Origin of the sequence: Pseudomonas sp. D8002, assembly GCF_013385695.1 — a bacterium.
Lineage (GTDB): Bacteria > Pseudomonadota > Gammaproteobacteria > Pseudomonadales > Pseudomonadaceae > Aquipseudomonas.
The window spans coordinates 1-54,752 of the sequence record NZ_JACAPM010000057.1; the positions used below are offsets into that span (position 1 = coordinate 1).

Genomic DNA, 54,752 nt, shown 5'->3' on the forward strand with positions numbered 1-54,752 from the left:
CTGTAAGAGCGGAACCAATAGTGGCCGTTACCTAAATAACGGATATGTACCCCGCCCCAAGCCCCCTCCACAATCAACAGCCTTTAAAAACCCCAGGCCGCTTCTCGATCATCGCCCGTACACCTTCCTTGGCATCCTCACTATTCAGCAGTTTCTCCACCAAAACGGGCAACCCGGCCGCCGCCGCGGTCTCCCCCTCGATCCGTGCCTGGCGCGCCGACATCAGCGTGGCCTGCACCCCCAGCGGCGCCTGCTGGGCAATGCGGTTTGCCAGCGCCACCGCCCGGGGCAACAAATCCTCGCTGGCCATCACCTCCTGCACCAACCCCAACCGCAGCGCTTCATGGGCATCAAACTCATCCCCCGTGAGCAACCAGCGCATGGCATTCCCCCACCCCGCGATCTGATGAAAGCGCAACGTCGCGCCCCCAAAAGGAAAAATCCCGCGCTGCACTTCCATCTGCGCAAACCGGGTATTGCTGGCACACAGATTGATATCCGCCGCCAACATCAACTCGATACCAATGGTCAGGCAGTACCCCTGAGCCGCAACAATCACCGGCTTACTGACCCGGGGCCCCGCGAAAACGCCCCACGGGTCACAACCACCCAACGGCGGTTGCCAGCCTTGTGCCATCGTGGGCCCCACATTGGCCAGGTCCAATCCGGCGGTAAAGTGATCGCCATGCCCGAAGACAATGGCCACCCGCGCTTGCTCATTGCGATCAAATTCGCCATACGCCAGGCTCAAATCATTGAGCAATTCCAGGTCGAACGCATTGCGCTTGGCCACGCGATCCAGGCCCAGCAACAGGATATGACCCTGCTGTTCACGGCTGACGCGGCTGCTGGTGGCTTGGTTCATGGGGTGTGCCCTCGGGCGCAAAGGGAGGTTTCGGACCGAAGGGCCCGCTGTTAAGGGTGAACCGTTTAAGCGTCATGACCAACAGGGCCGGGCCTTTGAAAAATAGACCCTGCTGCCTGGATGCGCAAAGCCTTTGATGCAGAGGCGTTTACCTGCGGTTTGCGATAAAAAAAGCTCCCTTTTTCAGCGATTTCCGGTATAGTGCGCGCCGGCCTTTAACCGGGCCGCGTTTAGGTAGCGCAATTCCCCGAAGTCAGCTTCGGCTGCACGTCCGCACAGCGGACTCTTCCTTGACGAATCTTTTTCATTCATTCGTTTTCGCAAATCCCCGCCGACAAAGCAGCCAGGGCGACTCTTGAGTCTCAACACGGCATGCGCAGCTTTGGAGCATGGGTCTTTGCGGATGCACTTAGAGGCAGACCCATGACCCAGGAAACCGGCGGCTTCGCCGCTTTTAATCTTAACCCGAACATTCTTGCTGCCGTCATCGCGACTGGCTACGAAGAACCTTCGGCTATTCAGCAGCAATCGATCCCGATCATCATGGCCGGCCAAGACATGATTGGCCAAGCGCAAACCGGTACCGGTAAAACCGCCGCGTTCGCCCTGCCAATCCTGCACTGCATCGATCCTGCCAAGCGCGAGCCGCAAGCCCTGATCCTGGCGCCAACCCGTGAGTTGGCGCTGCAAGTAGCAACCGCTTTCGAAACCTACGCCAAGCAAATGCCGGGCGTTACCGTTGTGGCCGTTTACGGCGGCGCGCCTATGGGCCCACAACTGAAAGCAATCCGTAACGGCGCACAGATCGTTGTCGCCACTCCGGGCCGTCTGTGCGACCACCTGCGTCGCGACGAAAAAGTGCTGTCGACCGTGAACCACCTGGTTCTGGACGAAGCTGACGAAATGCTCAAGCTGGGCTTCATGGACGACCTGGAAGTCATCTTCAAGGCACTGCCAGCAACCCGTCAGACCGTACTGTTCTCGGCTACCCTGCCACAGTCGATCCGTGCAATTGCCGAACGCCATCTGCGCGATCCGCAACACGTGAAGATCCAGACCAAGACTCAGACCGTTACCGCGATCGAACAGGCTCACCTGTTGGTTCACGCTGACCAGAAGACCTCGGCTGTATTGAGCCTGCTGGAAGTCGAAGACTTCGACGCCCTGATCATGTTCGTGCGCACCAAGCAAGCGACCCTGGACCTGGCCAGCGCCCTGGAAGCCAAAGGCTACAAAGCCGCTGCGCTGAACGGTGACATTGCCCAGAACCAGCGTGAGCGCGTGATCGACTCCCTCAAGGATGGCCGTCTGGACATCGTTGTGGCGACCGACGTTGCTGCCCGTGGCCTCGACGTTCCACGTATCACCCACGTGTTCAACGTTGACATGCCTTACGATCCAGAGTCCTACGTTCACCGTATCGGCCGTACCGGCCGTGCTGGTCGCGAAGGTCGTGCATTGTTGCTGGTGACTCCACGTGAGCGCCGCATGCTGCAAGTGATCGAGCGTGTAACCGGTCAGAAAGTTGCCGAAGTCCGCCTGCCGGATGCCCAGGCCGTTCTCGATGCGCGCATCAAGAAACTGACCAACAGCCTGTCGCCACTGGTGGCTGATGCTGAATCGACCCACGGCGACCTGCTGGACCGCCTGACTGCCGATATCGGTTGCACCCCGCGTGCCCTGGCTGCAGCCCTGCTGCGCAAGGCGACCAACGGTCAGGCCCTGACCCTGGCTGCCATCGAGAAAGAACGTCCACTGGTGCCGAACAACGCTCCGCGCGGTGATCGTCCAGAGCGTACTGGCGACCGTCCGGACCGTGGTGATCGTGAGCGTCGTGCTCCGGTTCCATTGGCTGAAGGCCGTGCTCGCTGCCGTACCGCGCTGGGCGCGCGTGATGGCATCGCTGCCAAGAACCTGCTGGGCGCTATCCTCAACGAGGGTGGCCTGGCACGTGAAGCAATCGGTCGCATCCAGGTGCGTGACAGCTTCTCCCTGGTGGAACTGCCGGAAGATGGCCTGGAGAAACTCCTGACCAAGCTGAAGGACACCCGCGTTGCCGGTAAGCAGTTGAAGCTGCGTCGCTACCGCGAAGATTGATCCGCCCTTGGGCTGATTGATCGAACATAAAAAATCCCCGACTGGTTCGGGGATTTTTTTTGCCTGCAATCAGGCGAAACGGTAGATGTCCATGCCCAGCGCACCCATGGTAAAGCCTTGGTGGGCTGCGCTGAATTCACCGCCGGCGCCCCGGGCGAAATACAGCGGCAGCAAATGCTCGTCGCTGGGGTGGCTGCGCACGGCATGAGGTGCCTGGCGACGATAGTCGTGCAGCGCGGCTTCATCGTTGGCTGCCAGTTTGCTGACCATCCAATCGCGAAAATCCCGCGCCCAGGGCTCGATGCTCTCCGGCCCGGCATGCCAGTCCAGTTCGCCGAGGTTGTGGGTAATGCTGCCGGAGCCGATCAGCAGCACGCCCTGTTCCCGCAGGCTCGCCAGTGCGTGGCCGACACGGGTTTGCAGGGCAGGGCCCATGCGGCTTGGCAGCGATACCTGCACCACCGGGATATCGGCCGCCGGGTACATCAGCGACAGGGGCACCCAGGTGCCGTGGTCGAAGGGGCGCTGATCATCAATGCGCGCTTCCAGGCCGTCAGCCCTGAGCAACTGCACGATTTGGGCGGCCAACTGCGGGTCACCGGGTGCCGGGTACTGCACCGCGAACAGTTCCCGTGGGAAGCCGCCAAAGTCGTGCCAGGTCTCTGGTGCGGCGCTGCCAGTCACGAGCAGCCCCTGGCTTTCCCAGTGCGCCGAGACCACCACAATGGCCTTGGGGCGTGGCAGCTCGGCTGCCAGGCGCTTGAGTGCCGGGCCACTGGCACCGGGTTGCAGGGCAAGCATGGGCGAACCGTGGGAGATAAACAGGCTGGGCAGCATGAGTAGGGTCCTGAGGGTTAAGATGGGACCATCTTCAATCAGATCATTGATCTAAATCTAATATAAGTTTTAGCGCTATTTGATCAAGTTTTAGGGTGAATCATGGAACCTGGATTTTGGCATGAGCGTTGGGCGCGCAATCAGACGGGTTTCCACTTGCCCGAAGTGAATCCTTACCTGCTGCGTCACTGGCCCGGCCTGGGCGTGGCGAACGGGGCGCAGGTGCTGGTGCCGTTGTGCGGCAAGAGCCTGGACCTGGTGTGGCTGGCGAGCATCGGGCATCGGGTGATCGGGGTCGAGTTGTCGGAAAAGGCCGTTGAAGAGTTTTTCAGCGAGCAGGAGCTGATGCCGCAGGTCAGCCAGCGCGGCGCTTTCAAAGTTTTCCAGGCGGGTTCCATCGAGCTGTGGTGCGGGGATTTCTTCGCCCTGGATGCCGGTGCCGTGGTTGGTTGCACAGCGCTTTACGACCGGGCGGCGCTGATTGCCCTGCCACCGTTGATGCGCGAGCAGTATGCGGCGCACTTGAATGGGATTCTGGCGGGGGGCAGTCGTGGCCTGTTGATCACCCTCGACTATGAACAATCACAAAAGGCCGGCCCGCCGTTCGCGGTGAGCGATGAGGAAGTGCAATTGCTCCTGGGCGGCCGGTGGAGCCTGGATGTGCTGCAGGAGCAGGACATCCTGGGGGACAGCTGGAAGTTTGTTAAGGATGGCGTCACGCGCCTGGACGAGCGGGTGTACCGGTTGGCCAGGCGCTGAAGAGCGCCCACAAAAAAGGGGCGATTGAATCGCCCCTTCTTCTTGTCGCTGTCAGCCGCGACGACGCAGTGCGTCAATTCGCTCTTCCAGTGGCGGGTGGCTCATGAACAGGCGAGCCATGCCCTGCTTGATGCCACCGTTGATGCCAAAGGCGGTCAGGGTGTTCGGCATGTGCACCGGCAAGCCCTGTTCGGAGCGCAGGTGCTGCAGGGCGCTGATCATCGCGCCGGTACCGGCCAGGCGTGCGCCGGCTTCGTCTGCGCGGAATTCCCGTTTGCGCGAGAACCACATCACGATCGAGCTGGCGAGGAAGCCCAGTACCAGTTCGGCGAAGATGGTCGCCACGTAGTAGGCCATGCCCTGGCCCTGTTCGTTCTTGAAGATCACCTTGTCGACGAAGTTGCCGATGATCCGCGCGAAGAACATCACGAAGGTGTTCACCACGCCCTGGACCAGCGCCAGGGTGACCATGTCACCGTTGGCCACGTGGCCGATCTCGTGGGCCAGCACCGCCTTGATTTCGTCGGGCGAGAACCGCTCCAGCAAGCCCTGGCTGACGGCCACAAGGGCGTCGTTCTTGTTCCAGCCGGTAGCAAAGGCGTTCGCTTCATAGGCCGGGAAGATCCCGACTTCAGGCATCTTGATCCCGGCTTCGCGGGACAGTTGCTCGACGGTCTGCAGCAGCCATTGCTCATGACGGGTGCGTGGCTGGGTAATGATCTGGGTGCTGGTGCTCATCTTCGCCATCCACTTGGAGATGAACAGCGAGAAAATCGACCCGGCAAAACCAAAGACCGCACAGAAGATCAGCAGCTGATTGAGGTTCAGATCAACCCCGTTGGCCGCCATGATCCCATTGAAGCCGAAAAGGCTCAGCGTGATGCTGGCAATCAGCACGACCGCCAGGTTAGTGGCCAAGAACAGCAGAATGCGCATCATGGTTGTAGAATTCTCCTCATGCTTAATATGTCGCGTACTGCGGGGTATATAAGGTGCGGCATGGGGCTATTCAACCGGGGGACTATTTCAAACTGTGTCCTACAGCCTGAATGTAGAGCCTTGAAGGGAATTTCCGAGGCCTGGTGTGGCTCGGCAGCCTCGCCCCATTACCTTGCAGCCCTGTAATTATAGGGTGATGCCCGAGCAAGGGTGGAGCCGGCAGGCGTAAAAGGCGATACCGCCCGCGCAGGGCAGAGAAGTGTTGCCAGATAATCGCTGTACGACCACGGGTGGGCCGTACAGCGCAATGCCCATTACTGGCGATAGGACTTCAGGAAGTTGCCGATGCGACCGATGGCCATCTCCAGGTCATCCACCCGCGGCAGGGTGACCACCCGGAAGTGATCCGGCCACGGCCAGTTGAACGCCGTACCCTGGACCACCAGCAGCTTTTCCGACAGCAGCAGGTCGAGCACGAACTTCTCGTCGTTGAGGATCGGGCACACTTTCGGGTCGATCCGCGGGAACGCATACAGCGCCCCCATCGGCTTGACGCAACTGACGCCGGGAATCGCGTTCAACAGTTCCCAGGTGCGGTTGCGCTGCTCCAGCAGGCGGCCTTGTGGCAGCACCAGGTCGTTGATGCTCTGGTAGCCGCCCAGTGCGGTCTGGATGGCGTGCTGGCTCGGCACGTTGGCACACAGGCGCATGTTGGCCAGCATGTCGATGCCCTCGATGTAGCTCTGGGCATTGTGCTTGGGGCCGGAAATGGCGATCCAGCCGGAACGGAAGCCCGCCACCCGGTAGGATTTAGACAGCCCGTTGAAGGTCAGGCACAACAGGTCCGGCGCCAGGGAGGCGGTGCAGATGTGCACGGCGTCGTCGTAGAGGATCTTGTCGTAGATCTCATCGGAAAACACCACCAGGTTGTGCTGGCGCGCGAGTTCGAGCATGCCCAGCAACACTTCCCTGGAGTAGACGGCGCCGGTGGGGTTGTTCGGGTTGATGATCACCAGGGCCTTGGTGTTCGGGGTGATCTTGGCCTTGATGTCGGCCAGGTCCGGGAACCAGTCGGCGCCTTCGTCACACAGGTAATGCACCGGATGGCCACCGGCCAGGGTTACGGCGGCGGTCCACAGCGGGTAGTCGGGAGCCGGAACCAGCACTTCGTCGCCGTTGTTGAGCAGGGCCTGCATGGACATGACGATCAGCTCGGACACGCCGTTGCCCAGGTAGATGTCTTCGATGCCGACACCTTCAACCTGCTTCTGCTGGTAGTACTGCATGACGGCCTTGCGCGCGCTGAACAGGCCTTTGGAGTCGCTGTAGCCTTGTGCGGTAGGCAGGTTGCGGATCACGTCCTGGAGGATTTCGTCCGGCGCTTCGAAACCAAAGGGTGCCGGGTTGCCAATGTTCAGCTTGAGGATGCGATGGCCTTCCTCTTCCAGGCGTTTGGCGTGCTTGAGCACCGGGCCGCGAATGTCGTAGCAGACGTTGGCGAGCTTGTTCGATTTGCTGACCTGCATGGCGATGTGATCCTGAAAATGAACGATCCAGACGGTGTGAAGACTACCGTGCTGAGAATCCTGCGTTGGCCTGACCCATAAATACGTTTGAATGCCGGTAACGCGGGTGCCAGACTGGCGCTTTGAAGAGGCGCAATCATACGTGCCGCCTGATCCATGGAAAAGACACAGATCAGGCTTTTTCAGTTGCCGAGGTGTACCGATGGAAAAGTTGCAGAAAACCGTTGAAGAATGGAAAGCCATGCTCGACCCGGAGCAGTACAACGTGTGCCGCCTCAAAGGCACCGAGCGACCGTTCAGCGGCAAGTACAACGGCACCAAGACCGACGGCGTCTACCACTGCATCTGCTGCAATGAGCCGCTGTTCGATTCCAGGGCCAAGTTTGACTCCGGCTGCGGCTGGCCCAGCTTCTACGAGCCGATCGCCGAGCAGGCCATGGTCGAGATCCGGGACGTCAGCCACGGCATGATCCGCACCGAAGTCACCTGCGCCAAGTGCGATGCGCACCTGGGCCACGTGTTCCCGGACGGACCGCCACCGACCGGTTTGCGTTACTGCATCAACTCGGTGTGCCTGGACCTGGTACCGCGCTGAGCCGTCAAGCTCCTGCGGGATTCGTGCCCGCAGGGGCCGTTATATCAAGGCATAAGTCCCGCCAATTAAATTGCACACAATTGAATTGCCTACTATCGTTCAGTCCTTCTTATCTCTGTAGAGGCACTGCCATGAGCGACAACCTGCTGAGCATCCCTTGCACCACCATCAAGGGTGAGCAAAAGACCTTGGCCGATTTCGCCGGAAAGGCGATTCTGGTGGTCAACACTGCCAGCAAGTGCGGCTTCACCCCGCAATACAAGGGGCTTGAGGAGCTCTGGCAGCATTACAAGGACCAGGGCCTGGTGGTATTGGGCTTTCCCTGCAACCAGTTCGGCAAGCAGGAGCCGGGCAACGAAGGCGCCATTTCGGAGTTTTGCGAGCTGAACTTTGGTGTCAGTTTCCCGCTGTTCAAGAAGATTGACGTCAACGGCAGCGATGCCCACCCATTGTTCGTACAGCTCAAAAAGCAGGCCCCGGGATTGCTGGGCTCCAAGGGCATCAAGTGGAACTTCACCAAGTTCCTGATCGGTCGCGACGGCCAGGTGGTCAAGCGCTTCGCCCCGACCACCAAGCCCCAGGACCTGACCCAAGAGATCGAAGCCCTGCTCAAATGACCGACCTGTCCCTGGCCCTCGACGACCAACTGTGCTTCAAGCTCTACGCCGCCTCCCGCGCAGTCACCCGGGCCTACAAGCCGATGCTCGATCAGTTGGGCCTGACCTATCCGCAATACCTGGTGATGCTGGTGCTGTGGGAATGGCAGGCTGCAGCGGTGTCGCAGCCTACGGTCAAGGCCCTGGGCGAGCGCCTGCTGCTGGATTCCGGCACGCTGACGCCACTGCTCAAGCGCCTGGAGCAGCTTGCCCTGGTGCGGCGTCAGCGCAGTGCGCTGGATGAGCGTGAAGTGCACCTGAGCCTGACCGATGAAGGCCGGCACCTGCGCGACCGGGTGCAGCCGCTGAAGGCCCGCCTGTTGTGTGACAGCGGCGTTGATCTGAACCAGGCCGATGCCTTGCGTGACGGTCTGGATCAGCTGTTGCGCCAGATCAAAGACTTGTCGTAGTCGGCACCCACAGATCGAGCAAGGCCTTGAGTTCTTCCCGGCGAAACGGCTTGGCCAGGTAATCGTTCATGCCCGCAGCCCGGCAGCGCTCGCGTTCCTCGGACATGGCGTTGGCCGTCAAGGCGACGATCGGCAAGTCCGGCCAGCGCCCGCTGCGGCGGATCTGCCGACTGGCCTCATAGCCATCCATCACCGGCATATTGCAGTCCATCAACACCATGTCGAAGCCTTGCTCTTCCAGCAGCTTGAGGGCTTCACCACCGTGGGCGGCGACGATTACCTCGCACCCGAGCTTGCCGAGCATGCCCTTGGCCACCAGTTGATTGACCGGGTTGTCCTCCACCAGCAGGATGCGCGCCCGGTGGGCGAGGGGGCCGGTTTCCAGCTGGATCAGGTCCAGGACCAGGTCCGGATCGGTGCGCAAGTTGCGTTGCAGGACCTGGTACAGCGCGGTGCGGCTCAGAGGGCGGGCCTGTTGCTGCAAGGGGGCCAGGGCCGCGACTTCTTCGCTGGGCATGAAGTTTCCGTAGGCGGTTACCACCAGGATCGGGGCGGTGATCATCGGGCGCAGGCGGAACAGGCATTCGGGGCAGTCGGTGATCAGCAGGTCGGGATTCTGCCCGCTCAAGTCATCGTCGATGGAATAACAGCGCGGAGCCAGGCCCCAACTCGGCAGCAGGCTGTTGAGGAGTTCTGCCAGCCCGCTGCTGGTGCTGGTGATGGCGATTACATCTCCAGCCAAAGGCGCCAGGCGCACCGCCGGCAAGTGGGTCGGCAAGGGCAGGTCGGCACAGAACTGGCTGCCAAAGCCAGCTTCCGAGCTGATGCTCAGGCGGCCCTTCATGGCTTCGCACAGGTTGTGGGTCAGCGCCAGGCCCAGGCCTGTCCCGCCGAACTGGCGGGTGATGCCCGCACCGGCTTGGGTGAACGGCTGGAAAATCTTGACCTGGGCATCCTGGGCGATCCCGATACCGGTGTCGCACACCTCGATCCTGACCCGGCCGGCCTGGGCACTGAGGCGTACATCCACCCGGCCGAAACGTGTGAACTTCAGGGCGTTGGACAGCAAATTGCTGACAATCTGCCGTACCCGCGTCGGGTCGCCCAGCACCTGGGCGGGAAACTGCGGGTCGATCAGGCACGTCAGCTCCACGCTGGGCGCGGCGTTTTGCGAGAGCAGGTTGGCGGTGTCTTCCACCAGTGAACCGAGGTCGAACGGGATGCTTTCCAGTTCCAGTTGGCCGGCGTCGAACTTCGACAGGTCGAGGATATCGTTGAGTAGCTCCACCAGTACTTTGCCGGAGTCATGGGCGATCGACAGTTGCTGGCGTTGCTCGGCGTTCAGCGGGCTGTCGAGGGAGAGGGCGATCATCCCCAGCAGGCCGTTCAGCGGTGTACGGATTTCATGGCTCATGTTGGCCAGGAACGCCGCCCGTGCCTGGGCCATGCCCAGGGCCGTCATCTTCGCCGCTTCCAGCTCGTCGTTCGACAGCGTCAGCCGATGATTGATCGCCTTGAGCTCGGTGGTGCGGGCGGAGACGATGTCTTCCAGTTGGCCGAGGTATTCGGTCAGGCGATTTTCAGCATGCAGGCGTTGCTGGATTTCAGTCTCCATGTTTTCAAACTGTTGGTTGGCGACGTTGACCAGTACGCCGATCTCGTCGTGCTCGTGCCCCGGCGGGCAGTCCAGGCGCTCGTGCTTGCGTGAGCTCAGCTCGCGGATAATGCGCACCAGCGGCTTGGTCAGCATCACGTAGAAAAGCGCCAACAGAATGCCGGTGAGGATCAGGCTGCGGGCGAAGCCGTTGAGCAGGGTGATCTCGGCGCGGTGCAGGAAGCGGCTGCCGAACGCGTAGGTGTCTACGTCAAGACGCAGTACACCGAGGGAATCGTTGGGCATGTGGGCGAGGTAGAGCCGATCTTCGAATTGGCGGTTGGCGCCAAACAGGAAGTCGCTGATGGGCCGGTAGGTGCTTTCCTTGCGCGGGCGATGGACATCGGCCAGCACCAAACCGTTGTTGTCGATCAGTTGTGCATGGGTGATGGCGGGGGAGTGCAGCAGGCCCAGCGTCAGTTCCTGGGCCAGCTCGGCGTCGATGTTGTAGGCGATGCGCGAAGCCGGGTTATGGCTGATTTCAATCAGCGCACGTATTTCCCGGTTGATGGAAGCGTCTTCGCTGGCATAATCAATCCCAATCTGTATCAGGCTGAGCAAGGTTCCCAAGACGAATCCGACCAGCACTGTCAGTCTGGCTTGTTTATAAGACAAGCGGTGGGCGAACTTGATATCCATCGGGTGCTGTACCACTTTACGTTTCCTTTCGCCCGGCAAGCATAGCTGAACATCCACAGGCTCAAACTTGCCCGGCATGAATCGATTTTATTCGGTGCAGCCCTGCACGGTCTGCCTCAGGGTTGCCAATACGCCATCTTTTACAAGAACTTGCCAGAGGAATAGTCGTGGATTCTCGATTGAATGCCTTTCTTGAGCGTGCCGACGCGGTACTGGCTCGCCTGGAGCCCTTGTTGCCTGCCCCGCGTGAAGCCGTTGACTGGAACCATTGCCTGGCTGCCCGTTGGCAGCGCGAAGGTCGCAGCGGCTTTTTATTGCCACTGGAAGTCAGCCTGGATATGCGCCTGTCCGACCTGATCGGCGTGGATAAACAGCGCGAACAATTGGCCCGTAACACCCAACAGTTTCTCGACGGCCTGCCGGCCAACCATGCGCTGCTCTGGGGCTCGCGCGGCACCGGTAAATCGTCCATGGTGCGCGCCTTGCTGGCGCAGCACGCCAAGGCCGGGCTGCGCCTGATCGAAATCGAGCGCGATCACCTGGCGGACTTGCCGCGGGTGGTCGAGCAACTGATCAAATTGCCACAACGCTTTGTGTTGTTCTGCGATGACCTGTCTTTCGAAGCCGGCGAGAGCGATTATCGTGTACTCAAGAGCGTACTCGACGGCTCCCTGGAGCAGGCGCCGGAAAACGTCCTGTTGTATGCCACCTCCAACCGTCGTCACCTGGTGCCCGAGAACCAGAGCGATAACGAGAACTGGAAGACCATAGACGGCGAGCTGCATCCCAACGAAGCGGTGGAGGACAAGATTGCCCTGTCTGACCGTTTCGGTTTGTGGCTGTCGTTTTACCCGTTCAATCAGGAGCACTTCCTGGATGTGGTCGAGCACTGGATCGGCGAGTTGGCGAGCAAGGCCGGTCTGCAGTGGCAACGCGATGAAGAGTTGGACATCCTCGCCGTGCGCTGGGCCACCGGGCGCGGTAATCGCAACGGCCGTTGTGCCTATCAGTTCGCCCGCTACTGGGTGGGCCTCAAGTTGTTGGAGCGTCAACCATGATTGATTTGCAACAGGCTGGAACCGGCCTCGATGGCTACGCCATGCTGCATGCGCAGCTGGAATCGCTGTTGGCGGATGAGCGGGATTTTATTGCCAATGCCGCGCAGTTTTCTGCGTTCCTGTTCAACCAGCTGGATGATTTGAACTGGGCAGGCTTCTACCTCAACCGCAATGAAGAGCTGGTGCTCGGGCCGTTCCAGGGGCAGATCGCCTGTGTGCGCATTCCGTTCGGTCGCGGTGTGTGCGGCGCGGCAGCGGCCTCGCGGCAAACCCAGCGGGTGGAAGACGTGCACGCGTTCCCGGGGCATATCGCCTGTGACAGTGCGTCCAACAGCGAGTTGGTCGTCCCGTTGGTCAAGGACGGGCGCTTGATTGGTGTGCTCGACCTGGACAGCCCATCGCTGTCGCGGTTTACCCCGCAGGATCAGGCCGGCATCGAGCAGTTGGCGGCGATTTTCCTGCGGTTGACCGATTGTTGATGGGGTGAGTCTCCTGCAGGAGCGAGCAAGCTCGCTCCTGCAGGCTATCGACAGTCCAGCACGTCCAGTTGCATCTGCAGCATCCTCTCCAGCTCAAGCATGGATTTCTCTATTGCCTTGATGCCCGCCTCGATAACGTGTGGTGTCTCGCGTTCGCCACACGCCTGCTCCAACGCTTCGCATTGTCCGGACAAGGTATCGGCCTGGATGATCCGGGCGGCGCCCTTGATCTTGTGGGCCTGGTCGATCAGGTCGCCGGGCGCGGCTTGCCGTGCCAGCATGGCCATCAGCTCGACCCGATCATTCCGGCTGCTGCTGAGCAACTCCTCGAGCAAACGCCGGCTCAACTGTGGGTCACCGCCCGTCATCGCGTCCAGGCTTTGCAGGGTAAACACGTTGTGGGTGGGCAGCGGATCGACCTGCGCCAGGTGCTGTTCCAGCGCAGTAAGACTGATGGGTTTGAACAGGCAGTCATTCATGCCGGCGTCAAAGCAGCGTTGTTTCTCCTCGGGCTGCGCGTTGGCGGTGAAGCCGAGTATCACGCACGGGGTTTTCTGCTCGCGCTCCTCATACTCGCGAATGGAGTGACTCAATTCGTAGCCGTTCATGATCGGCATATTGCAGTCGGCAATGACCAGGTCGAAGTGTTCCTGGCGCCAGGCCTGGAACCCCGCAGCACCATGATGGGCCGCGGTGAACTGATGCCCCAGGAACCCCAGTTGCTGGCACATCAGCAAGCGGTTGGCCGGATGGTCATCCACCACCAGCACGTTGAGTACTGGCGCCGGCGTGGCCGCGGCCGGTTCGAGCTTGTCTACGGCCTTGACCGGCGGCAGGCTGGTCATCTTCAGGCTGACGTGGACCTGGGTGCCTACCATGGGCACGCTGCTCAGGCTCAATTGCCCGCCCATCATGGCGCACAGGCTGCGACAGATCACCAGGCCAAGGCCGGCGCCGCTCCTGGCCAGGTGCCCGGAGTTGTCGGCCTGGGCGAACGGCTCGAACAGGCGTAGCTGGTCTTCGCGATTGATCCCGATGCCGGTGTCCTCCACTACCAGTTTCATCTCGATCTGTTGAGGTTGCCCGGTCGCCTTCAACTGCACCTTGATCTTCACCTGCCCGCGTTCAGTGAACTTGATCGCATTGCTCACCAGGTTCGAGAGCACCTGCTTGAACCGCAGAGGGTCGATCAGTACGTCGGTATCCTCGACATCGGGGGTGAACTCCAGCACCAGGCTCAGGGTTTTCTGGCGCGCCAGGCCATCGAACACGCGGACCACCGACTCGATGACTTCGCGCAGGTTGACCCGCTCCGGGGCCAGGCTCAACCGACCGGATTCGATACGTGCAATGTCCAGAATGTCGCCGATCAACTCCAGCAGGTCCTTGGCCGAGTTGTAGGCGACCTCGATCGCAGGGCGATCAAGATGACCCTGATCGGCGCGCTTGAGTGTCAATTCCAGCATGCCAATGACGGCGTTCATCGGCGTGCGGATTTCGTGGCTCATGGTGGCCAGGAACGTGCTTTTCGCGCGATTGGCCTCGTCGGCGCGTTCCTTGGCGGCGCGCAGTTCGTCGAACAACTGGCGCCGTTCGCTGATATCGATCCAGCCGCCAATGATGCCCTGGACCTCGCCCACGGAGTCGCGGTAGGGGAGGATCCAGTGGTAGATCGTGAGTTTTTTCCCGTGCACGTGCAGGGTGCGATCAAGGATCAACGGTTTACCCTCGGCCACTACCCGCTGGTAGTCGGCATGGTACTGCGCCGCCTCCGTCTCAAGGGCCATGCTCATCTGCGTGATGCTTTTGCCGATGACGTCTTCACGCTTGATGTCGAACGTCTGCAGGTAGCTGTCGTTGCAGGTCTGCAGATAGCCGTTGTGGTCGCGTACGTAGATCGGATGGGGCGTTTCATTGACCAGCGCCCGCATGAACTCGAACTGGTCGTTAAGGGCGCGCTCGGCCAGTTTTCGGTGCTTGATCTGGCGCTGCAGGTAGCCGTTCCAGGCCAGGGAAATCAACAGCAGCAGCCCGGTGCCGATGATGATCTGGGCAATCAGGCGATGGTAATTGCGCCAGTAGCCATCGGACGCTGCGTTGTAGCCGCGCCAGCGGCTGTTGATCGCGGCCATCTCATCCGGGGCGATACTCAGCAGTGCCTTGTCCAGGATCGAACTCAGCTCCGTGGCGTGTCGGGACGTCGCCAGGGCAAACGTCGCAGGCAACGTGCCGATGCTGGAACTGATCTGCAGTTTGTCCTGGAATGCCGGAGAAGAAAGCAGGTAGTTGGCGATCACCAAAGGGTTCACTGCGCCGTCGACTTGCCCCTGTGCCAGCAATTCCGATGCCTTGAAGGTATCCCCGGTTTCCACCAGGTTTATCTGGGCAAATGCCTGCTGCAGGAATTTTTCCAGCTGATTGCCCTGGGTAATCGCCAGGCGCTTGCCGGCCAGTTCTTGAAGGCTTGTGGGCGCGCCCGGCTCTTTACGGGTCAGTAATACGTAGGAGTTTTCCAGGTAGGGGCGGCTGAAGTTCAACTGGGACTCGCGCCCGGTACTGGGGGTAATTGCGCCGATGATGTCGGCTGCGCCGGTCTGCACCAGTTGCATCATGTTGGCGACGTCACGCACGTGTTGAATCTCGAAGCGCAGGCCGGTTCGCAGGCGGATCAGCTCCAGCACGTCGGCGGTGACGCCCCGGAACTTGCCGTCGGTATCGAAGAACGTCAGGGGGGCGAGGGTTTCATTGACCACCACCTTCACCACGGGGTTGTCCTTGAGCCAGCGCTCTTCGCGCAGGCTCAGTTGCAGCTTGCGGTCGGTCAGCAGAATGTCGCTGCCCGCACTCCAGCGCTTGGCGATGCTGTCACGTTCATAGGTTGATACGCCATCGAGCACTGAGTCGATGATACTCAGGAGAATGGGTTGATCCTTGCGCAAGGCGAAGCTGAACCCGTGGGCCTCGTGCTTGCCGAAGTTGGCCATGCGGATATTTTTCAGGTAGCCCTTGTTGATCATGTAGTGAGTGGAAATGGTGTCGCCCAGGAATACGTCAGCCTGGTCGAATGCCACGGCATTCAAGGCATTTTGATAGGACGGGTAGGCGTGGATGGTCGCCTTGGGGTACAGCGCCTGCACTTCGTCCATGGGCAGGTAATGGTAGACAAGACTCAGGCGCAGGCCGGCCAGGCCGTCGCCAAGGTCGCGGTTCTCACCTTCACGGGTCACCAGTACCGGCTGATCCACTGCGTAGGGTAGTGACAGGACGATGTCGGGATTCGCCGCTTCAAAACCGTTGGCAGACCCCAGAAAATCGATTTCGCCGTTTGCCAGCGCCTGGATCGCGGCTTCACGGGAGGAGTAGCGCAACACGGTGAGCGGTATCGCCAGTGTCCTGGCCAGCAGCCCGGCGTAATCGGCAGTCAGCCCTTCATAATCACGCCCGCTGGAGGTGATGTCGAAGGGCGGATAGTCGGGTGCAGAGGTGCCCAGTATCAGTTCCCGTTTGTTCTGCAGCCACTGGCGCTGTGTCTTGTTCAGGGGGGTGTCCAGTTGAACGGCACCGGCACGCCCCAGCAGGGCATATTGCTCGGGAACAGTTTGTTCGGCAGGCACGGAAGTGCTGAGGCACACCCCGATACTCAATATGATTAGATAGTCCTTTAATCGCCTGGGCATCCGATTTCTCACACTAGCGCGTTACGTTTTGCCATCTCGATAAGTTCTACCAAGGATTTGGCTTTCAGTTTTTGCATGAGCCTTTTTTTGTAAGTGCTGACGGTCTTGTTGCTGAGAAACATGCCCTTGGCGATTTCCTTGTTTGTCCGGCCTTGGGCAAAAAGTTGTAATACCATGAGTTCACGATCGTTGACGACTTTGAATAGTTCAAGCTCTTCATTGTTATCCGTTTCGTTAGTGCTCCCGTTAAGGGCCTGGCTCGGGAAGTAGTTGTAACCTGACAAGACCGCCCTGATGGCACTGAGCAGTTCGCTCAAGTCACCTTCCTTGCACACATAGCCATCCGCGCCGGAGCGCATGCACCGGGTAGCAAAGAGCTTGGGGGTCTGGGCGGTGAGTATCAACGTCTTGGTCGGCGTACTCATTGCGTTGAACCGGCACAGCACTTCCAGGCCATCGAGTTTCGGAATGCCGATATCAAGGATAATCAGGTCAGGCTGACACTCCTTGACCATTTGTATCGCATCACAACCGTTATCGGCTTCTCCCACTACTTTATAGCCTTCGTGTTCTAACAACATCCGAATGGCAAGTCGGATGACGGGGTGGTCGTCAATAATAAAAACTGAGTTCATGATCAAATTCCATACAGGCGCAAATAAAGTCGGCACATTAGCTCACATGGCAATGAAGGAGGATGAACTTGATGTGGAACAAACGTAAAACAAGAATAATCCTACATCAAAAAAAGCAAGGGATTACGCTCTGTGAGGTGTTTGTTGTTTGGGTGTAAGAGTTTTGCGTGGGTGGAATTTAAAAGTAACTGGTCGTGAGAGGGCAGCGTTATAAAGAGGCGTTTTCGGATTGCCCGGGTGTTTAACTTCCTACTTTTCTGTTGAGCGAGTAAGGCGTGATTGGCGTATGAGTTCATTCAGCTCAAGGTGGCTTAACGGCTTCGACAAATAGCCAAGTAATGGAAAGTTGCGTCGGGATGCCTGGGCCATCAGGTGTTCCAGTTCATTGACGGGCAGGCCGCTGAGCAATATCGCGGACCTTATAAAGCCTCTGCGGTTGGCAATTTCAATCAACTCCAGCCCGGGCAAGTCGGGCAAACATTGATCACAGAGCAGAATATCGAATGGCACGTCGGTTTGTGTCATCAGCCGCATTGCCTGTTCTGCATTCTCGGCCAGTGCCAGGTCGTGGTAGCCATAGTTTCGTAGCAGGCATTGGGTGGCCAGCAATTGAAAGGGGTGATCCTCCACCAACAGGATGCGAAGTTGTTCGAGCATGGTTTTTTCCATGGAATGGACAAGAGCCCTGAAGACGCTCCACCAGGGCGTGTAGTAAGAAGTTAATGGGCCCGCCAGCTATCGGGCGCAGGAGCAGGTCGAAAGACTGCGGTCAGGGCGCGCGATTATTCATCGCGGCGGGGAAGAACTTCGATCAGGCCGCTCTGTTCCGTGCGTAGGGCGATTCTTTGAAAAGTCGCCCTGGCCATCAGCCAGGGCTCCGATTTATTGCGGGCTGGAGCGGCCGGTCATCTCGCGGGCCATCTCGCTGGCGTAGCTGTCAGTCATGCCGGCGATAAAGTCGATCATGCGCAGGAAGGACGCGTGCAATGACCAGGAAGGGTCCGGGGCGCTATTGCCCAGCAGGTCGAGGATGCGTCGGTTCTTGAACGACGGTGTGCGACCGCCATGTTGTTCCAGGGCCGCGCCGCAGAAGGCATTCAAGAGGATTTCCAGGGTGGTGTAGGCGCCGATCTCATGCAGGGTCTTGCGCTTGTCCTGGAAGATCTTCTTGCGGGCCATGTCCTTGGCATCCAGCACGCAGCGCTTGGCCGGGCCGTGCATATGTTCCACCAGGTCCCCCGGCAGGGTGCCGGCCAGCAGCGCGTCCTGTTGTTCGACGAACGCCCGGGCCGCGGCGTTGGTCAGGTGTTCGATGGCCTTGCCTCGCAGGATCGCCAGCTTGCGTCGCCGGGAATCCAGCGGGCCGAGTTGCCGATAGGTTTGCGGCAAGTCGTCGCCCACCAGGTCCAGCAGCAGTGACTCGACCTCGGCGTATTCCAGCAGCTCCATTTCCAGGCCGTCTTCGAGGTCGATCAACGCGTAGCAGATATCGTCGGCCGCCTCCATCAGGTACACCAGCGGGTGCCGGGCCCAGCGTTGTTCTTCCAACTGCGGCAAGCCGAGCTTCTGGGCGATCTGCTCCAGGATCGGCAGTTCGCTCTGGTAGCAGCCGAACTTGTGTTTCTTGTAGCCCAGGGAGTCGGCGTGGCGGGCGGTCCAGGGGTATTTCAGGTAGGTGCCCAAGGTGGCGTAGGTCAGGCGGGTGCCACCATCAAACTGGTGGTATTCCAGTTGCGTGAGTACCCGGAAGCCCTGGGCATTGCCTTCGAAATTGAGGAAGTCATTGCGTTCGGCGCTGCTCATGTCATCCAGCCAGCCACGGCCTGAAGCTTGCTGGAACCAGTGCCGGATCGCGTCCTCGCCGGAATGGCCGAAGGGTGGGTTGCCGATGTCATGGGCCAGGCAGGCCGACTGCACCACCATGCCCAGGTCGCTCGGGTCGCACCAGTCGGGCAGGGCACTGCGGATGGTCTCGCCTACGCGCATGCCCAGGGATCGTCCCACGCAACTGACTTCCAGGGAGTGGGTCAGCCGGGTGTGGATGTGATCGTTGCTGGTCACCGGGTGCACTTGCGTCTTGCGGCCCAGGCGGCGAAACGCACCGGAAAAGATGATGCGGTCATGGTCTTTGTGAAACGGACTGCGCCCCAGTTCTTCCGGGCTGTGCAGGGGTTTTCCAAGGCGTTCGCGGGTAAGCAGGGTGGGCCAATCCAAGGCGGGTACTCTCCGTGCGGTGAATGACGGCTCCCAGCTTCCCGGTTCAGCCAGGCCTTCGCAAGCGAAAAACTACAGGCCGGCGGCGTCGATATCGATTAACAGCAGGCGCTGACCATTATCAAAGAATTGTCCGGCAGTCAGGCAGTACTGGTTGGTCGTGGCATCGCGATAGGTTGAGGACAGGGTCAGCCGACGCTCCTCCCAACCTTCGGCCAGCAAATGATAAAAATACGGACGCCATGACCAGTTGTGGCCCAGGTAGCGGCTGTCGGCTTGCCAGGCGCCCTGGTGCCATTCGAAGTTGGGTGTCAGTTGCGTGCCATGCCGGTCGCACTGGTAAAAACGCAGCAGCCAGGGAAACGCCGGCAATTGCGGCAGGTGGCTCAGGGGTGCGCGGGTGTGGGCCCAGGTTTGCAGGATCTGCATCAGCTCCGCCAGTTGCTGGCGCAGTTGCATGATCCGGCCACGTTCGGCGAGCTTCTGTTGGACATAGCCGGTGCGCAACTGGGCGAAGCGCGGCACGAATGCGTCGGTGTCGAACCAGTCCAGTTGGGCCTGGGCGAACAGGTAGCCCTGGACATAACGCGAACCGCATTCCAGGGCGAAATTCAGTTGCGCCTCGGTTTCCACCCCTTCGGCGATGATCCAGCAGCCGGTTTTTTCCGCCATTTGCGCCAGTGCCCGTACCACCTCACCGCTCGGGCCACCGCGGGCCGCGGCCTGGAACAGGCGCATGTCCAGCTTGAGAATGTCCGGCTGCAAGGCCAGCACCCGGTCCAGCTGCGAATAGCCGGCGCCGAAGTCATCAATGGCAATCCGCGCGCCGGCCTCGCGGTAGCGCTCGACGACTTCGGCCAGGCGCAGGATATCGCCGCCCAGTTCAGTGATCTCGAACACGATGCGGCGCGGGTCGACGTTATGCCGTTGCAATTGCTTCAGGCTCGGCAGTGCCTGGCCCGGGCGCAGGCGGGTGATCCAGCGTGGCGAGATATTCAGGCTGAGGAACCACTCCTGCGGGGCTTCATGCAGGCGGCTCAGGGCATTGTCACGGATCTGCCGGTCCAGGCGGCGCAAGGCCACCGAGGGCGTGCGCGGGTCGGCGAACAGCGGACCCACCGAGCGCAGTTGGCCATTCGCCTGGCGTAGGCGGCCCAGGGCTTCTACGCCGGCGATGCGGCCGGTGGCGGTGTCGATGAATGGCTGGAAGCAGGCGAGCGGTTGCCCGTCGATCACGGGGCCTCCTTAAAAGACCGGAAATAAAAAAGGCCCGGCCCTCAATGGAGAGGGCCGGGCCTGATCTGTTTGCAAGAATGCAGCCAGCACGCTCAACTTTTGCGCGAAGCACCTTGCATGGCCAGTTTGATCAGCGGGATCAGGCCGGCACCCAGCCGCACCAGGCGGGTCATGGTGCCGATTCCGCCGCCCTTGGCGCCTTTGCCGGTGAGAAACCCCAGCAGCGTCACCACGCCCACGCCCCACAGCGGCGCGTGCTTGATGCCAAAACCGTCCTGCCAGCTCTGGCCCATGTTGCGGACCTTTTGCAGCGGCAGCATCAGTTGCTGGGACTCGTGACGGATTTCCTGGCGGTGCATTTCCATGCGCAGGCGGATCAACGCCTTGCGCATTTCTCGCCGGGAAGTGTTTTGCGGCAATTCAGTCATGCTCATGGCAGCAGGCGCTCCCGGTCGTTGGCCAGCTCTTCGAGGGTGGCGTGGAACGGCGTGGACTCATCGAACACCGCCGCCTTCAGGCGCAACCCGCAGAATGCTGCGGCCAGTATGTAGAACACACACAGGCTGATAATCCCGGTCAGGCGGTAGGTATCCCACACCAGAATCATCACCAGCGCCGACAAACCCACCAGCAACAGCAAGGCAAACACCAGCGCCAGGCCGGCGAACAGCAACAGGCTGACGGTGCGGGCTTTCTGCTCCTGCAACTCGATGCCGAACAGCTCGACATGGCTGTGCAGCAAACCCAGGACAGCCGCGCCCAGGCGCCGTGAAGTAGAACTTGGGCCCGTGGACGAGCCGGATTCGCCGATAGACATGATTAGCGCCTTGTAGCCAGCAGGCCGATCAAAAAGCCCACGCCGGCCGCAATGCCGACGGACTGCCAGGGGTTGGCCTGCACATAGTCTTCAGTGGCCGTGACCGCCGCCTGGCCGCGTTCGCGCAGGGAGTCTTCGGTCAGTTGCAGGGTTTCACGGGCCTTGAGCAGGCTTTCGTGAATCTTGCTGCGAAGCTCGTCAGCCTGGTCACCGGCGAGGATGGCCGTGTCGTCCAGCAGCTTCTCGGTATCGCTGACCAGGGTTTGAAAATCCGCCATCAGTATTTCTTGAGCAGTCTTTGCCGTTTTTCTGGCCATGGTTATCTCCGTGAGTGGCTGGTCTGTTTACTTCTGGTTTCGAGTCACCGGTGTCGGTGAAGGTTCACTGCAATTGTCTGGTACAGCTTTTGCTTTGCCTTGGTGCGCAGGCCCGGGGCCTTGCGCTGAATCCGGGCGGTTGGGACTCAAACCCTGAAAAACCTTACCCTAAATAACTAAAACTCGCGGAAAAACCCTGTCGGATTCTGCCTTTTTCAATGATCGCTGCGCCAAAGCGGTTCACGGCCTCAAACGAGGGTCGGATCGTTGGTGCCAATTTAGTGCGCATCATGAAGGTCATGAACTGCTTTGGTGCTTTTTCCTGCATCTGCAGGCCTGCCATCCTCCATGGAAAATTTGCAAAGCGCGGTGGACACCCTCGTCCACAGCTCCAACACGCTGTTCATTCTGATTGGTGCGGTCATGGTCCTGGCCATGCACGCCGGCTTTGCCTTCCTTGAAGTCGGCACGGTGCGCCAGAAGAACCAGGTCAATGCCCTGTCGAAAATCCTCAGTGACTTCGCGATTTCAACACTGGCCTATTTCTTTATAGGCTATTGGATCTCCTACGGGGTGACCTTCATGCAACCGGCGGCGGTGATCAGCGCCGACCACGGCTACGGCCTGGTGAAGTTCTTCTTCCTGCTGACCTTCGCGGCGGCGATCCCGGCGATCATTTCCGGGGGAATCGCCGAGCGTGCACGGTTTGTTCCGCAACTGTGTGCCACTGCGTTGATCGTAGCCTTCATCTACCCGTTTTTCGAAGGCATGGTGTGGAACGGCAACTACGGCCTGCAAGCCTGGTTGCTGGCCACCTTCGGCGCCAGCTTCCATGACTTTGCCGGCAGCGTCGTGGTGCACGCCATGGGCGGCTGGCTGGCGCTGGCGGCGGTGCTGTTGCTGGGGCCAAGGCAGGGGCGTTATCGGGAAGGGCGCCTGGTGGCGTTCGCGCCGTCGAGCATTCCATTCCTCGCGTTGGGCTCGTGGATCTTGATCGTCGGCTGGTTCGGCTTCAACGTCATGAGTGCGCAAACCCTGTCCGGGGTCAGCGGGCTGGTGGCGGTCAATTCGTTGATGGCGATGGTCGGTGGCACGGTAGCGGCATTGGTGATCGGGCGTAACGACCCAGGCTTCTTGCACAACGGTCCATTGGCCGGGTTGGTGGCGATCTGTGCCGGTTCCGACCTGATGCACCCGGTGGGCGCGTTGGTGACCGGCGTGGTGGCGGGCGGCTTGTTCGTCTGGTTCTTCATTGCCGCCCAGGATCGCTGGAAGATCGACGATGTGCTGGGTGTATGGCCGTTGCACGGGCTGTGCGGCGTGTGGGGCGGGATTGCCTGCGGGATCTTCGGCCAGACCGCCCTGGGCGGTTTGGGCGGCGTCAGTCTGATCAGCCAGTTGATCGGCACCGCACTGGGGGTAGTGGTGGCGCTGGCCGGTGGCTTCCTGGTGTATGGCGTGATCAAACGCGTGCATGGCCTGCGCTTGAGTCAGGAAGAAGAGTATTACGGCGCGGATTTGTCGATCCACAAGATTGGCGCGGTCAGTCAGGATTGAGGGGCGCGTCCCCTTCGTTCTGGTTGCAGCCATGTAACAGGCGGTACCGGCTCTGGCGCACTTCATCGACACGGCCTTGCACCTGCTGCTCCGACAACCCCAGCAGGATCAACGCATGGGAGGCGAGCATCAGGCTCGACTCCAGCAACTCGGGCACCACTTCAGTGGCGCCGGCGGCTTTCAGTTCGGCCAGCTGACTGTCGTCGCGGGTGCGTACCAGGATCGGCACGGTCAGGTTGATCCGCCGCGCTTCGTTGAGCACGGCCAGGGCGACGTCGCTGTTGTCCACCGCGATCACCACCAGGCGCGCACGTTCCAGGCCGACCGCGCTGAGCAGGGCGCCACGGCGGCAGTCGCCGTAATGCACGGCGCTGTCTTCGGTAGACGCTTCCTGGACTCGCTCCGGGTCGTCATCAAGGGCAATGAACGCCTGTTGTTCACGGTGCAGGAAGCGTCCGATGGACTGGCCAACCCGGCCGTAGCCGCAGATCACCGCGTGGTCGCGCAGCTCGGCATTCAGGGCCGTAATCTCTTCAAGCTGTACTTGCTGGTTGGGCTTGCGGTGCAGGCGCAGGGCTATCGCGGGTGCAGCCCTGAGCAACAGCGGAGTCAATAGCATCGAGCAGAAGGTGGCAGCCAGCAGCAGGCCGCTGATGTCGGCGGGCAGCAGGCGGCTTTGCTGCATTTGCGCCATCAAGGCGAAACAGAACTCGCCGCCCTGGGCCAGCGCCAGGCCGCTGCGCCAGGCGGTTTCACCGTCGCTGCCGCGCAGTTGCACCAATAGCGCGACCACACAGCCTTTGATCAACATCAGCGTGAGGGTCAGGCCGAGAATCAACAGGCTATGACTGACGAACAGTTGCAGGTCGATCAGCATGCCGATGCTGACAAAAAACAGTCCTAGCAGGATGTCGCGAAACGGCCGGATATCGGCTTCGATCTGATGGCGGTAATGGCTTTCCCCCAGCAGCATGCCGGCGAGAAACGCACCGAGTGCCGGGGACAGGCCCAGCAAGTGGGTCAGCCAGGCGGTGAGCAGTACGATCACCAGTGCCAGCAGCACGAACAATTCCGCCGAATGGGACGCCGCCACCTCACGGAACAAACGCGGCAGCAACCAGCGGCTGGCCAGCAGCAGGCCGAGGAACAGCACCACGGTTTTGCCCAGGGTCAGTGGCAATGCCCAGTACCAGGCTTGCTCGCTGTTACCGGCGAACACTGGCACGAGGGTCAGCAGCAATACGGCCACTACATCCTGGAACAGCAATACCCCAATCGCATTCTGGCCATGGCTGCTGAAGATTTCGCCGAGGCTGGTCAGCTCCTTGCTGACGATGGCGGTGGACGACAGTGCCAGTCCAGCACCGAGCAACAGCGCGGTGGTCGGCGACAGGCCGAACAGTGCCAGCAAACCGCCCAGCAGCAACCCGCAGCACAGTACCTGCAGGCTGCCCAAGCCAAACACCACCCGGCGCAGGCCGAGCATTTTGTTGAGAGAAAACTCCAGGCCCAGGGAAAACAGCAGGAACACCACACCCAGTTCGGCAAGGTCTGGCAACTCTTCGCTGTCATTGACCCAGTCGAGGGCGGTGGGGCCCACGGCCAGGCCAACACACAGATAGCCCAGCACCGGCGGCAGTTGCAGGCGACGAAACAGCGCAATCACCACCAGGGAGGAGGCCAGGATAATCAGCAGGTTGGCAAACACATGCAGCTCCATTGCAGGTATTACGGGAAAAAAGTCGCGAGAGTCGCTGAATCAGTTATACGCCATGCTGATCTGGGTCAGGCTTTTGCAGTGTCCCGACGCTGTTAGAATAGGTGCCTGATTCTTCTCGGACCCTTTGCCATGCTTCCTGAATGTCAGTTGTTCGGCACCCTGGGCTGCCATCTGTGTGAGATTGCCGAAGCCGAAATCATGCCGTTGGTCGAACACGGCCTGCTGGTGGAGTTGGTGGATATCGCCGATTCCGAGGCCCTGTATGAAGCCTACGGCCTGCGGATTCCGGTGCTGCGCCGGGTAGACACGGGCGCGGAGCTGGAGTGGCCGTTCGACGAAGCGCAGGTAGTGAACTTTCTTAGCTAGCACTCGGCGATGGCGAGTTCCCGATTATTCGGTTACTGTATGTTTGTACAGCGATTGAATGAGAGGGAACGCCCGTGGTGAATGTTGAACAACTGAAAAGCAGCGTCAATCGCATGTCCGCCGACGTCGTGCGTGACGCGGTGAACGAGCTGCGCCTCGATGGCCTGGTCACGGAAGGCAAGACGCCGTTTAACAAAGTGCATTTCAACACCTGCTTTGCCGAGATCGAGGCGCTGTTCCAGCGCGCGGGTTATCACAAGCAGCTGGATGTGGTGGGTTACCAGGGCTTGCTGTATGCGCTTTACGACCCGGGCCGCTGGGAAGCGGTGGATGTGCTGCGCTGGCTCAAGGAATTCACCGAGGCGGCCAGTGCGTCACCGGTGTTGCGCGCGGAATTGGCCAAGGCCTGAATCTGTGCTGGGCCTGATCCGGCTGCATGCGGGATAATGCGCGCCTGTATGTCCACGTCTTGAGCCTGCCATGTCCGTTTTTTCCGCTGCCCAGCACCAAGCCAGCACCTTGTACCTGCCGCCAGGCGCCTGGGCCACCGTGCTGGATTGCCTGTGTGAGCACTTCCAGGCCATCAGCCGTGAGCAATGGCTGGACCGCATCGCCCGGGGCAGGGTACTGGACATCAATGGCACTCCCATCAATCAGGACCTCGCCTACCGCGAAGGCCTGTGCATCTACTACTTTCGCGAAGTACCGAACGAGAAAGTGATCCCGGTGCAGGAGACCATCCTCTACGCCGATGAACACCTGGTGGTAGCCGACAAGCCGCATTTCCTGCCGGTCACGCCTGCCGGTGAATACGTCGAGCAGACCCTGTTGCGGCGTTTGATCCGTCGCCTCGACAACCCGGCGCTGGTGCCGCTGCATCGCATTGATCGGCATACCGCAGGGCTGGTGCTGTTTTCGGCCAACCCCCAGACGCGCTCGGCGTATCAACAGCTGTTTCCCACGCGCAAGATCGACAAGTTCTACGAAGCCATTGCCCCTGCATTGCCTGGGCTGACCTTTCCGCTGGTGCACAAAAGCCGGCTGGTGGATGGCGAGCCGTTCTTTCGCATGCAGGAAGGCGCGGGGGCGAGCAACACCGAGACGGCGGTCGAGGTGCGGGAAAAGAATGGCGACCTGTGGCGCTATGGCCTGTTTCCGGTGACCGGCAAGAAGCATCAGTTGCGGGTGCACATGACGGCCCTGGGCGCGAGTATCTGCAACGATCCGTTCTACCCCGACGTTATCAAGGATGCCGAGGACGACTACGCCAACCCGCTCAAGCTGCTGGCCCAGGGGGTGCGTTTCATCGACCCGGTCACCGGCCTTGAGCGCGACTTTCGCAGCGAGATCAGCCTGGACTGGTAAACCCCAGCAACGAAAAAGCCCGCATTACGCGGGCTTTTTTGTATCTGGCGTTAAGACTTACAGGTCTTTAACGGTGCGAACCTGATCCTTGTTGATCTGGGTGCGCTTGCCATCCAGCTGTTCGAATTCGTAGAAGCCGGTGGACTTGTCGAATTTAGGAGTGTCGACGGCCTGGATTTCGCGACCGTCATTCAGGGTGATCACTGTCGGCGAGGCGCAACCGGCAAGGGTAGCGAGGCCCAGTGCAAGCATGAGAGCGGCGATGGTCCGTTGAGTCATGAGTTTGTCTCCGAGAGAATGCTTTGTTGAGTACTGACCTTGTGACGTGTGTAACGTCGGCAAAGTTCCTTGTTCGACGCTCATTCTGACACGCTGGGCGGGCGGTGCAACAACTCCGGTGTATTGAGGTTGGCCAGGCGCGGATCGTCGGCGGGGCAATCCAGGGCCTTGGCCCCCAGCGCCTGCATGATCTGGCGCGGGCTGCGCTCGCCGGCTGCCCAGGCCCGTTCGAAGGGCTCGCGCAGCGAAGTGGGGATCACGCAGAGCAGCGGTTCCCAGAAATCGCCGTGGCGCACCATCACCGGCAGCAACGGGTTTTGCTGCGCCGTGCTGCGCAGGTCGGCGAGCAATCGTGCATCGATCTGCGGTACATCGCACGGCAATACCAGCAGATGCCCATGCTGCGCCACCGCCAGTCCTGCGCGAATGCCGGCCAGTGGCCCTGGAAAGTCGGGGCTGTCATCGCCGACCAATCGGTCGGCATAGGCCGCGTACTGCGCCTGGTTGCGATTGCAGGAGATGATCAGGTCGTCGGTCAACGGCCGCACCAGGCGATGCAGGTGCGCGATCAGCGGCTGCCCGTGCCAGTCCAGCAGGCCCTTGTCGAGGCCGCCCATGCGCTGGCCACGACCGCCGGCCAGCAAAAGGATCGAGCAGGGCAGTGGGGAAGAATGGCTTGGCATGACGGCTCCTGCGGGCAGTGAAATGGGGGGCTGTGATATAACATCGGGCTGTTCCTTCGACAACCGGACCGAGCCATGAAAGCCAAGGCTGATGCGCCCTTTGTACCCCTGAATATCGCTGTATTGACGGTCAGCGACACCCGCACCCTGGAAACCGACACCTCGGGCCAGGTCTTCGTCGACCGCCTGACCGCCGCCGGTCACCTGCTGGCCGAGCGAGTTTTGCTTAAAGATGATCTGTACAAAATCCGTGCGCAAGTGGCGCACTGGATTGCCGAAGACGTGGTGCAGGTGGTGTTGATCACCGGCGGCACCGGCTTCACCGGCCGCGACAGCACCCCGGAAGCGGTGAGCTGCCTGCTGGATAAACAGGTGGATGGTTTCGGCGAACTGTTCCGGCAAATCTCCGTGGCCGATATCGGCACCTCCACCGTGCAATCCCGTGCCCTGGCCGGCCTGGCCAACGGCACACTGGTGTGCTGCCTGCCGGGCTCCACCAACGCGGTGCGCACCGGTTGGGACGGGATTCTCGCCGAGCAATTGGATAACCGTCACCGCCCGTGCAACTTCGTCCCGCATTTGAAGCAGGCCGAGCCCTGTGAATCCCGTGGGTAAGCCGGGCAAGACCGGTGCGTTGATGCCGGTGGAAGACGCCCTCGAACAATTGCTGGCGATGGCCGAGGCAGCGCCGATTCGCGAGCCGGAAACGTTGGCGCTGGCCGAGTGTGATGGTCGGGTGCTGGCCCAGGCGTTGATCTCCACGCTGGACTTGCCGCCCTGGCCCAACAGCGCCATGGACGGATACGCCCTGCGCCTGGCGGACTGGACCGGTGAGCCACTGGTAGTCAGCCAGCGCATTTTTGCGGGCACGGCACCCGAGCCCTTGGCTGCCGGTACCTGCGCGCGGATCTTCACCGGAGCCCCGGTACCGGAGGGCGCGGACTGCGTCGAGATGCAGGAAAACGCCGTGGTCCATGCCGATCAGCGGGTGAGCTTCACCGAAGCGTTGCAGGTGGATCAAAACATCCGTCCCCAAGGCCAGGAAACCACGGTGGGCGAGTGGGTGTTGCCAGCAGGTACACGCCTGGGCCCGATCGAGTTGGGCCTGGCGGCTTCACTGGGTCGTGATCGGCTGGAGGTGGTACGACGCGCCCGCGTGGCTGTGCTGTCCACCGGCGACGAGTTGATCGAGCCGGGCCTGCCGCTGGGGCCCGGGCAGATCTACAACAGCAATCGCCGAGTGCTGTGCAGCTGGCTGGAGCGCCTGGGCTGCGAAGTGGTGGACGCCGGGATCCTGCCGGATGACCTGGAACAAACCCGCGAACGCCTGGGCGCATTGGGCTCGGTAGACCTGATTCTGTCCACCGGCGGTGTGTCGGTGGGGGAGGCGGATTTTCTCGGGATTGCGCTGCGGGAAGAAGGGGAGCTGGCGCTGTGGAAGCTGGCGATCAAGCCGGGCAAGCCGCTGACGTTCGGGCATTTCCGTGGTGTACCGGTGATCGGTTTGCCGGGCAATCCTGCGTCGACGCTGGTGACCTTTGCCTTGCTGGCGCGGCCTTACCTGTTGCGCCGCCAGGGCGTGGAAGACGTGCAGCCGCTGCGCATTGAAGTGCCCGTGGGATTTGTCTGGCCCAAGCCGGGGAATCGCCGCGAGTATTTGCGCGGGCGGCTGGAGCAGGGCAAGGCGATCATCTACCGCAACCAGAGCTCGGGTGTGCTGCGTAGCGCGGCGTGGGCCGAAGGTTTGGTAGAAGTGCTGGAGGGGACGACGCTGGAGATCGGTGACCGGGTCAACTTCATTCCGCTGAGTGAAGTGTTGAACTGAGCCCGACCTATCAAACAATGAAGATCAAAATGTGGGAGCGGGCTTGCTCGCGAAAGCGGTGGATCAGTCACCCGATGTATTGACTGACCCTCTGCATTCGCGAGCAAGCCCGCTCCCACATTTGATTTGTGTTCATCCTGCAATTACGGCAAATCACGACTCGCGTAAAACGCACTCAACACCTTCACCAGGTGCGCCAGGTCGTGGCTGCCGCACAGCTCGCGAATCGAGTGCATGGCAAACGTCGGCAAGCCGATATCCACGGTGCGCACGCCCAGGTGGCTGGCGGTGATCGGGCCGATGGTCGAGCCGCAACCCATGTCGCTGCGTACCACAAAGCTTTGCACTGGCACTTCTTCGGCCATGCACAGGTGGCGGAAGAACCCGGCGGTTTCACTGTTGGTGGCGTAGCGCTGGTTGCTGTTGACCTTGATCACCGGGCCGGCATTGAGTTTCGGGCCGTGGTTGGCGTCGTGCTTCTCGGCGTAGTTGGGGTGCACGCCGTGGGCGTTGTCGGCAGACACCAGCAGCGACTTCTGGATAGTGCGTACGAACTCATCACCCTCGGGCAGCAGGCGACGCAGGGTCTGCTCCAGCATCGGGCCGTCGGCACCGCAGGCGGAGCACGAGCCGACTTCTTCGTGGTCGTTGCAGACCAGCACGCAGGTTTCATCGGTTTCGGCGGTGAGCAGGGCTTGCAGGCCGGCGTAGCACGACAGCAGGTTGTCGAGGCGGGCACCGGCGATAAAGTCGCCATTGAGGCCGATCACGGCCGCGCTCTGGGTGTCATAGAAGCTCAGCTCATAGTCGAGCACCACATCGGCGTTCAACCCGTGTTCACGAGCCAGTTGCTCGGTCAGCACTGCGCGGAAGTCCACGCGCTCGTCACCGGCGAACTGCGCAAGGATCGGCGGCAGTTCGGTCTGGGCATTGATCGCCCAACCCTGGTTGGCTTCACGGTTCAGGTGAATGGCCAGGTTGGGGATGATCGCGATGGGCAGCTTGAAGTCGATCAGCTGGCTTTCGACCTTGCCGTCGCGGCGGAAAGTGACGCGGCCGGCCAGGGACAGATCGCGGTCGAACCACGGCGCCAGCAGCGCGCCGCCGTACACTTCCACACCCAGTTGCCAGAAGCCCTGGCGTTGCAGTTCAGGCTGTGGCTTGACCCGCAGGCACGGGCTGTCGGTGTGGGCGCCGACCAGGCGGATGCCGCCTTGCAGGGGCGAGTGGCGGCCGAGTTTGAAGGCTATGATCGAGGAGTCGTTGCGGGTCACGTAATAGCGCCCGTTGGCCTCGGTGGTCCAGGTCTCGCGCTCGTCAAGACGCTGGAAACCGGCCGCTTCCAGGCGCTGTGCAAGGGCGGCGGTGGCATGGAACGGGGTAGGGGAGGCCTTGAGGAAGTCGATCAGGCCTTGGTTCAACTCTTCGCGCATAAGTAGCTCCAGACAGCAATGGCGCGAGTTTACCGTCCGACGGGATAAGTGCACAGAACAAATGTGGGAGCGGGCTTGCTCGCGAATGCGGTGTGTCAGTCGCCGAATGAGCTAACTGATCCACCGCATTCGCGAGCAAGCCCGCTCCCACATTTTAATTGCGTTTACAGGTTAAAACGGCGCCGGGCACTCGAAGCGCAGACGCTCGCCGCTCTGGGGATGGGTGAAGCTCAGCATGCTGGCGTGCAGGCACAGACGTGGCCAGGCAGCCAAGGCCTGTTCGTGGGCGTACAAGCCATCGCCCAGCAACGGATGCCCGATGGACAGCATATGCACGCGCAGTTGATGGGAGCGGCCGGTGATCGGTGTCAGCTCAACCCGACACCAGTCGCCGCAACGCTCCAGGACTTTCCAGAAGGTCAGCGCGTTCTTGCCGAACTCGTGGTCCACCACGTGCCGTGGCTTGGTCGGTGGGTCGTAGCGCAAGGGCAAGTCGATGCTGCCGCTGTCCAGTTCCGGTTGGCCCCAGCAGAGTGCGGTGTAGGCCTTTTCGGTTTCCCGGTCATGAAACTGGCGGGACAGTTCACGGTGGGTATCCGCGTCTCGGGCCAGCAGGATGATCCCGGACGTTTCCCAGTCCAGGCGATGGACGATGCGGGCTTCAGGGTAGCCGTTTTCCTGCAGGCGGGTGATCAGGCAGTCCTTGTTGTCGTCGGCGCGACCGGGCACCGAGAGCAGCAGGGTAGGCTTGTTCACCACCAGGACAGCAGCGTCCTGATGAAGGATATGGACATTGGACAACGGCATTAAAACAGCCTCGTAACAAACGCCAACGGCGGCTCGCTCACCCGGCCCCGTGAGGGGAGCCAGGTAACCGAGCCGCCGTGGCGACCGCCTTTTCGATCAACGATCAGGCAGGGTGATATTGAGTTCCAGAATCGAGCAGCTGCCGTCATTTTCCAGGGCGACATGCACGTCATCGTTACCGATGTTGACGTACTTGCGGATCACTTCCACCAGTTCCTTCTGCAGGGCTGGCAGGTAATCCGGGGTGCTGCGTTGGCCGCGTTCGTGCGCCACGATGATCTGTAGACGCTCTTTCGCTACCGACGCGGTACTTGGCTTTTTGTTGGCGCGAAAGAAGTCGAGAAATTTCATTGTTTAGTTGCCTCCAAAGATACGCTCGAAGAATCCCTTCTTCTTAACATCGAGGAAGCGATGTTCCACGGTCTTGCCCAGCAAGCGATCTACCGCATCGCTGTACGCCTGGCCGGCGTCGCTCTGGTCGTCAAGAATCACCGGCACACCTTGGTTGGATGCCTTCAGGACGGCCTGGGATTCCGGGATCACACCCAGCAGGGTCACGGCGAGGATTTCCTTCACGTCTTCAACGCCGAGCATTTCGCCATTGCTGACGCGCTCAGGGTTGTAGCGGGTCAGCAGCAGGTGTTCCTTGATCGGATCTTCACCTTTCTCGGCGCGCTGGGACTTGCTGGCCAGCAGGCCGAGCATGCGGTCCGAGTCACGTACCGAGGAGACTTCAGGGTTGGTCACGACGATGGCTTCGTCGGCGAAGTACATCGCCAGGTGAGCACCGGTCTCGATACCCGCCGGGGAATCGCACACCACGTATTCGAAGGTTTCCTTCAGTTCGGCGAGGACCTTGCCCACGCCTTCCTTGGTCAGCGCGTCTTTGTCGCGGGTCTGGCTGGCGGCCAGTACATACAGGTTCTCAAGGCGCTTGTCCTTGATCAGGGCCTGTTGCAGGTTGGCTTCGCCATTGACGACGTTGACGAAGTCGTACACCACGCGGCGTTCACAGCCCATGATCAGGTCGAGGTTACGCAAGCCGACGTCGAAGTCGACGATAACTGTCTTGTGGCCGCGCAGAGCGAGGCCGGTACCGATAGCGGCGCTGGTGGTGGTCTTACCCACACCACCCTTGCCGGATGTAACCACGAGAATCTTGGCCAAGGTGTTTCACCCCTAAGGAAAAAGGACTTTTTAGTCCCTGAAAAACATCTCTTGTCACTCGCTGCAGGCGGGCAGCTCTTGTAGGAGAAAGCACGGTTTGCCTGGGCAAACCCCACCTTAAAATTATTCCTACACAAGTTTTGCCGTTTTCGCTGTGCTATCAGAGTCCAGAGATGCTTGGAAAATGCGGCAGTATCCGTTAAAGACGAACGATGTTCAACACATCGCCCGACAGGCTGACTTGTACCCCGGCCCCCCACAGCGGATCGCGGCGCAAATCTTCCGAAACCTTGTACTGGCCTGCGATGGACACTAGCTCAGCGGTCAACTGCTGGCAAAAAATACGGGCCTTGGTGTCACCTTTTATGCCGGCCAGGGCACGACCACGCATGGGGCCGTATACATGGATGTTTCCATCGGCGAGAAGTTCCGCCCCCGGGCTGACCGGGGCGATGACGACAAGGTCGCCACCCTGGGCGTAAATCTGCTGCCCGCCCCGTACGGGAGAGGTGATGATCTTTGTCGGCTTGATCGTCGGCTCCGGCGGTTTCTCCGGTTTTTTCTTCTCTTCGCCGACCAACGGGTCGAGCGGACGCTCGCGGGCACCCGACGGCGGCAGTACTGGCAGTTCAATAGCGATTGCCGCGGCGATGTCTTCGATCCGGCTGGCACGGATCGCCAGGGTGCGCAGGCCATGCTGGCGGCACACGCGCATCAGCCCGGGCAGGTCGACCGCGCCCTGGCCGGCCGGGAGCTTGTCCAGGGCCAGCACCAGCGGTGCATTGTTGAAGAAGTTCGGCGCCAGGGCGACCTTGGCGGCGAGCTGGCGGTCCAGGGCATCAAGGTCGTTGCGGGCCAGTTCCAGCACGGTAATGGCGAGCATGCTGCCTTTCAACTGGAACACGGGATCTTGGTCTAGCGGTTCGGTTTGGCTCATGGTCGGCAAAGCGGCTTGTCACGAAAAGTGTCGAGACTTATAACGAGAACATCCGCTAGCCGCAAGCCGGGTCGAACCGTTGTAGAATGCGCGGCCGTTGTCTTTACCGGAATCTTGAATGGATCGCCCGCGTTTTCGAGCTGTATTTTTTCATCCGCGCTTCTGGCTTTTATGGCTGGGGCTGGGTTTGCTGTGGCTGATTGTGCAGTTGCCGTACCGGGCTTTACTGGGGATTGGCCGTGCCTTGGGGGCGGGAATGTACCGGGTGGCCGGTGAACGTCGACGTATCGCCGCACGAAACCTGGAACTGTGCTTCCCGGAAAAGTCCGCTAAAGAGCGTAAACATTTGCTCAAGGAAAACTTTGCCTCCACCGGCATCGCGTTCTTCGAGATGGCCATGAGCTGGTGGTGGTCCAAGCCGCGCCTGGCGCGCCTGGCCCATGTCGAAGGGCTGGAGCACCTCAAGCAGGCGCAACTGGAAGGCAAGGGCGTGATCCTCATGGCCCTGCATTTCACCACCCTGGAAATCGGCGCCGCCTTGCTCGGGCAGAAGCACACCATCGACGGCATGTACCGCGAGCACGGCAACCCCTTGTTCGATTTCGTCCAGCGCCGTGGCCGCGAGCGGCACAACCTCGACTCCCTGGCCGTAGAGCGCGAAGACGTGCGCGGCATGCTCAGGCTGCTGCGGGCCGGTCGTGCGATCTGGTACGCACCGGACCAGGACTACGGCGCCAAGCAAAGTATCTTCGTGCCATTGTTCGGCATTCAGGCCGCCACCGTGACCGCCACCAGCAAGTTCGCCCGCCTGGGCAAGGCTCTGGTGGTGCCGTTCACCCAGGAACGCCTGGCCGACGGCAGCGGTTATCGCCTGGTGATCCATCCGCCGCTGACCGACTTCCCCGGTGAAACCGACGAGATCGATTGCCTGCGCATCAACCAGTGGGTCGAAGCCTCCGTGCGCGAATGCCCCGAGCAATACCTGTGGACGCACCGCCGCTTCAAGAGCCGGCCGCCAGGTGAACCTAAACTGTATGAAAAACGCCGCCGTTGATCTGAAGTCCCCAAGCACCATGGAGTGATGCAATGCGCCCAGCTGAACCGGTCACAGGCTTGATTCTTTCCGGCGGCGGGGCGCGGGCCGCCTATCAGGTGGGGGTACTGGCGGCGATAGCCGAGTTGTTGCCGCCGGGCGCGGCCAATCCGTTTCCGGTGATCGTCGGCACCTCGGCCGGGGCGATCAATGCGGTGAGCCTGGCCAGTGGCGCCATGGACTTTACCGCCGCCATCCAGCGCCTGACCGCCTTCTGGCAGGGCTTTCGCAGCCACCTGGTGCTGCGCAGCGACTGGCCCGGGGTGATCAGCCAGGCCAGTCGATTCCTTATCCACAGCCTGCTGGGGATGGGGGCGCAGGTGCCAGTGGCGCTGCTCAACAGTTCGCCGCTGCGGGACTTGTTGCGCGACAAACTGCACCTGGAAGGGATCGCGCAGTCGATCCGCGAGAAACACCTTCATGCTGTGGCGGTGACCGCGTTCGGATACGAGTCCGGGCAAGCCGTGACCTTCTATCAGGGCGGCGGCACCATCGATGCCTGGTTGCGGCATCGGCGCATCGGCATTCCCACCCAATTGACCGTTGAACACTTGCTGGCCAGCTCGGCGATTCCGTTGCTGTTTGCGCCGGTCAAACTCGGCCAGGAATATTTTGGTGACGGGGCGGTGCGCCAGTCGGCGCCGATCAGTCCTGCGTTGCACCTGGGCGCCAGCCGCGTGCTGGTGGTGGGGGCCAGTGGCAACCCGCGTGGCAACGATCCATCGAACCCGGCGCGCACCTTCACCGGCCAGGAGCCGACGTTGGCGCAGATCGGCGGGCACATGCTCAACAGCACGTTCATCGACAGCCTGGAAAGCGATATCGAATTGCTCGAGCGCCTGAACCAGTTCAGCCACGTGTTGCCGGCCAACGCGGCGATACAAGGTTTGGCGCCAGTGGAAGTATTGGTGATCGCTCCCAGTCAGCCAATCGACGAAATCGCGGCACGTCACCGCCAGGAATTGCCGGCGGCATTGCGCCTGTTTCTGCGCGGGCCGGGGGCGACCAAAACCAGTGGCGCGGGTGTGCTCAGCTACCTGCTGTTCGAGGCGGGGTATTGCAGCGAATTGATCGAGCTGGGAAGGCGGGATGCGCTGGCCAAGCGCGAAGAGTTGCAGCGGTTTCTAGGCCTGACACCGGACTGAATGTGGGAGCGGGCTTGTGTGGGAGCGGGCTTGCTCGCGAATGCGGTGTGTCAGTCGCCAGATGTATTGACTGACCCACCGTATTCGCGAGCAAGCCCGCTCCCACATAAACCCGATTCCACAGGGGATAGGCGGTGTGGTTAGAAGTGGTACTTCACCAACAGGCTCGCAGTGTCCTGGTTGGTCTCGAATGCGCCGCTGTCCTGGATCCCGTACTTGTTCTTCCAGTAGTCGTATTCGATACCGACATACAACTGCTTCTCGCCCCAATGCAACGCCTTGCCCAGGTCATATTTGATCTGCGGGTTGAAGTGCAGGTTGGCGTGGTAAGTGCCGCGGGCGTTCTTGTCGTTATCCACCACCCAGTCCATGAAGCCGTCGATCAGCACATTGGAGTTGCCCACCGGGATCGTGTACGACCACACCGGTGTGATCTGCCATACGCCGTCACCCGGGCGATTGCCTTCGGTCTGGCGCTGGTAGAAGTTCAGCTGGAAGTAGTCGAAACCAGGGATTGCCAGGTCGAAGCCCGGGCCGAGCAAGTACGACTCGTTGTCGCCTTCGCCGAACTCGTAAGTGAACGCCAGCAACACGTCCTTGATCGGACCGAACGACAAGTCCTTGTCGAAAATCTTGCCGAACGACAAGCGTGGGCTGAACTCGCCGTAGTAAGTACTTGGGCCGACATTGCCGTCTTCCTTGCCGTTGTAAAAGATGCGGTCGAGGAAGAAGAAGTTGTCGCCGTACTTCCACGCGTCGGCGTGTTCGAAGGTCACGGTTTGCTGGATCTGCGGGTTAACAGTGAAGTTCTTGCCCCACAGATAAGTCAGGCTGTTGTTCTGCCACTGCAGCAGATCACCGGCCATGGCCTGGCCCCCGGCCAGCAGGGATCCTGCCAGCATCAGGCTGTTCACGGTACGTTTCATTCGGTTGCTCCCGAGGTAAAGGTTTCTGGTTTTTTTTCTAAGCGGACGCTCTGGTGTGGCGTCTTTTGGCTTGCCGCAAAAATCGTCTGTTCGGTCAGCTTTGATGCTTTTAGCAAGAGCTGCGCCAAGGTGTTTAAAAAGCCAAAAAATCCCCGTCGGCTGTGATGAACACAGTCGAATTCGGAGAGTTTTTGCACACGTTGGCTGCGGACGTGGGGCCGGGATAAGTTGGCCTTGCAGTCAGCTTTTACATTCGCTGTTTTTTTTTGAGTCGATTTGAGCGGGCGCCGAGAATACTGACTCCCAGGCCTGTGCTCAAGTGCGCCGTTAAAGAGCGCGCGGGGCGAGAATGGGGCACGGCGCGTGGCCGGCCCCGGGTGAATGGCGTACATGGTGTGTTCCCTGATCGTTATTGTTTTTGTTGTGACGCAGGAATCAATGTGGGTGTGCGTGAGCGCTTGGGGCAGCGCGTTCGGCGCCACCCAGGATGTTGAATAACAGGTTCAGCGACAGCGCGCTGATCGTGGCCATGGCGATGCCGCTGTGAGTGATCGGGCTCATCCATAGCGGCAGCTGTGCAAAGAATTCGGGACGTACCACCGGGATCAATCCCATGCCGATACTCACCGCCACCAGCAACTGGTTACGGCGGTCGGCAATGTCGGCTTCCTGGAGGATCTTGATCCCGGTGGCTGCCACCATGCCGAACATGGCAATCGCCGCGCCGCCCAGCACTGCGGGTGGAATCGACGCTACCAAAAAGGCGGCCTTGGGCAGCAGGCTCAGCACAATCAGGAACGCGCCGGCCACGATCGTCACCGAACGGCAGCGCACGCCGGTCATCTGCACCAGGCCGATGTTCTGCGCGAACGAGGAGTGGGTGAAGGTGTTGAAGAACCCGGCAAAAAACGATGCGCCGGCGTCACACAACAGGCCACGGCGGAGCATTTTCGGCGTGACTTCCTGGCCGGTGATCTTGCCCAGGGCGAGGAACATCCCGGTGGACTCGACGAAGATGATCACCACCACCAGGCACATCGACAGGATCGGTGCCAACTCGAACTTGGGCATGCCGAAATGCAGTGGCGTCACCACTTGCACCCACGGGGCGCGCGCCAGGCCGCTGAGGTCGACCATGCCGATCATCCCGCACAGCCCGTAGCCGAGGGCCATGCCGATCAGCACCGAGATATTCACCCAGAAGCCGCGCATGAAACGGTTGATCAGCAGGATGGTGGCCAGCACCAGCGCGGCAATCGCCAGGTAAATCGGTGAGCCAAACGTGGACGCCGCTGCGCCACCGCCGGCCCAATTGACCGCGACGGGAAACAGCGAAAGACCAATGGCGGTGATCACGGTACCGGTCACCAGCGGTGGAAAGAAGCGCACGACCTTGGACATGAACGGCGCGATCACCATGCCGAAAAAACCGGCGGCGATGGTCGCACCGAAGATCCCCTGCAGGCCGATGCCGGGCATGCCGGCCATGGCCACCATGCTGCCGACAGCGGCGAAACTGGCGCCCATCATCACCGGCATACGAATGCCTACCGGGCCGATGCCGAAGGACTGGACCATGGTTGCGATGCCCGCCACCAGCAGGTCGGCGTTGATCAGGAAGGCGATTTCTTCACGGCTCAGGCCCGCGGCCTGGCCGATGATCAAAGGCACGGCGACGGCGCCACCGTACATCAGCAAGACGTGTTGCAGGCCTACCAGAATCAGTTGCAAGAGGGGCAGCCGCACCATGGCGGGCGCGGCAGGAGTCTGCGTTTCTAGCTGGGACATGCAACACCTCGGATCTTTTTATTGTTGTGTTGTTCGGCATTCAATTGCCGGGTGGAACTCATTCGTCAAAGCACACCGCAGATCCCATGTGGGAGCGGGCTTGCTCGCGAACGCGGTGGTTCAGTCACCTGAAGTGTTGAATGACACACCGCATTCGCGAGCAAGCCCGCTCCCACACTAGTCCTGCGTTAATCAGTCAGTTGGTACGCGCCCCCTGAGTGATCCAGGTGCCAATCAAGTCCCGTTCCTGCTGGGTCATCTGGGTGATATTGCCCAGCGGCATGATCTGGCTGGCCACGGCCTGTGCCTGGATGCGCGGGGCCATTTGCTGGATCTGCTGCGGCGTATCAAACATCACCCCGGCCGGTGCGGTGCTGAACAGCGGGCTTGTCGGCTTGGCCGAATGGCACACCGCGCAGCGCTCCTGGATCACCCCGTGGACCTTGTCAAAATCAATCGATGCCTGGGCCGGTGCTGCTTCGGCAGGTGCCGGTGCAGGTGCCGCTGGAGCAGCCGGTTTAAGCCCGCCACCCAACGCCGTTTCCGGCAGCGGCTGGTACTCGATGGCCGCTGGCGCCTTGGCCACTTCCGGTGCAGTCGCCACCGGTTTTGGGCCGGTCACGTAGGCCAGGCAAATCATTGCCAGTGCGCCCACCGGCAAGGTCCAGGCGTATTTCTGGCTGTTGTGACGGGTGTTGAAGTAGTGACGCACCAACACCGCCGCCACCGCGATACCTGCGAGGATCAGCCAGTTGTATTGGCTGCCGTAGGTGCTCGGGAAGTGGTTGCTGATCATGATGAACAGCACCGGCAAGGTGAAGTAGTTGTTGTGCCGCGAACGCAGCAAACCCTTGGCCGGCAGTGCCGGGTCGGGCGTGCGGTTTTCGGCGATGGCCGCCACCAGCGCACGCTGGGCCGGCATGATGATGCGGAACACGTTGCCCACCATGATGGTGCCGATCACGGCGCCCACATGCAGGTACGCACCACGACCGCTGAACACCTTGCTGAAGCCGTACGCGGCGGCAATCAACAGCACGAACAGGATCAGGCCGAGCAGGGCGGGGCGCTTGCCCAGTGCCGAGTCGCAGAGAAAGGAGTAGATGAACCAGCCGGCCAGCAGCGAGCCGAGGCCCAGCAACACACCTTCCGGACCGCTGAGGCTGCTGCCCGGGGCCAGCAGGTACAAGGTCGGGTTGGCGTAGAACACCACGCACAGCAGCGCGATGCCGGACATCCAGGTGAAGTAGGCTTCCCATTTGAACCAGTGCAGGTTGTCCGGCATGGTCGGCGGGGCCAGTTTGTATTTTTCCAGGTGGTAGATACCGCCACCGTGGATCGCCCACAAGTCACCGGCGAGGCCGTCCTTGGGGTTCACGCGGTTGAGGTTGTTTTCCAGCCAGACGAAGTAGAACGAAGCGCCGATCCAGGCGACGCCAGTGATCATGTGAACCCAGCGCACGCTCAGGTTCAGCCATTCCATCAAATGTGCTTCCACAGTCTTTACCTCTCGCCTGTCACTCTGTCGTCGAGTGATCAGACCTTCTCTTATTGGTGGGGGGCGAGGATCAACCGCTCATCCTCTTTGAAAAAATGCTCATCGCAGTTATTGCCTGTGCCACTGCGATCAACCACCAGGAAGTCATCCCGCTTTTCGATCGTCAGCACCGGGTGGTGCCAGACGCCGCGATGGTAATTAATGCCCTGCCTGCCGTTGGTAACGAAGGCGCGGACCAAGCCCGATACAGGTTCATCGCCAAGTGGCGCGACCACGATCAGAAAGGGGTTGCCGAGCAGCGGGATGAAAGCCTGGCTGCCCAGCGGGTGTCGTTCCAGCATGCACACGGTCAGCGGCATGTCCTGCGCGTCGGCGCGGAAGATGCTGATGATCGCGTTATCTTCTGGCGTGGCGGTTTCAACCGTCGCCAGTTTATGAAAGCGCATGGTCGACCCGTTGTTGATCATGAAGTGATCGCTGCCATCGGTTTCGATAACGTCTCCGAAAGGGGCGAAGGCTTCTTTGGTCAGGGGTTCGATCATCAGTGTGCGCATGGCTGTCTTCTTAATCTTGTGTATGGATCGTTCCCACGCTCTGCGTGGGAACGCCGCCCTGGACGCTCTGCGTCCGCTCTTGTGACGCAGAGCGTCACGGTATGCATTCCCACGCAGAGCGTGGGAACGATCGGGTGTTACTTCGAGACCTTACCGAGAACCCGCAGGCGGCTCACACCACCATCCGGGAACACATTCAGACGAATGTGGGTGATCGGGCCCAGCGCCTTGATCTGCTCGGCAAACGTGTGTTCAGCGTGCATTTCCAGTTTCTGCGCCGGCAGCAGTTCGCGCCAGAACAGCGATTGGGTTTCGATCTGGCTGTCGGTGCCGCCCTTCACGAATGCGCCCTGGATCGAGCAAGTGTCCGGGTAGTTGCCCTTGAAGTGCAGGGTGTCGACCACGATCTTCTCGATCTCGCCCGGGTGGCCCAGTGCGACGATCACCCAGTCATTGCCCGGCGTACGACGACGTGCGGTTTCCCAGCCATCGCCCATGTTGATGCCACGGCCCGGGTTGAGGATGTTGCTCATGCGCCCGAAGTGTTCATCGGAGCAGGCCAGTGCGCGGCCGCCGTTCAATGCAGCAGCCAGGTCCACCTGTTCGTTGTCGCCCACCGCCGACCAGTCGCGGAACGGAATGCCGTACACACGCAGACGGGCCACGCCACCATCCGGGTAGATGTTGAAACGCAGGTGGCTGAAGGCCTGGTCGTTGTTGATCTCGTGGAAGTGATGGCTGTTGCCTTGCAGCTCCACAGCCGACAGCACTTCAACCCATTGGGTGTTGTCATCCGGCTCGCCGCTCGCGAGGAAGCAGGCTTCCAGGGACGCCGATGGCGGGAAGTTGCCGGTGAAGAATGAAGTGTCGATGTCCACGCCTTTGATCGAACCCGGTACGCCCAGGCGGATAACTGCGCTGTCGTAGCCTTCGAAGCGCTTGCGGCGCGACTCCCAGCCGTCCATCCACTTGCCGTTGTCATCGAAAACGCCCTCCTTCCACACGGCCGGGGTCGGCTGGAACAGGCGGTTGGCGTCGGCGAACCAGTCATCGGTGACAGAGATGATCTTGGTGCCCAGGCGGGCGTCGGCCAGGTTGACGAACTTTTCGAAAGGTACGGGTTGCGCTTTCATTCTTCTTGTCTGCCTTAAAGTAAGTGGCTTGGGATGCTCGCCAGGCCCTGGGCGTTCATGAACCGCTCGGGCCAGGTCTGCTAAAGGGTCAGTAATCGGAACAACGCGATTTTATTGATCTCGGCCAGCGCACATTTGAACTCGGCTTCCACCGAGTTGTGAATGCGCGTTTCAAACGCGGCAAGGATCTGGTGCCGGTTGCTGCCTTTTACCGCCATGATGAAGGGAAACTTGAACTTGGCCTTGTAGCCATCGTTCAGCTCGGTGAAGCGCGAAAACTCGTCGCTCGAGCATTGGTGAATACCGGCGCCAGCCTGTTCATTAGTGCTGGCTTCGGTCAACTGGCCCTGGACGGCCGCTTTGCCCGCCAGGTCCGGGTGAGCGTTGATCAGGGCCAGTTGACTGGTGTGATCGGCGCTCAACAGGATGTCGCTCATGCGCTGGTGCAGGGTTTCGATCTCGTCGATCGAAGCGTCCTGGCCCAGGTCGAAGGCCTTTTCGGCCACCCATGGCGAATGTTCGTAGATGTCGGCGAAGGCTGCGACGAATTCGTCGCGGCTCAGGCTCGACGGTTTCAGGGTTTGGAACGCGGTCATTTGGCGGCTCCCTGGAAAGGGTGTACGTCATGCCAGTGACGGGCGATGTCGACGCGGCGGGTAAACCACACCTGGTCATGGCCCTTGGCGTATTCGATAAACCGCTTGAGGGCGGCCAGGCGTGCCGGGCGGCCGATCAGGCGGCAGTGCAAGCCGATGGAGAGCATTTTCGGTGCGTCCGCGCCTTCGGCATACAGCACGTCGAAGGCGTCTTTCAGGTATTCGAAAAAGTCGTCGCCCTTGTTGAAACCCTGGACCTGGGTGAAGCGCATGTCATTGGTGTCCAGGGTGTAGGGGATCACCAGGTGCGGCTTGCCGGTCGGGTTGTTGGGTTCCCAGTAGGGCAGGTCGTCGTCATAGGTGTCGCAGTCATAGAGGAAGCCGCCTTCCTCCATCACCAGCCGCCGGGTGTTGGGGCCGGTGCGGCCGGTGTACCAGCCCAGTGGGCGCTCGCCGGTGAGTTCGGTGAGGATGCGGATCGCTTCGAGCATGTGCTCGCGTTCCTGGGCCTCATCCATGTATTGGTAGTCGATCCAGCGGTAGCCGTGGCTGCAGATCTCGTGGCCGGCGGCGACCATCGCGCGGATCACATCCGGGTGGCGCTGGGCGGCCATGGCCACGGCGAAGATAGTCAGCGGGATATCGAATTCTTTAAACAACTTGAGGATGCGCCACACGCCGGCCCGGCTGCCGTATTCGTACAGCGATTCCATGCTCATGTTGCGCTCGCCTTGCAGCGGTTGCGCCGAGACCATTTCGGACAGGAAGGCTTCCGACTCTTTGTCGCCGTGCAGGATGTTGCGCTCACCACCTTCTTCGTAGTTGAGTACGAACGACAGGGCGATACGGGCCTTGCCTGGCCAGTGTGGGTGAGGAGGGTTACTGCCGTAACCGATCAGGTCGCGTGGGTAGTCAGCGCTCACTGCAGTCTTCCTTCTTGTTCGTGGTAGCGGTGTGTGTGGCGGCCGGGCAGCGGAAAGACTGGGTGGCGTCACAACGATGACTGATTGTATACAACTTAGTGTGCACTTTGTAAGCCTGTATTTCTGCATTTTTTCCGCAGGGTCTTTGCAGAGTAGCACTGCAAGAAACCTGCCTGACTGGTCAGCTAAATTGAAAAAAACCTCATTCACTGTAGGAGCGAGCTTGCTCGCGAAAAACCTGAGAGCGCCTCGTTAACCCTGAAGCGCTGCGTTATCGTTAACGATCTTCGCGAGCAAGCTCGCTCCTACAGTATCGGCGTCAGCAACGGAGCGCAGGCTTGTTGAATTTATTGTGTACAATTTTTTTGAAAAGTGTCTTAATCAGCCATCGCCGACTTTTTCAGTGACCTGAAAAGGTGCGGTCTTTCACTTTTTACTGACTTCGGGAGGCGCGCAGACGCTATGGGACGTTTGACCACACACGTATTGGACGCCGCGCATGGCTGCCCTGGCAGCGCAATCAAGGTTGAGTTGTACCGTGTCGAGGGCGCACAGCTTGAGCTGGTTGCCAGCACCCTGACCAACAGCGACGGCCGCTGCGATGCACCCCTGCTGCAAGGCGATGACTACCGCAGCGGTGTCTATCAGTTGCAGTTCAGCGCCGGTGATTACTACCGCGCCCGCGGTGTGCAACTGCCCGAACCTGCATTTCTCGATGTGGTGGTGCTGCGCTTCGGCATCAGCGCCGAACAGGATCACTACCACGTGCCTTTGCTGATTTCGCCTTACAGCTACTCCACCTATCGCGGTAGCTGAGTCGTCACCGCGCTTCACACCCCCAAAGCTCTTCGTTGGTTTTTCGCCCGCTCACACTGCGGGCTTTTTTTCGCCTGCTGATTGCACCATAAAGGCGGCCCCGATCTTCAGTGCGATCGGGGCTGGATCTTCAGCGGCTCAATAGCGACGCAGCGCCGGCGCCTGTGAACAAGCCCGCGCTGATCCGGTTGAACCAGCTCTGGCCCCTGCCGCTGCGCAGGTAGCGCGCGGCGCCATGGGCGCCGAGGCCGTAGGCCAGTTTGCACAGCAGGTCGAGCACGGTCCAGGTGGCGATCATGATCAGCAACTGCGGCAAAAAGGCCTGCTGGGCACTGAGGAATTGCGGCAGGAAGGCGGCGAAAAACAGGATGTCCTTCGGGTTGCTGGCGCCCAGCACAAAGGCCCGGCCAAACAGCGCACGAAATCGCGGGGTGGCGGCCACTTGCGGTACGTCGGCGACGTGGGCCGGTTGCCGGGATTGCTGCCAGCTCTGCCAGGCGAGGTAGAACAGGTACAGCGCGCCGACGATCTTCAGGGCGCTGAACAGCTGTTCCGAGGCCAACAACAACGCACCCAAACCCAGCGCCGAGGCGCTCAGCAGGCAGATCGAAGCAATCACCCCGCCGAGAAAGGCCGGGTACGAACGGCGCAGGCCGTAGTTCAGGCTGTTGCTGATCATCAATAAGGACAGGGGGCCGGGGATCAGGATCACCACCAGCGCAGCGCCGCTGAACAGCAGCCAGGTTTCCAGACTCATTGCATTCCTCCATTCGTACAAAAGCCCCACCCGACGGGGTGAGGCAGGGTCAAGCGGGTTGGCCTACAGGAACGCGAACTTGGCGATGAAGATCGCGCAAAGCACCCACAGGCTGATGGAAATTTCCTTGTGTTTACCCGTGCCGGCCTTCAGCGCCACGTAGGTGATGAAACCCAGGGCGATGCCGTCGGCCACCGAGAAGGTCAGGGGCATCATGATCGCCGTGACGATCGCCGGAATGCTGTCGGTGGCGTCGTCCCAATTGATATGGGCCATGCCGCTCATCATCAGCATCGCCACATAGATCAACGCGCCGGCGGTGGCATAGGCCGGAATCATGCCAGCCAGCGGGGCAAAAAACATCGCTGCGATAAACAGCACACCCACGGTGACGGCGGTCAGCCCGGTACGGCCACCGGCGGCAACCCCGGCGGCGCTTTCCACGTAACTGGTGACTGGCGGCACGCCGACCATGGCGCCGAACACGCTGGAGGCGCTGTCGGCTTTCAGGGCGCGGGAGAGGTTTTCGATCTTGCCGTCGGCATTCACCAGGCCTGCACGCTGGGCCACGCCCATCAAGGTGCCGGCGGTGTCGAACATGTGCACAAACAGGAAGGCGAACACCACGCTGATCATGCTGACGTTGAACACGCCCATCACGTCCATGGCCATCCAGGTCGGCGCCAGGCTTGGCGGGGTGGCCAGGATGCCGTGGTACTCCACCAGGCCCAGGCCCCAACCGGCGAGGGTCACGGCGATGATGCTGATCAGGATCGCGCCGAATACCCGGTGGTAGCTGAGGATCGCAATCAACAGGAAGCAGATGGCCGCCAGCAATGGGGCGGGTTCATGCAGGGAGCCGAGCTTGATCAGGGTGGCCGGGCTTTGCACGATGATGCCGGCGGTTTTCAGGCCGATCACCCCGAGAAACAATCCGACGCCGGCGCCCATGGCATGGCGCAGGCTCACCGGAATGCTGTTGAGCAGCCACTCGCGAATGCGTGAGAGCGTCAGGATCATGAACAACACACCGGAGATAAACACCGCACCCAGTGCCGTCTCCCAGTTGTAGCCCATGGTCCCGACCACGGTGTAGGTGAAAAACGCGTTCAGGCCCATGCCCGGCGCCAGGCCTACTGGCCAGTTGGCGTACAGGCCCATCAGCAGGCAACCCAGCGCGGCGGCGATGCAGGTGGCGACAAACGCCGCGCCGTGATCGATGCCGGCGTCGGCCATGATGTTGGGGTTGACGAAGATGATGTAGGCCATGGTGATAAAGGTCGTGAGGCCAGCGATCAGCTCGGTCTTCACTGTGGTGCCATGCAAGCGGAGTTTGAACAGGCGTTCCAGCCAACCGTTGTGGGTTGGCGAGAGGTCGAGCGTAGGGGCTTCGGATTTGCGGCTTTCCACAGCAAGTACTCCTCAAGAGTTTTATTGTTATTTCCAGCGCCGGACACATGAGTGGGCAGCAGCGCTTTGAGGTACCAGCGGGTTTTGTTGACCAATAGGTCAGGAACTCGCACGAAGCGAATTATGCTTTTGTATACAAATAAAGCAAATAATGTTTTCTATTTTGTGTGCGAAAGGGGATGAAAGGCAATTCAGGATTGGCCACTGAGTGCCTTGTTTACCGCCAGCCAGCCTTCTACCGCCGTCTCGCCTGCCTCGGCAAACGCCCGTTGCAGCAGCTTTACCTGTTCGCGCCGCAGCGATTGTTCGAAACGCCGGCCTTCCTCGGTCAACTCCAGCAGGCGCTTACGCTTGTCGGTCTCGGACGCCACGCTGTCCACCAGGTGCATCTCCTGCAGTTGGCGCAACGGCATGTTCAGCGCCTGTTTGCTCACGCCGAGCAGTTCCAGCAGCTCCTTGACGCTCAAGGCCGGGTAGCGCGCGATAAAAAACACGATGCGTTGATGCACCCGGCTCAAGCCGCGGCGCTCCAGCATTTCGTCAGCCTTGGCGGTGAACGCCTGGTAGCCGAAGAAGAAGGCTTCCATGGCGGTTTGCTGGCTGGTCTGGTTTTTAAGGTCAAGCATATTGACGTATCTGCCCAAGTCGTCGTAATTTCGGTCAAGCAGTTTGACGTATTTTCCCCAGGCTTTGCTACCGGTGACCCTTATGGCCTTCTCAGAACGTGTTTCGCGTCTTAAAAGCTCCCTGATCCGTGAAATCCTCGCGGCGGCGCAAAAGCCGCAGGTGATGTCCTTCGCCGGTGGCCTGCCGGCCGAAGTGATGCTGCCCACGCTGGATTGGGAAGGCATGCCGCTGAATATCGGCCAATACGGCATGAGCGAAGGCGAGCCACAGTTGCGTGAATTGCTGGCGGCCGAGGCGCGGGTGCTGGGTATTGCCTGCGATGCGCGCCAGGTCATGGTGGTCAGCGGCTCCCAGCAAACCCTGGACCTGGCGGCCAAGCTGTACATCGACAAGGGCACCAAAATCCTCCTGGAAGGCCCGACTTACCTTGCGGCATTGCAGATTTTCCAATTGTTCGGCGCCGATTGCCTGACCGTACAGCTTGAGGCGGACGGTCCGGACCTCAGAGCCTTGCGCAGCAGCCTTGAGCAGCATCGCCCGTCCTTCGTCTACCTGATCCCGACGTTCCAGAACCCTTCGGCGGTGCGCTACAGCGATGCCAAGCGCGAGGCCGTCGCCGCGTTGCTGGACGAGTTTGGCGTAACCCTGATCGAAGACGAACCCTACCGCGAACTGACCTTCGACGGCGGCAGCGCGCAACCCATCGTCAGCCGGCTGAAAAAGGCCAGCTGGATCTACACCGGCACCGTATCCAAGACCTTGTTGCCCGGCCTGCGGGTCGGCTACCTGATCGCCAGTCCGGACCTGTTCCCGCACCTGCTCAAACTCAAGCAATCAGCCGACCTGCACACCAACCGCGTTGGCCAGTGGCAGGCGATGCAATGGATCGGCACCGAGAAATACCAGCATCACCTGGTAGAGTTGCGCAGCTTTTACCGGGGCCGGCGCGACGCTTTCCAGGCTGCACTGGCGCGGCATTTCAGCGACCTGGCCGACTGGCAAATACCCCAGGGCGGATTATTCTTCTGGCTGACCTTGAAACAGCCGCTCGATACCCGCACCTTGTTGGCACCTGCGCTCGACCAGGACATCGCGTTCATGCCCGGTGAACCGTTCTTTTCCGAGCCGGACAATCATCACGGTCACCTGCGGCTCAATTTCAGCCATATCGACCCGGCGCGCTTGGACGAAGGTCTCAAGCGTCTCGCTGCGGTGGTCCGTCAAGCACAGCACGCGCAAGCGGCATAGGGGAGCCTCCATGTACAAGGTCTACGGCGATTACAAATCGGGCAACTGCTACAAAGTCAAACTCATGCTCAGCCTGTTGGGCATCGACTATGAGTGGATCGATGTCGACATCCTGAAGGGCGACACCCAGACCGCGGAGTTCCTGGCCAAGAACCCCAACGGCAAGATCCCGGTGCTGGAGCTGGAAGACGGCACCTGCCTGTGGGAGTCCAATGCGATTCTCAACTTCCTGGCCGATGGCAGCGAGTTCCTGCCCAGCGAACCGCGCCTGCGCACCCAGGTTCTGCAGTGGCAGTTTTTCGAGCAGTACAGCCACGAGCCGTACATCGCGGTGGCGCGGTTTATCCAGTTTTACCTGGGGCTGCCGGAAGATCGCCTGGAGGAATATAAGAAGCTGCACAAGGGCGGTTATAAAGCCCTGAAGGTGATGGAGCGCCAGTTGCAATTGACACCGTATCTGGTGGGCGACCAATTCTCGATTGCCGACGTGGCGCTGTATGCCTACACCCATGTGGCGGATGAAGGTGGCTTTGACCTGAGCGCCTATCCAGGTGTGCAAGCCTGGTTGAAGCGCGTGGCCAGCCATCCCAAGCATGTGCCGATGCTGGGCTGAAATGCGGTCAAAAATGTGGGAGCGGGCTTGCTCGCGAAGGCGGTGTACCAGTCAGCACATGTATTGGCTGACCCACCGCCTTCGCGAGCAAGCCCGCTCCCACATTTAGTTTTGCGGTGCGCCAGGTAATTCTTCACTGAGCAACTCAAAACAGCGCTGCGCCGCTGGGCTCAACGGCTGTCCACTGCGACTGATCAACCCGATCTCCCGGTTCACCCCCGGATGATCAATGGTAATCCGCTTCAACCCCTCCAGACTGTCCGCCGCCGATTCCGGCAACACACTGATCCCCAAGCCCTGCCGCACCAACGCCAACACGGTCGACATGTAGTTGGCCTCCATCCCCGCGAGCATCGTCAGGCGTGTGTCATCGAACAACGCGTCCACCTGTTCCCGCACGCTGCTGTCGCGGCCGGTGAGGATGATCGGCTGGTCGGCCAGTTGCTCCAGGCTCAACTTTGCAAAACGAGTCAGCGGATGATCCAGCGGCACGAACGCACATAACCGATCATTCAGCACCGGCACAAACGCCAACCCGTGGCTCAGCCGCGCCCGCACACCAATACCGAAATCCACCTCGCCCGAACGCACTTGCGCATGAATGCGGTGAGCAACCAGGTCATGCAAGCGCACCTCGATCCCGGCAAAACGCTCGCGAAACAGGCGCAGGGCGGGAGGCAACGCGCCGGCGCACACGGAGGGCAGGGCGGCGATGGTCACCACGCCTCGTCGTAGCGCTGCCAGGTCACGGGAGCCGGTGACGATGTTGTCCAGGTCCAGCAACAGCTTCTCCATCGGCCCGCGTGCATCCAGGCCGGCGGCGGTGATGCTGACGTGGCGCGGGCTGCGGTCGAGCAGGGCAACCCCTAGCCACTCTTCCAGTTGCTGCACCTGCACGGTCAGCGCCGAGGGCGACAAATGCAGTTCGTTGGCGGCCTTGGTAAAGCTGCCCGTGCGGGCAACGGCGAGAAACGCCTGGATATGCTGGATCGAATTTTTCATTTTTATTTTGCTCGGGCGTTTTGTTTTTTCGAATGTGGGGTGCCGAATATTCCAATTTACAAAGCCTAACGCGATTCCAATACTCCAGGGAAAACAATAACCGGCCGAAAACGCCGTTCTGGAGCTACCCCATGCTCGCTACCCTGGGTGTCATCACCATCCTGTGCCTGCTCACTGCCGTCATGAGCAAACGCCTGTCGCCACTGGTGGCCCTGATTGCCTTGCCGATCATCGCCGCGCTGCTGGGCGGTTTCGGCCTGCAAACCAGCGCCTTCATCATCACCGGCATCAAGAACGTCGCCCCCGTGGTGGGGATGTTTGTGTTCGCGATCCTGTTCTTCGGGATCATGACCGATGCCGGCATGCTGGATCCAATCATTGATCGCATCCTGCGCACGGTAGGGACGCGTCCTACAAGGATTGTCGTCGGTACCGCGACCCTGGCCCTGCTGGTGCACCTCGACGGCTCCGGCGCGGTGACCTTCCTGGTGACGGTGCCGGCGATGCTGCCGCTGTACACGCGGCTGGGAATTGATAAACGCATCCTCGCGTGTGTGGCGGCGATGGCGGCCGGGGTCAACTTCCTGCCGTGGACCGGCCCGGTACTGCGTTCCTCGGCGGCGCTGCACGTGCCGGTGGCGGACTTGTTCCAGCCGCTGATCCCGGTGCAGATCGTCGGCCTGGTCTTTGTATTCGCCTGCGCCTGGTGGCTGGGCCACCGGGAAGAAAAACGCCTGGGCCTGGGCGCTGGTTCCAGCGTGGACGCCGTGCCGCAACGGGTGCTCAGCGACGATGACATTGCCCTGCGTCGCCCGCGGCTGTTCTGGGTCAACCTGATCCTGACGGTACTGGTGATGGTGGTGATGATCGCCGGTTGGGTCGACCCGGTGGTGATGTTCATGCTCGGCACCGTGGTGGCGCTGTGCATCAACTACCCGAACGTCGACGCCCAACGCGCGCGGATCGACGCCCACGCAAAAACCGCCCTGACCATGGCCAGCATCCTGCTCGCTGCCGGTGTGTTCACCGGCATCATGCAAGGCACCGGCATGCTCAAGGCCATCGCCGAAGTGGCGGTGGCGCAGATTCCGGCGGGCCACGGCAAGTTGATCCCTGCGGTGGTGGGCTTCCTGTCGATGCCGCTGAGCATGCTGTTTGACCCGGATTCCTACTACTTCGGCGTGATGCCGGTGATCGCCGAAGTCGGCAAGGCCTTGGGCGTCGACCCGCTGCAAGTGGCCCAGGCCTCGTTGCTGGGCGTGCACACCACCGGCTTTCCGGTCAGCCCGTTGACGCCGGCGACCTTCCTGTTGGTGGGCCTGTGCAAGATCGAATTGGCCGATCACCAGCGCTTCACCATCCCCTTTCTGTTTGCCGCGTCGGTGTTGATGACTCTGACGGCTTTGCTCCTGGGAGTGATTTGAAATGAAAACCTTGCGCATCGGTTCCGGCGCCGGCTACTCCGGCGACCGTATCGAACCTGCGGTGGAATTGGCCGAACAGGGCGACCTGGATTACCTGGTCTTCGAATGCCTGGCCGAACGCACCATCGCCCTGGCGCAACAGGCGCGGATCAGCGATCCACAAGGCGGTTACGACCCGCTGTTGAGTGAGCGCATGCGCCGCGTGCTGCCCTTTGTCGGCCGGTCCGAAGGGCGCCGACGCCTGCGGGTAATCACCAATATGGGCGCGGCCAATCCGGTGGCGGCGGCGGTTGAAGTGCGGCGGATTGCCAGTGAACTGGGGCTTAACCTCAAGGTGCTGGCGGTGGTTGGCGACGACGTGCTTGAGACCTTGCGTGCCCAGCCGGAGCAGTTGCTCGACAACGGTCAGACCCTTGGCTCGTTGGGCGAGCGATTGATTTCCGCGAACGCCTATTTGGGCGCCGACGGCATTATCGACGCCTTGCGCGCCGAGGCCGACGTGGTGATCACCGGCCGGGTCGCAGACCCTTCGTTGTTCCTGGCGCCGCAGATGTTCGAATTCGGCTGGGCTGCGGATGATTGGCAACGGCTGGGGCGCGGCACGCTGGTGGGGCATTTACTGGAATGTGCGGGGCAGGTCAGCGGTGGCTACTTTGCCGATCCGGGCTTCAAGGATGTGGACGACCTGGCACGCCTGGGCTTTCCATTGGCCGAGATTGACCCAGACGGCGAGGCCTTGATCACCAAGGTCGCAGGTTCCGGTGGGCGGGTCAGCCGTGCCACGTGCACCGAACAATTGATCTACGAAGTGCACGACCCGGCGGCCTACCTCACACCGGACGTGTGCGCGGATTTTTCCCAGGTGGCGTTTACCGAAGAAGTCGTGGACCGGGTGCGTGCCCACGGCGCGAGCGGACGGCCACGTCCAGAAGCGTTGAAAGTCAGCGTCGGTTATCTGGACGGCTGGATCGGTGAGGGGCAGATTTCCTACGGTGGCCCGGGCGCGGTCGCTCGTGCGCAACTGGCTCGCGATGTGGTCCTGAAACGCTTGGAGTTGACCGGCGTGCGCATGCAGGACGTGCGTGCCGAATTGATCGGCGTCGACTCCCTGCACGGCCCGCGCAGCACGGTTGAACCGTGGGAAGTGCGCCTGCGCATAGCCGCCCGCTGCGCAGAACGCAGCGAGGCGGTGCGTGTCGGCAATGAAGTGGAAACCCTCTACACCAACGGCCCGTCCGGCGGCGGTGGCGCCAGCAAGAGCCTGCGCCAGGTGGTGGCGGTGGCATCGTTGCTGCTGCCTCGTCACGCGGTCAACCCGAGGATCGAAGCATGAAGCTGCACACCCTGGCCCACTCCCGAACGGGAGACAAGGGCGACACCTCGAACATCTCGATCATTGCGTATCGGGCCGAGGACTATCCGCTGCTCTGCGAGCAATTGACGGCTGAGGTGGTGGCGGCATTTTTTGCGCCGTTGCTGGAAGCGGGCGCTGCACCGGTGCGGCGTTATGAGTTGCCCAATGTGCAGGCACTGAACTTCGTGTTGCCGGGGATCCTGCGGGGCGGGGTGACGCGGTCGCTGGCGCTGGACGCCCATGGCAAGTGCCTGGGCTCAGCATTGTTGGATCTTGAATTGGCAATACCAAACTAATGTGGGAGCGGGCTTGCTCGCGAAGGCGGAGTATCAGCCACTACGTCTGTGGCTGATACTCCGCCTTCGCGAGCAAGCCCGCTCCCACACTGGATCCTCGCTGTTTGTCAGACCGCCGCAAACCGCTTGTCGAGGTAATCGATGATCACCTTGGAGTCGTACATCCAGGTGGTCTGGCCGTTCTCTTCGATGCGCAGGCATGGCACCTTGATCTTGCCGCCTTGCTCCAGCAGGGTCTGGCGGTCCTGCTCGTTGTTCTTCGCATCCTTCAAGGCCACCGGCACGTTCAGGCGGTGCAGGGTGCGGCGGGTCTTCACGCAGAACGGGCAGGCGTGGAATTGATACAGGGTCAGGTCCTTGGCCGCTGCGTTCACCTGCGCCTGTTGTTCGGCAGGGCGCTGCTTTTTGCGCGGACGGGTCAGGAAGTCGCCGGCGATGATGACGTGGCCGAGGCCCACTCGAAGTGCTTTGACGAACATGGCTGAAACCTCTTGCCCTAGACTTAAGGGGGCGCAGCTTACCTGATTTTTCACAGGCGAAAAAAAACCGGCGATGAACGCCGGTTTTTCCAGATGCCGCGTATTACTTGATCAGGCTGAGAAACTCGCTGCGGGTCGCCGCGTTTTCGCGGAACTCACCCAGCATCACCGACGTGATCATCGACGAATTCTGCTTCTCCACACCGCGCATCATCATGCACATGTGCTTGGCCTCGATCACCACTGCAACGCCCAGGGCGCCGGTGACCTGCTGGACCGCATCGGCGATCTGGCGGCTGAGGTTTTCCTGGATCTGCAGGCGGCGGGCATACATATCGACGATACGCGCGACCTTCGACAGGCCCAGCACTTTGCCGCTCGGGATATACGCGACGTGAGCCTTGCCGATGAACGGCAGCAGGTGGTGTTCGCACAGCGAGTACAACTCGATGTCCTTGACCAGCACCATTTCGCTGTTGTCAGAGCTGAACAAGGCACCGTTGGTGACTTCTTCGAGGGTCTGTTCATAACCGCGGCAGAGATACTGCATGGCCTTGGCGGCACGTTTTGGCGTGTCGAGCAGGCCCTCGCGGGAAACGTCCTCGCCGAGCTGGCCGAGGATCGCGGTGTAATTCTGTTCCAGGGACATGAAACTACCTAGTGGGATTTTCGCAAAGGGCAAGGGTACGGCGGCCAACACATCGCTGCAAGCCTGACGATGGCACTTGTTACTCGTCGCGGCCTTCCATCATGGTGCGCTTGAGCATCACATACACCGCGCCAGCGCCGCCGTGACGTGGCTGGCATGAGGTAAAACCCAGCACCTGGGAGTGCTGGCGCAACCAGGTGTTGACGTGGCTTTTGATCATCGGCCGCTTGCCGTCCAGGCGCACGGCCTTGCCGTGGGTGACGCGCACGCAGCGGATTTCGAATTTGGTGGCTTCGGCGAGGAACGCCCAGAGGGTTTCGCGGGCTTTTTCGACGGTCATGCCGTGCAGGTCGAGACTGCCCTCGAACGGGATCTGGCCGACCTTGAGCTTGCGCATCTGGCTTTCCTGCACGCCGTCGCGGGCCCACATCAACTCGTCTTCGGGACCTACATCGATAACGAATTGATCCGACAGGCCGTCCACGGTGGTGGCGTCCGTGCGCACGGTCGCGGCCTGACGCAGCTTGGCGATCTGGGCGCGATCGGTCTTGGGTTTGCCGGTGTCGGCGCGATCATGCTTGATCGGCTTGACGCCGCGCAGCTCGTTCTTGAATAGGGAAAAATCGTCGTCTTGCATGTCAGCCTCCGCGAAGGGCGGGCAGTTTACCTAATCGCGGCGGCTTGATGCGCAACAAACGCTATCTGTACGCCATCAGTCGTGCTTTTTCATCAGGTGCGAAGCGATGTTCAGTGACAGCGGTTGGCGCATGCGCCGACGGCAACGGCGCCACAGCCATACGCCGAACCACAGCACCAGCAGGCCGATGACCAAGAGTATTGCAGAACCGCCAGGGCTGGCATTCAGCTCGCCC

58 protein-coding genes (1 of these 58 running past the window's edge) are annotated in these 54,752 nt (G+C 60.9%); 21 read left to right on the forward strand and 37 right to left on the reverse strand.

The annotated features are described in order from the left end of the window. Nucleotides 1-73 precede the first annotated feature (73 nt). Entirely contained in the window at nucleotides 74-865 is a 792-nt protein-coding gene (locus HX807_RS29060; protein WP_177051892.1) for a crotonase/enoyl-CoA hydratase family protein, read from the reverse strand. 423 nt (nucleotides 866-1,288) lie between these two features. Here HX807_RS29060 and HX807_RS29065 point away from each other — a divergent pair, with 423 nt between their 5' ends. After that, nucleotides 1,289-2,962 (forward strand): DEAD/DEAH box helicase, encoded by a 1,674-nt coding sequence (locus tag HX807_RS29065; RefSeq protein ID WP_003209050.1) that lies wholly within the window; start codon nucleotides 1,289-1,291, stop codon nucleotides 2,960-2,962. Between the two features lie 69 nt (nucleotides 2,963-3,031). Here HX807_RS29065 and HX807_RS29070 read toward each other — a convergent pair whose 3' ends face one another. Beyond that, on the reverse strand, nucleotides 3,032-3,799 hold the full coding sequence (locus HX807_RS29070) for a class III extradiol ring-cleavage dioxygenase (protein ID WP_177051893.1): 768 nt from the start codon (nucleotides 3,797-3,799) through the stop codon (nucleotides 3,032-3,034). 102 nt (nucleotides 3,800-3,901) lie between these two features. Here HX807_RS29070 and HX807_RS29075 point away from each other — a divergent pair, with 102 nt between their 5' ends. Continuing rightward, entirely contained in the window at nucleotides 3,902-4,558 is a 657-nt protein-coding gene (locus HX807_RS29075) for a thiopurine S-methyltransferase (RefSeq protein ID WP_177040539.1), read from the forward strand. A gap of 51 nt (nucleotides 4,559-4,609) precedes the next feature. On the opposite strand, the gene htpX is transcribed toward HX807_RS29075, so the two are convergent. Together htpX and HX807_RS29085 are read right to left on the reverse strand one after the other, a co-directional pair. After that, nucleotides 4,610-5,497, reverse strand: coding sequence for a protease HtpX (gene htpX, locus HX807_RS29080; protein ID WP_003209055.1), 888 nt, complete (start codon nucleotides 5,495-5,497; stop codon nucleotides 4,610-4,612). Between the two features lie 314 nt (nucleotides 5,498-5,811). After that, complete coding sequence (locus HX807_RS29085; RefSeq protein WP_003209058.1) at nucleotides 5,812-7,023, reverse strand: pyridoxal phosphate-dependent aminotransferase; 1,212 nt, start codon at nucleotides 7,021-7,023, stop codon at nucleotides 5,812-5,814. 202 nt (nucleotides 7,024-7,225) lie between these two features. Here HX807_RS29085 and msrB point away from each other — a divergent pair, with 202 nt between their 5' ends. The 3 genes from msrB (at nucleotide 7,226) to HX807_RS29100 (ending at nucleotide 8,684) form a co-directional block, all read left to right on the forward strand. Then, nucleotides 7,226-7,618: a peptide-methionine (R)-S-oxide reductase MsrB gene (gene msrB / locus HX807_RS29090; protein ID WP_003209059.1), complete on the forward strand. Its 393-nt coding sequence runs from the start codon at nucleotides 7,226-7,228 to the stop codon at nucleotides 7,616-7,618. A gap of 131 nt (nucleotides 7,619-7,749) precedes the next feature. Then, on the forward strand, nucleotides 7,750-8,235 hold the full coding sequence (locus HX807_RS29095) for a glutathione peroxidase (RefSeq protein ID WP_003209061.1): 486 nt from the start codon (nucleotides 7,750-7,752) through the stop codon (nucleotides 8,233-8,235). Beyond that, a complete protein-coding gene (locus tag HX807_RS29100; RefSeq protein WP_003209062.1) occupies nucleotides 8,232-8,684 on the forward strand; it encodes a MarR family winged helix-turn-helix transcriptional regulator in 453 nt (150 codons plus the stop codon). The genes HX807_RS29095 and HX807_RS29100 overlap by 4 nt, the downstream gene beginning before the upstream one ends. On the opposite strand, the gene HX807_RS29105 is transcribed toward HX807_RS29100, so the two are convergent. After that, nucleotides 8,668-10,977 (reverse strand): response regulator, encoded by a 2,310-nt coding sequence (locus tag HX807_RS29105; protein WP_177051895.1) that lies wholly within the window; start codon nucleotides 10,975-10,977, stop codon nucleotides 8,668-8,670. The genes HX807_RS29100 and HX807_RS29105 overlap by 17 nt on opposite strands. 167 nt (nucleotides 10,978-11,144) lie before the next feature. On the opposite strand from HX807_RS29105, the gene HX807_RS29110 reads away from it, so the two are divergent. Continuing rightward, entirely contained in the window at nucleotides 11,145-12,035 is an 891-nt protein-coding gene (locus tag HX807_RS29110; RefSeq protein WP_003209065.1) for an ATP-binding protein, read from the forward strand. Next, nucleotides 12,032-12,514, forward strand: coding sequence for a GAF domain-containing protein (locus HX807_RS29115; RefSeq protein WP_003209067.1), 483 nt, complete (start codon nucleotides 12,032-12,034; stop codon nucleotides 12,512-12,514). Before HX807_RS29110 ends, HX807_RS29115 begins: the two co-directional genes overlap by 4 nt. Nucleotides 12,515-12,558: 44 nt before the next feature. Here the strand turns inward: HX807_RS29115 and HX807_RS29120 are convergent, their stop codons facing one another. The 8 genes from HX807_RS29120 to HX807_RS29155 form a co-directional block, all read right to left on the reverse strand. After that, a complete protein-coding gene (locus HX807_RS29120) occupies nucleotides 12,559-16,191 on the reverse strand; it encodes a transporter substrate-binding domain-containing protein (RefSeq protein WP_177051896.1) in 3,633 nt (1,210 codons plus the stop codon). 8 nt (nucleotides 16,192-16,199) lie between these two features. Continuing rightward, a complete protein-coding gene (locus HX807_RS29125) occupies nucleotides 16,200-16,826 on the reverse strand; it encodes a response regulator transcription factor (RefSeq protein ID WP_003209072.1) in 627 nt (208 codons plus the stop codon). Nucleotides 16,827-17,075: 249 nt separating this feature from the next. Then, nucleotides 17,076-17,483, reverse strand: coding sequence for a response regulator (locus HX807_RS29130; protein ID WP_003209073.1), 408 nt, complete (start codon nucleotides 17,481-17,483; stop codon nucleotides 17,076-17,078). A gap of 225 nt (nucleotides 17,484-17,708) precedes the next feature. Next, nucleotides 17,709-19,040 carry a deoxyguanosinetriphosphate triphosphohydrolase gene (locus HX807_RS29135; RefSeq protein WP_003209075.1) on the reverse strand — a complete coding sequence of 444 codons (1,332 nt, stop codon included), beginning with the start codon at nucleotides 19,038-19,040 and terminating at the stop codon, nucleotides 17,709-17,711. 72 nt (nucleotides 19,041-19,112) lie between these two features. Continuing rightward, nucleotides 19,113-20,276 (reverse strand): EAL domain-containing protein, encoded by a 1,164-nt coding sequence (locus HX807_RS29140; protein ID WP_177051898.1) that lies wholly within the window; start codon nucleotides 20,274-20,276, stop codon nucleotides 19,113-19,115. A gap of 92 nt (nucleotides 20,277-20,368) precedes the next feature. Continuing rightward, a complete protein-coding gene (locus HX807_RS29145) occupies nucleotides 20,369-20,710 on the reverse strand; it encodes a hypothetical protein (RefSeq protein ID WP_008432159.1) in 342 nt (113 codons plus the stop codon). Next, the gene (locus tag HX807_RS29150; RefSeq protein ID WP_003209078.1) at nucleotides 20,707-21,093 is read right to left on the reverse strand and encodes a phage holin family protein; all 387 of its coding nucleotides are present in this window, start codon (nucleotides 21,091-21,093) and stop codon (nucleotides 20,707-20,709) included. Before HX807_RS29150 ends, HX807_RS29145 begins: the two co-directional genes overlap by 4 nt. A gap of 2 nt (nucleotides 21,094-21,095) precedes the next feature. Then, nucleotides 21,096-21,410 (reverse strand): YqjD family protein, encoded by a 315-nt coding sequence (locus HX807_RS29155; protein ID WP_003209080.1) that lies wholly within the window; start codon nucleotides 21,408-21,410, stop codon nucleotides 21,096-21,098. A 348-nt stretch (nucleotides 21,411-21,758) separates the two neighbouring features. Between HX807_RS29155 and HX807_RS29160 the strand changes: the two genes are divergently transcribed. Beyond that, nucleotides 21,759-22,967 carry an ammonium transporter gene (locus tag HX807_RS29160; protein ID WP_003209083.1) on the forward strand — a complete coding sequence of 403 codons (1,209 nt, stop codon included), beginning with the start codon at nucleotides 21,759-21,761 and terminating at the stop codon, nucleotides 22,965-22,967. Here HX807_RS29160 and HX807_RS29165 read toward each other — a convergent pair. Then, entirely contained in the window at nucleotides 22,954-24,675 is a 1,722-nt protein-coding gene (locus tag HX807_RS29165; protein ID WP_177051901.1) for a monovalent cation:proton antiporter-2 (CPA2) family protein, read from the reverse strand. The genes HX807_RS29160 and HX807_RS29165 overlap by 14 nt on opposite strands. Before the next feature lie 141 nt (nucleotides 24,676-24,816). Here HX807_RS29165 and HX807_RS29170 point away from each other — a divergent pair, with 141 nt between their 5' ends. From HX807_RS29170 to HX807_RS29180, 3 genes are all read left to right on the forward strand, one after another. Further along, the gene (locus HX807_RS29170; protein WP_008432163.1) at nucleotides 24,817-25,053 is read left to right on the forward strand and encodes a glutaredoxin family protein; all 237 of its coding nucleotides are present in this window, start codon (nucleotides 24,817-24,819) and stop codon (nucleotides 25,051-25,053) included. A gap of 74 nt (nucleotides 25,054-25,127) precedes the next feature. Then, on the forward strand, nucleotides 25,128-25,463 hold the full coding sequence (locus tag HX807_RS29175; protein WP_003209087.1) for a hypothetical protein: 336 nt from the start codon (nucleotides 25,128-25,130) through the stop codon (nucleotides 25,461-25,463). 70 nt (nucleotides 25,464-25,533) lie between these two features. Continuing rightward, nucleotides 25,534-26,418, forward strand: coding sequence for a pseudouridine synthase (locus tag HX807_RS29180; RefSeq protein WP_003209088.1), 885 nt, complete (start codon nucleotides 25,534-25,536; stop codon nucleotides 26,416-26,418). Nucleotides 26,419-26,475: 57 nt separating this feature from the next. On the opposite strand, the gene HX807_RS29185 is transcribed toward HX807_RS29180, so the two are convergent. After that, on the reverse strand, nucleotides 26,476-26,697 hold the full coding sequence (locus tag HX807_RS29185) for a YgdI/YgdR family lipoprotein (RefSeq protein WP_003209090.1): 222 nt from the start codon (nucleotides 26,695-26,697) through the stop codon (nucleotides 26,476-26,478). Nucleotides 26,698-26,777: 80 nt separating this feature from the next. Then, complete coding sequence (gene mobA, locus HX807_RS29190) at nucleotides 26,778-27,380, reverse strand: molybdenum cofactor guanylyltransferase MobA (RefSeq protein ID WP_003209091.1); 603 nt, start codon at nucleotides 27,378-27,380, stop codon at nucleotides 26,778-26,780. Nucleotides 27,381-27,455: 75 nt separating this feature from the next. On the opposite strand from mobA, the gene moaB reads away from it, so the two are divergent. Next, nucleotides 27,456-27,995, forward strand: a complete 540-nt coding sequence (gene moaB, locus HX807_RS29195) for a molybdenum cofactor biosynthesis protein B (RefSeq protein ID WP_003209092.1) — start codon at nucleotides 27,456-27,458, stop codon at nucleotides 27,993-27,995. Then, nucleotides 27,979-29,205 (forward strand): gephyrin-like molybdotransferase Glp, encoded by a 1,227-nt coding sequence (gene glp, locus HX807_RS29200; RefSeq protein WP_177051903.1) that lies wholly within the window; start codon nucleotides 27,979-27,981, stop codon nucleotides 29,203-29,205. The genes moaB and glp overlap by 17 nt, the downstream gene beginning before the upstream one ends. A gap of 143 nt (nucleotides 29,206-29,348) precedes the next feature. Here the strand turns inward: glp and HX807_RS29205 are convergent, their stop codons facing one another. The 5 genes from HX807_RS29205 to minC all read right to left on the reverse strand — a co-directional run bounded on the left by HX807_RS29205 (nucleotide 29,349) and on the right by minC (nucleotide 33,549). Continuing rightward, entirely contained in the window at nucleotides 29,349-30,638 is a 1,290-nt protein-coding gene (locus HX807_RS29205) for a M18 family aminopeptidase (protein ID WP_003209095.1), read from the reverse strand. A gap of 171 nt (nucleotides 30,639-30,809) precedes the next feature. Next, entirely contained in the window at nucleotides 30,810-31,445 is a 636-nt protein-coding gene (locus HX807_RS29210) for an RluA family pseudouridine synthase (RefSeq protein WP_008432172.1), read from the reverse strand. Nucleotides 31,446-31,541: 96 nt separating this feature from the next. Continuing rightward, nucleotides 31,542-31,796: a cell division topological specificity factor MinE gene (gene minE, locus HX807_RS29215; RefSeq protein WP_003175252.1), complete on the reverse strand. Its 255-nt coding sequence runs from the start codon at nucleotides 31,794-31,796 to the stop codon at nucleotides 31,542-31,544. A gap of 3 nt (nucleotides 31,797-31,799) precedes the next feature. Further along, complete coding sequence (gene minD, locus HX807_RS29220) at nucleotides 31,800-32,612, reverse strand: septum site-determining protein MinD (RefSeq protein ID WP_003209098.1); 813 nt, start codon at nucleotides 32,610-32,612, stop codon at nucleotides 31,800-31,802. 199 nt (nucleotides 32,613-32,811) lie between these two features. Further along, nucleotides 32,812-33,549 (reverse strand): septum site-determining protein MinC, encoded by a 738-nt coding sequence (gene minC, locus HX807_RS29225; protein WP_003209099.1) that lies wholly within the window; start codon nucleotides 33,547-33,549, stop codon nucleotides 32,812-32,814. Nucleotides 33,550-33,667: 118 nt separating this feature from the next. Between minC and HX807_RS29230 the strand changes: the two genes are divergently transcribed. Both HX807_RS29230 and HX807_RS29235 read left to right on the forward strand, forming a co-directional pair. Beyond that, nucleotides 33,668-34,603 (forward strand): lipid A biosynthesis lauroyl acyltransferase, encoded by a 936-nt coding sequence (locus HX807_RS29230; protein WP_177051905.1) that lies wholly within the window; start codon nucleotides 33,668-33,670, stop codon nucleotides 34,601-34,603. Nucleotides 34,604-34,635: 32 nt separating this feature from the next. Then, the gene (locus HX807_RS29235; protein ID WP_177051907.1) at nucleotides 34,636-35,787 is read left to right on the forward strand and encodes a patatin-like phospholipase family protein; all 1,152 of its coding nucleotides are present in this window, start codon (nucleotides 34,636-34,638) and stop codon (nucleotides 35,785-35,787) included. Nucleotides 35,788-35,927: 140 nt separating this feature from the next. Here the strand turns inward: HX807_RS29235 and HX807_RS29240 are convergent, their stop codons facing one another. The 8 genes from HX807_RS29240 to puuE all read right to left on the reverse strand — a co-directional run bounded on the left by HX807_RS29240 (nucleotide 35,928) and on the right by puuE (nucleotide 43,205). Further along, nucleotides 35,928-36,713: an outer membrane protein OmpK gene (locus tag HX807_RS29240; protein ID WP_003209104.1), complete on the reverse strand. Its 786-nt coding sequence runs from the start codon at nucleotides 36,711-36,713 to the stop codon at nucleotides 35,928-35,930. Beyond that, the gene (locus HX807_RS29245) at nucleotides 36,710-37,105 is read right to left on the reverse strand and encodes a hypothetical protein (RefSeq protein ID WP_134326009.1); all 396 of its coding nucleotides are present in this window, start codon (nucleotides 37,103-37,105) and stop codon (nucleotides 36,710-36,712) included. The genes HX807_RS29240 and HX807_RS29245 overlap by 4 nt, the downstream gene beginning before the upstream one ends. Before the next feature lie 43 nt (nucleotides 37,106-37,148). Further along, a complete protein-coding gene (locus HX807_RS29250; protein WP_087694784.1) occupies nucleotides 37,149-38,501 on the reverse strand; it encodes a nucleobase:cation symporter-2 family protein in 1,353 nt (450 codons plus the stop codon). Nucleotides 38,502-38,697: 196 nt separating this feature from the next. Further along, complete coding sequence (locus HX807_RS29255; protein WP_008432185.1) at nucleotides 38,698-39,999, reverse strand: urate hydroxylase PuuD; 1,302 nt, start codon at nucleotides 39,997-39,999, stop codon at nucleotides 38,698-38,700. Nucleotides 40,000-40,049: 50 nt separating this feature from the next. Further along, nucleotides 40,050-40,553: an ureidoglycolate lyase gene (locus HX807_RS29260; protein ID WP_003209110.1), complete on the reverse strand. Its 504-nt coding sequence runs from the start codon at nucleotides 40,551-40,553 to the stop codon at nucleotides 40,050-40,052. A gap of 137 nt (nucleotides 40,554-40,690) precedes the next feature. After that, nucleotides 40,691-41,686, reverse strand: a complete 996-nt coding sequence (gene alc / locus HX807_RS29265; protein WP_003209112.1) for an allantoicase — start codon at nucleotides 41,684-41,686, stop codon at nucleotides 40,691-40,693. A gap of 80 nt (nucleotides 41,687-41,766) precedes the next feature. Beyond that, nucleotides 41,767-42,282: a 2-oxo-4-hydroxy-4-carboxy-5-ureidoimidazoline decarboxylase gene (gene uraD, locus HX807_RS29270; protein ID WP_008432188.1), complete on the reverse strand. Its 516-nt coding sequence runs from the start codon at nucleotides 42,280-42,282 to the stop codon at nucleotides 41,767-41,769. Further along, entirely contained in the window at nucleotides 42,279-43,205 is a 927-nt protein-coding gene (puuE, locus tag HX807_RS29275; protein ID WP_008432189.1) for an allantoinase PuuE, read from the reverse strand. The genes uraD and puuE overlap by 4 nt, the downstream gene beginning before the upstream one ends. A gap of 462 nt (nucleotides 43,206-43,667) precedes the next feature. On the opposite strand from puuE, the gene uraH reads away from it, so the two are divergent. Then, on the forward strand, nucleotides 43,668-44,021 hold the full coding sequence (uraH, locus tag HX807_RS29280) for a hydroxyisourate hydrolase (protein WP_003209117.1): 354 nt from the start codon (nucleotides 43,668-43,670) through the stop codon (nucleotides 44,019-44,021). 130 nt (nucleotides 44,022-44,151) lie between these two features. Here uraH and HX807_RS29285 read toward each other — a convergent pair whose 3' ends face one another. From HX807_RS29285 to HX807_RS29295, 3 genes are all read right to left on the reverse strand, one after another. Beyond that, nucleotides 44,152-44,778: a LysE family translocator gene (locus HX807_RS29285; protein ID WP_008432192.1), complete on the reverse strand. Its 627-nt coding sequence runs from the start codon at nucleotides 44,776-44,778 to the stop codon at nucleotides 44,152-44,154. A 63-nt stretch (nucleotides 44,779-44,841) separates the two neighbouring features. Then, complete coding sequence (locus tag HX807_RS29290; RefSeq protein WP_003212843.1) at nucleotides 44,842-46,188, reverse strand: NCS2 family permease; 1,347 nt, start codon at nucleotides 46,186-46,188, stop codon at nucleotides 44,842-44,844. A 191-nt stretch (nucleotides 46,189-46,379) separates the two neighbouring features. After that, nucleotides 46,380-46,814 carry a MarR family winged helix-turn-helix transcriptional regulator gene (locus HX807_RS29295; RefSeq protein ID WP_003212841.1) on the reverse strand — a complete coding sequence of 145 codons (435 nt, stop codon included), beginning with the start codon at nucleotides 46,812-46,814 and terminating at the stop codon, nucleotides 46,380-46,382. An 82-nt stretch (nucleotides 46,815-46,896) separates the two neighbouring features. Here HX807_RS29295 and HX807_RS29300 point away from each other — a divergent pair, with 82 nt between their 5' ends. Beyond that, nucleotides 46,897-48,063, forward strand: a complete 1,167-nt coding sequence (locus HX807_RS29300) for a PLP-dependent aminotransferase family protein (protein WP_003212839.1) — start codon at nucleotides 46,897-46,899, stop codon at nucleotides 48,061-48,063. Between the two features lie 10 nt (nucleotides 48,064-48,073). Further along, the gene (locus HX807_RS29305; protein WP_008432197.1) at nucleotides 48,074-48,676 is read left to right on the forward strand and encodes a glutathione S-transferase family protein; all 603 of its coding nucleotides are present in this window, start codon (nucleotides 48,074-48,076) and stop codon (nucleotides 48,674-48,676) included. 105 nt (nucleotides 48,677-48,781) lie between these two features. Here the strand turns inward: HX807_RS29305 and HX807_RS29310 are convergent, their stop codons facing one another. Further along, nucleotides 48,782-49,678 carry a LysR family transcriptional regulator gene (locus HX807_RS29310; protein WP_177051909.1) on the reverse strand — a complete coding sequence of 299 codons (897 nt, stop codon included), beginning with the start codon at nucleotides 49,676-49,678 and terminating at the stop codon, nucleotides 48,782-48,784. A gap of 131 nt (nucleotides 49,679-49,809) precedes the next feature. Here HX807_RS29310 and HX807_RS29315 point away from each other — a divergent pair, with 131 nt between their 5' ends. The 3 genes from HX807_RS29315 to HX807_RS29325 are packed head-to-tail and all read left to right on the forward strand — an operon-like array spanning nucleotide 49,810 to nucleotide 52,752. Further along, nucleotides 49,810-51,102 carry a CitMHS family transporter gene (locus HX807_RS29315; protein WP_087694787.1) on the forward strand — a complete coding sequence of 431 codons (1,293 nt, stop codon included), beginning with the start codon at nucleotides 49,810-49,812 and terminating at the stop codon, nucleotides 51,100-51,102. A 1-nt stretch (nucleotide 51,103) separates the two neighbouring features. Next, entirely contained in the window at nucleotides 51,104-52,435 is a 1,332-nt protein-coding gene (locus HX807_RS29320; RefSeq protein WP_177051911.1) for an acyclic terpene utilization AtuA family protein, read from the forward strand. Beyond that, nucleotides 52,432-52,752, forward strand: a complete 321-nt coding sequence (locus HX807_RS29325; protein WP_087694789.1) for a hypothetical protein — start codon at nucleotides 52,432-52,434, stop codon at nucleotides 52,750-52,752. Before HX807_RS29320 ends, HX807_RS29325 begins: the two co-directional genes overlap by 4 nt. Before the next feature lie 107 nt (nucleotides 52,753-52,859). Here HX807_RS29325 and HX807_RS29330 read toward each other — a convergent pair whose 3' ends face one another. The 4 genes from HX807_RS29330 to HX807_RS29345 all read right to left on the reverse strand — a co-directional run. Beyond that, nucleotides 52,860-53,231 (reverse strand): glutathione S-transferase N-terminal domain-containing protein, encoded by a 372-nt coding sequence (locus HX807_RS29330; protein WP_063031984.1) that lies wholly within the window; start codon nucleotides 53,229-53,231, stop codon nucleotides 52,860-52,862. Nucleotides 53,232-53,334: 103 nt separating this feature from the next. Then, nucleotides 53,335-53,880 (reverse strand): GTP cyclohydrolase I FolE, encoded by a 546-nt coding sequence (gene folE, locus HX807_RS29335; RefSeq protein ID WP_003204506.1) that lies wholly within the window; start codon nucleotides 53,878-53,880, stop codon nucleotides 53,335-53,337. Between the two features lie 79 nt (nucleotides 53,881-53,959). Then, entirely contained in the window at nucleotides 53,960-54,517 is a 558-nt protein-coding gene (locus HX807_RS29340; protein ID WP_003213135.1) for a Smr/MutS family protein, read from the reverse strand. A gap of 75 nt (nucleotides 54,518-54,592) precedes the next feature. Beyond that, nucleotides 54,593-54,752: the 3' portion of a hypothetical protein gene (locus HX807_RS29345; RefSeq protein WP_003213133.1), read on the reverse strand. 161 nt of this gene lie beyond the right edge of the window; the window shows 160 of its 321 coding nt (coding positions 162-321); its start codon lies off the right edge, out of view; the stop codon is at nucleotides 54,593-54,595.

What these genes read in the sequence shown, in the direction of transcription:
- HX807_RS29180 (WP_003209088.1), top strand. Translation starts at nt 25,534, where the DNA reads ATGTCCGTTTTTTCCGCTGCCCAGCACCAAGCCAGCACCTTGTACCTG.
- HX807_RS29100 (WP_003209062.1), top strand. Translation starts at nt 8,232, where the DNA reads ATGACCGACCTGTCCCTGGCCCTCGACGACCAACTGTGCTTCAAGCTC.
- HX807_RS29095 (WP_003209061.1), top strand. Translation starts at nt 7,750, where the DNA reads ATGAGCGACAACCTGCTGAGCATCCCTTGCACCACCATCAAGGGTGAG.
- mobA (WP_003209091.1), bottom strand. Translation starts at nt 27,380, where the DNA reads ATGCCAAGCCATTCTTCCCCACTGCCCTGCTCGATCCTTTTGCTGGCC.
- HX807_RS29145 (WP_008432159.1), bottom strand. Translation starts at nt 20,710, where the DNA reads ATGAGCATGACTGAATTGCCGCAAAACACTTCCCGGCGAGAAATGCGC.
- HX807_RS29210 (WP_008432172.1), bottom strand. Translation starts at nt 31,445, where the DNA reads ATGCCGTTGTCCAATGTCCATATCCTTCATCAGGACGCTGCTGTCCTG.
- HX807_RS29320 (WP_177051911.1), top strand. Translation starts at nt 51,104, where the DNA reads ATGAAAACCTTGCGCATCGGTTCCGGCGCCGGCTACTCCGGCGACCGT.
- HX807_RS29235 (WP_177051907.1), top strand. Translation starts at nt 34,636, where the DNA reads ATGCGCCCAGCTGAACCGGTCACAGGCTTGATTCTTTCCGGCGGCGGG.
- minC (WP_003209099.1), bottom strand. Translation starts at nt 33,549, where the DNA reads ATGAGCCAAACCGAACCGCTAGACCAAGATCCCGTGTTCCAGTTGAAA.
- HX807_RS29285 (WP_008432192.1), bottom strand. Translation starts at nt 44,778, where the DNA reads ATGAGTCTGGAAACCTGGCTGCTGTTCAGCGGCGCTGCGCTGGTGGTG.
- HX807_RS29085 (WP_003209058.1), bottom strand. Translation starts at nt 7,023, where the DNA reads ATGCAGGTCAGCAAATCGAACAAGCTCGCCAACGTCTGCTACGACATT.
- HX807_RS29155 (WP_003209080.1), bottom strand. Translation starts at nt 21,410, where the DNA reads ATGGCCAGAAAAACGGCAAAGACTGCTCAAGAAATACTGATGGCGGAT.
- HX807_RS29315 (WP_087694787.1), top strand. Translation starts at nt 49,810, where the DNA reads ATGCTCGCTACCCTGGGTGTCATCACCATCCTGTGCCTGCTCACTGCC.
- HX807_RS29070 (WP_177051893.1), bottom strand. Translation starts at nt 3,799, where the DNA reads ATGCTGCCCAGCCTGTTTATCTCCCACGGTTCGCCCATGCTTGCCCTG.
- HX807_RS29250 (WP_087694784.1), bottom strand. Translation starts at nt 38,501, where the DNA reads ATGTCCCAGCTAGAAACGCAGACTCCTGCCGCGCCCGCCATGGTGCGG.
- HX807_RS29120 (WP_177051896.1), bottom strand. Translation starts at nt 16,191, where the DNA reads ATGCCCAGGCGATTAAAGGACTATCTAATCATATTGAGTATCGGGGTG.
- HX807_RS29185 (WP_003209090.1), bottom strand. Translation starts at nt 26,697, where the DNA reads ATGACTCAACGGACCATCGCCGCTCTCATGCTTGCACTGGGCCTCGCT.
- HX807_RS29260 (WP_003209110.1), bottom strand. Translation starts at nt 40,553, where the DNA reads ATGCGCACACTGATGATCGAACCCCTGACCAAAGAAGCCTTCGCCCCT.
- HX807_RS29245 (WP_134326009.1), bottom strand. Translation starts at nt 37,105, where the DNA reads ATGTACGCCATTCACCCGGGGCCGGCCACGCGCCGTGCCCCATTCTCG.
- HX807_RS29060 (WP_177051892.1), bottom strand. Translation starts at nt 865, where the DNA reads ATGAACCAAGCCACCAGCAGCCGCGTCAGCCGTGAACAGCAGGGTCAT.
- HX807_RS29310 (WP_177051909.1), bottom strand. Translation starts at nt 49,678, where the DNA reads ATGAAAAATTCGATCCAGCATATCCAGGCGTTTCTCGCCGTTGCCCGC.
- HX807_RS29105 (WP_177051895.1), bottom strand. Translation starts at nt 10,977, where the DNA reads ATGGATATCAAGTTCGCCCACCGCTTGTCTTATAAACAAGCCAGACTG.
- folE (WP_003204506.1), bottom strand. Translation starts at nt 53,880, where the DNA reads ATGTCCCTGGAACAGAATTACACCGCGATCCTCGGCCAGCTCGGCGAG.
- HX807_RS29305 (WP_008432197.1), top strand. Translation starts at nt 48,074, where the DNA reads ATGTACAAGGTCTACGGCGATTACAAATCGGGCAACTGCTACAAAGTC.
- HX807_RS29300 (WP_003212839.1), top strand. Translation starts at nt 46,897, where the DNA reads ATGGCCTTCTCAGAACGTGTTTCGCGTCTTAAAAGCTCCCTGATCCGT.
- HX807_RS29160 (WP_003209083.1), top strand. Translation starts at nt 21,759, where the DNA reads ATGGAAAATTTGCAAAGCGCGGTGGACACCCTCGTCCACAGCTCCAAC.
- HX807_RS29325 (WP_087694789.1), top strand. Translation starts at nt 52,432, where the DNA reads ATGAAGCTGCACACCCTGGCCCACTCCCGAACGGGAGACAAGGGCGAC.
- htpX (WP_003209055.1), bottom strand. Translation starts at nt 5,497, where the DNA reads ATGATGCGCATTCTGCTGTTCTTGGCCACTAACCTGGCGGTCGTGCTG.
- HX807_RS29115 (WP_003209067.1), top strand. Translation starts at nt 12,032, where the DNA reads ATGATTGATTTGCAACAGGCTGGAACCGGCCTCGATGGCTACGCCATG.
- HX807_RS29065 (WP_003209050.1), top strand. Translation starts at nt 1,289, where the DNA reads ATGACCCAGGAAACCGGCGGCTTCGCCGCTTTTAATCTTAACCCGAAC.
- HX807_RS29170 (WP_008432163.1), top strand. Translation starts at nt 24,817, where the DNA reads ATGCTTCCTGAATGTCAGTTGTTCGGCACCCTGGGCTGCCATCTGTGT.
- HX807_RS29075 (WP_177040539.1), top strand. Translation starts at nt 3,902, where the DNA reads ATGGAACCTGGATTTTGGCATGAGCGTTGGGCGCGCAATCAGACGGGT.
- alc (WP_003209112.1), bottom strand. Translation starts at nt 41,686, where the DNA reads ATGAAAGCGCAACCCGTACCTTTCGAAAAGTTCGTCAACCTGGCCGAC.
- HX807_RS29240 (WP_003209104.1), bottom strand. Translation starts at nt 36,713, where the DNA reads ATGAAACGTACCGTGAACAGCCTGATGCTGGCAGGATCCCTGCTGGCC.
- uraH (WP_003209117.1), top strand. Translation starts at nt 43,668, where the DNA reads ATGGGACGTTTGACCACACACGTATTGGACGCCGCGCATGGCTGCCCT.
- minE (WP_003175252.1), bottom strand. Translation starts at nt 31,796, where the DNA reads ATGAAATTTCTCGACTTCTTTCGCGCCAACAAAAAGCCAAGTACCGCG.
- HX807_RS29150 (WP_003209078.1), bottom strand. Translation starts at nt 21,093, where the DNA reads ATGTCTATCGGCGAATCCGGCTCGTCCACGGGCCCAAGTTCTACTTCA.
- HX807_RS29230 (WP_177051905.1), top strand. Translation starts at nt 33,668, where the DNA reads ATGGATCGCCCGCGTTTTCGAGCTGTATTTTTTCATCCGCGCTTCTGG.
- msrB (WP_003209059.1), top strand. Translation starts at nt 7,226, where the DNA reads ATGGAAAAGTTGCAGAAAACCGTTGAAGAATGGAAAGCCATGCTCGAC.
- HX807_RS29130 (WP_003209073.1), bottom strand. Translation starts at nt 17,483, where the DNA reads ATGCTCGAACAACTTCGCATCCTGTTGGTGGAGGATCACCCCTTTCAA.
- HX807_RS29205 (WP_003209095.1), bottom strand. Translation starts at nt 30,638, where the DNA reads ATGCGCGAAGAGTTGAACCAAGGCCTGATCGACTTCCTCAAGGCCTCC.
- uraD (WP_008432188.1), bottom strand. Translation starts at nt 42,282, where the DNA reads ATGACCGCGTTCCAAACCCTGAAACCGTCGAGCCTGAGCCGCGACGAA.
- HX807_RS29295 (WP_003212841.1), bottom strand. Translation starts at nt 46,814, where the DNA reads ATGCTTGACCTTAAAAACCAGACCAGCCAGCAAACCGCCATGGAAGCC.
- HX807_RS29340 (WP_003213135.1), bottom strand. Translation starts at nt 54,517, where the DNA reads ATGCAAGACGACGATTTTTCCCTATTCAAGAACGAGCTGCGCGGCGTC.
- HX807_RS29330 (WP_063031984.1), bottom strand. Translation starts at nt 53,231, where the DNA reads ATGTTCGTCAAAGCACTTCGAGTGGGCCTCGGCCACGTCATCATCGCC.
- moaB (WP_003209092.1), top strand. Translation starts at nt 27,456, where the DNA reads ATGAAAGCCAAGGCTGATGCGCCCTTTGTACCCCTGAATATCGCTGTA.
- HX807_RS29125 (WP_003209072.1), bottom strand. Translation starts at nt 16,826, where the DNA reads ATGAACTCAGTTTTTATTATTGACGACCACCCCGTCATCCGACTTGCC.